55 protein-coding genes, 2 tRNA genes and 2 pseudogenes (1 of these 59 cut by a window edge) are annotated in these 57,445 nt (G+C 37.5%); 35 read left to right on the forward strand and 24 right to left on the reverse strand.

The annotated features are described in order from the left end of the window. The 5 genes and pseudogenes from G6W41_RS10515 to G6W41_RS07520 form a co-directional block, all read left to right on the forward strand. Positions 1–161, forward strand: a pseudogene (locus G6W41_RS10515) (methyl-accepting chemotaxis protein); the annotation flags it as partial. Positions 162–334: 173 nt separating this feature from the next. Then, positions 335–409 (forward strand) — tRNA-Asn (locus tag G6W41_RS07505). Between the two features lie 335 nt (positions 410–744). Next, positions 745–1,011, forward strand: coding sequence for a helix-turn-helix transcriptional regulator (locus tag G6W41_RS07510; protein ID WP_194171107.1), 267 nt, complete (start codon positions 745–747; stop codon positions 1,009–1,011). Positions 1,012–1,045: 34 nt separating this feature from the next. Continuing rightward, positions 1,046–2,731: a hypothetical protein gene (locus tag G6W41_RS07515; RefSeq protein ID WP_194171108.1), complete on the forward strand. Its 1,686-nt coding sequence runs from the start codon at positions 1,046–1,048 to the stop codon at positions 2,729–2,731. 276 nt (positions 2,732–3,007) lie between these two features. Further along, complete coding sequence (locus tag G6W41_RS07520) at positions 3,008–4,174, forward strand: MFS transporter (RefSeq protein ID WP_194171109.1); 1,167 nt, start codon at positions 3,008–3,010, stop codon at positions 4,172–4,174. A gap of 294 nt (positions 4,175–4,468) precedes the next feature. On the opposite strand, the gene G6W41_RS07525 is transcribed toward G6W41_RS07520, so the two are convergent. Together G6W41_RS07525 and G6W41_RS07530 are read right to left on the reverse strand one after the other, a co-directional pair. Further along, entirely contained in the window at positions 4,469–5,230 is a 762-nt protein-coding gene (locus G6W41_RS07525) for an alpha/beta fold hydrolase (protein WP_194171110.1), read from the reverse strand. An 8-nt stretch (positions 5,231–5,238) separates the two neighbouring features. Continuing rightward, positions 5,239–7,203, reverse strand: a complete 1,965-nt coding sequence (locus G6W41_RS07530) for a TonB-dependent receptor domain-containing protein (RefSeq protein WP_194171111.1) — start codon at positions 7,201–7,203, stop codon at positions 5,239–5,241. Positions 7,204–7,316: 113 nt separating this feature from the next. Between G6W41_RS07530 and G6W41_RS07535 the strand changes: the two genes are divergently transcribed. After that, positions 7,317–8,228: an AraC family transcriptional regulator gene (locus tag G6W41_RS07535; RefSeq protein WP_194171112.1), complete on the forward strand. Its 912-nt coding sequence runs from the start codon at positions 7,317–7,319 to the stop codon at positions 8,226–8,228. An 830-nt stretch (positions 8,229–9,058) separates the two neighbouring features. Here the strand turns inward: G6W41_RS07535 and G6W41_RS07540 are convergent. The 3 genes from G6W41_RS07540 to G6W41_RS07550 form a co-directional block, all read right to left on the reverse strand. Further along, a complete protein-coding gene (locus tag G6W41_RS07540) occupies positions 9,059–9,331 on the reverse strand; it encodes a helix-turn-helix domain-containing protein (RefSeq protein ID WP_194171113.1) in 273 nt (90 codons plus the stop codon). Further along, positions 9,318–9,647, reverse strand: a complete 330-nt coding sequence (locus G6W41_RS07545; protein WP_194171114.1) for a type II toxin-antitoxin system RelE/ParE family toxin — start codon at positions 9,645–9,647, stop codon at positions 9,318–9,320. The genes G6W41_RS07540 and G6W41_RS07545 overlap by 14 nt, the downstream gene beginning before the upstream one ends. A 98-nt stretch (positions 9,648–9,745) precedes the next feature. Next, on the reverse strand, positions 9,746–10,903 hold the full coding sequence (locus G6W41_RS07550; protein WP_194171115.1) for a tyrosine-type recombinase/integrase: 1,158 nt from the start codon (positions 10,901–10,903) through the stop codon (positions 9,746–9,748). A 459-nt stretch (positions 10,904–11,362) separates the two neighbouring features. Here G6W41_RS07550 and G6W41_RS07555 point away from each other — a divergent pair, with 459 nt between their 5' ends. Then, a complete protein-coding gene (locus G6W41_RS07555) occupies positions 11,363–11,611 on the forward strand; it encodes a hypothetical protein (protein ID WP_103594697.1) in 249 nt (82 codons plus the stop codon). 66 nt (positions 11,612–11,677) lie between these two features. On the opposite strand, the gene G6W41_RS07560 is transcribed toward G6W41_RS07555, so the two are convergent. Further along, the gene (locus tag G6W41_RS07560) at positions 11,678–12,649 is read right to left on the reverse strand and encodes a hypothetical protein (protein ID WP_194171116.1); all 972 of its coding nucleotides are present in this window, start codon (positions 12,647–12,649) and stop codon (positions 11,678–11,680) included. A 135-nt stretch (positions 12,650–12,784) separates the two neighbouring features. On the opposite strand from G6W41_RS07560, the gene G6W41_RS07565 reads away from it, so the two are divergent. The 7 genes and pseudogenes from G6W41_RS07565 (at position 12,785) to G6W41_RS07595 (ending at position 21,834) form a co-directional block, all read left to right on the forward strand. Next, a complete protein-coding gene (locus G6W41_RS07565) occupies positions 12,785–14,101 on the forward strand; it encodes a DUF262 domain-containing protein (RefSeq protein ID WP_194171117.1) in 1,317 nt (438 codons plus the stop codon). Beyond that, positions 14,082–15,758, forward strand: coding sequence for a DUF262 domain-containing protein (locus G6W41_RS07570; protein WP_194171118.1), 1,677 nt, complete (start codon positions 14,082–14,084; stop codon positions 15,756–15,758). Before G6W41_RS07565 ends, G6W41_RS07570 begins: the two co-directional genes overlap by 20 nt. Continuing rightward, positions 15,745–17,223 (forward strand): annotated as a pseudogene (locus tag G6W41_RS07575) (DUF2779 domain-containing protein). Before G6W41_RS07570 ends, G6W41_RS07575 begins: the two are co-directional and overlap by 14 nt. Positions 17,224–17,285: 62 nt before the next feature. Beyond that, positions 17,286–18,128 (forward strand): SIR2 family NAD-dependent protein deacylase, encoded by an 843-nt coding sequence (locus G6W41_RS07580; RefSeq protein WP_242039930.1) that lies wholly within the window; start codon positions 17,286–17,288, stop codon positions 18,126–18,128. 12 nt (positions 18,129–18,140) lie between these two features. Then, entirely contained in the window at positions 18,141–18,467 is a 327-nt protein-coding gene (locus tag G6W41_RS07585; RefSeq protein ID WP_194171119.1) for a hypothetical protein, read from the forward strand. 42 nt (positions 18,468–18,509) lie between these two features. Next, positions 18,510–19,718, forward strand: a complete 1,209-nt coding sequence (locus tag G6W41_RS07590) for a PD-(D/E)XK nuclease family protein (RefSeq protein WP_194171120.1) — start codon at positions 18,510–18,512, stop codon at positions 19,716–19,718. Positions 19,719–19,839: 121 nt separating this feature from the next. After that, positions 19,840–21,834, forward strand: coding sequence for an AAA family ATPase (locus tag G6W41_RS07595; protein ID WP_194171121.1), 1,995 nt, complete (start codon positions 19,840–19,842; stop codon positions 21,832–21,834). Between the two features lie 8 nt (positions 21,835–21,842). On the opposite strand, the gene G6W41_RS07600 is transcribed toward G6W41_RS07595, so the two are convergent. Together G6W41_RS07600 and G6W41_RS07605 are read right to left on the reverse strand one after the other, a co-directional pair. After that, on the reverse strand, positions 21,843–22,034 hold the full coding sequence (locus G6W41_RS07600) for a hypothetical protein (protein WP_194171122.1): 192 nt from the start codon (positions 22,032–22,034) through the stop codon (positions 21,843–21,845). Positions 22,035–22,099: 65 nt separating this feature from the next. Continuing rightward, positions 22,100–23,521, reverse strand: coding sequence for a hypothetical protein (locus G6W41_RS07605; RefSeq protein ID WP_194171123.1), 1,422 nt, complete (start codon positions 23,519–23,521; stop codon positions 22,100–22,102). Positions 23,522–23,636: 115 nt separating this feature from the next. Between G6W41_RS07605 and G6W41_RS07610 the strand changes: the two genes are divergently transcribed. Next, entirely contained in the window at positions 23,637–23,969 is a 333-nt protein-coding gene (locus G6W41_RS07610) for a hypothetical protein (protein ID WP_194171124.1), read from the forward strand. Here the strand turns inward: G6W41_RS07610 and G6W41_RS07615 are convergent. Genes G6W41_RS07615 through G6W41_RS07630 form a run of 4 tightly spaced genes read right to left on the reverse strand, consistent with a single transcriptional unit; the run spans position 23,951 to position 26,872 of the window. Beyond that, positions 23,951–24,526, reverse strand: a complete 576-nt coding sequence (locus G6W41_RS07615; protein ID WP_194171125.1) for a metallophosphoesterase family protein — start codon at positions 24,524–24,526, stop codon at positions 23,951–23,953. The two genes, G6W41_RS07610 and G6W41_RS07615, sit on opposite strands and share 19 nt — an antisense overlap. 16 nt (positions 24,527–24,542) lie before the next feature. Further along, positions 24,543–25,079 (reverse strand): type II toxin-antitoxin system death-on-curing family toxin, encoded by a 537-nt coding sequence (locus G6W41_RS07620; protein ID WP_194171126.1) that lies wholly within the window; start codon positions 25,077–25,079, stop codon positions 24,543–24,545. A gap of 3 nt (positions 25,080–25,082) precedes the next feature. Continuing rightward, positions 25,083–26,000 carry a helix-turn-helix transcriptional regulator gene (locus tag G6W41_RS07625; RefSeq protein ID WP_194171127.1) on the reverse strand — a complete coding sequence of 306 codons (918 nt, stop codon included), beginning with the start codon at positions 25,998–26,000 and terminating at the stop codon, positions 25,083–25,085. Positions 26,001–26,053: 53 nt separating this feature from the next. Then, positions 26,054–26,872: an SIR2 family NAD-dependent protein deacylase gene (locus G6W41_RS07630; RefSeq protein ID WP_194171128.1), complete on the reverse strand. Its 819-nt coding sequence runs from the start codon at positions 26,870–26,872 to the stop codon at positions 26,054–26,056. Between the two features lie 131 nt (positions 26,873–27,003). Between G6W41_RS07630 and G6W41_RS07635 the strand changes: the two genes are divergently transcribed. The 5 genes from G6W41_RS07635 (at position 27,004) to G6W41_RS07655 (ending at position 33,016) form a co-directional block, all read left to right on the forward strand. Then, complete coding sequence (locus tag G6W41_RS07635) at positions 27,004–28,695, forward strand: DUF262 domain-containing protein (RefSeq protein WP_194171129.1); 1,692 nt, start codon at positions 27,004–27,006, stop codon at positions 28,693–28,695. 100 nt (positions 28,696–28,795) lie between these two features. Further along, the gene (locus tag G6W41_RS07640) at positions 28,796–29,383 is read left to right on the forward strand and encodes a hypothetical protein (RefSeq protein WP_194171130.1); all 588 of its coding nucleotides are present in this window, start codon (positions 28,796–28,798) and stop codon (positions 29,381–29,383) included. Between the two features lie 9 nt (positions 29,384–29,392). Next, positions 29,393–30,289, forward strand: a complete 897-nt coding sequence (locus tag G6W41_RS07645; protein ID WP_194171131.1) for a hypothetical protein — start codon at positions 29,393–29,395, stop codon at positions 30,287–30,289. Positions 30,290–30,420: 131 nt separating this feature from the next. Beyond that, the gene (locus G6W41_RS07650) at positions 30,421–30,768 is read left to right on the forward strand and encodes a hypothetical protein (protein WP_107944100.1); all 348 of its coding nucleotides are present in this window, start codon (positions 30,421–30,423) and stop codon (positions 30,766–30,768) included. Positions 30,769–30,997: 229 nt separating this feature from the next. Beyond that, positions 30,998–33,016, forward strand: a complete 2,019-nt coding sequence (locus G6W41_RS07655) for an AAA family ATPase (RefSeq protein ID WP_194171132.1) — start codon at positions 30,998–31,000, stop codon at positions 33,014–33,016. A 36-nt stretch (positions 33,017–33,052) separates the two neighbouring features. Here the strand turns inward: G6W41_RS07655 and G6W41_RS07660 are convergent, their stop codons facing one another. The 4 genes from G6W41_RS07660 to G6W41_RS10190 all read right to left on the reverse strand — a co-directional run bounded on the left by G6W41_RS07660 (position 33,053) and on the right by G6W41_RS10190 (position 35,405). After that, on the reverse strand, positions 33,053–33,514 hold the full coding sequence (locus tag G6W41_RS07660; RefSeq protein ID WP_194171133.1) for a DUF1643 domain-containing protein: 462 nt from the start codon (positions 33,512–33,514) through the stop codon (positions 33,053–33,055). A 35-nt stretch (positions 33,515–33,549) separates the two neighbouring features. Then, complete coding sequence (locus G6W41_RS07665; protein ID WP_194171134.1) at positions 33,550–34,392, reverse strand: hypothetical protein; 843 nt, start codon at positions 34,390–34,392, stop codon at positions 33,550–33,552. Between the two features lie 585 nt (positions 34,393–34,977). Further along, the gene (locus tag G6W41_RS10185; protein WP_242039931.1) at positions 34,978–35,232 is read right to left on the reverse strand and encodes a hypothetical protein; all 255 of its coding nucleotides are present in this window, start codon (positions 35,230–35,232) and stop codon (positions 34,978–34,980) included. Beyond that, a complete protein-coding gene (locus G6W41_RS10190; protein WP_242039932.1) occupies positions 35,211–35,405 on the reverse strand; it encodes a hypothetical protein in 195 nt (64 codons plus the stop codon). Before G6W41_RS10190 ends, G6W41_RS10185 begins: the two co-directional genes overlap by 22 nt. A gap of 617 nt (positions 35,406–36,022) precedes the next feature. Between G6W41_RS10190 and G6W41_RS07675 the strand changes: the two genes are divergently transcribed. From G6W41_RS07675 to G6W41_RS07690, 6 genes are read left to right on the forward strand one after another with little or no spacing between them, the layout of a single operon-like run. Continuing rightward, positions 36,023–36,508 (forward strand): PepSY domain-containing protein, encoded by a 486-nt coding sequence (locus tag G6W41_RS07675; protein ID WP_194171135.1) that lies wholly within the window; start codon positions 36,023–36,025, stop codon positions 36,506–36,508. Between the two features lie 43 nt (positions 36,509–36,551). Further along, the gene (locus tag G6W41_RS10195; protein WP_242039933.1) at positions 36,552–36,908 is read left to right on the forward strand and encodes a hypothetical protein; all 357 of its coding nucleotides are present in this window, start codon (positions 36,552–36,554) and stop codon (positions 36,906–36,908) included. Further along, positions 36,878–37,012 carry a hypothetical protein gene (locus G6W41_RS10325; RefSeq protein WP_275944624.1) on the forward strand — a complete coding sequence of 45 codons (135 nt, stop codon included), beginning with the start codon at positions 36,878–36,880 and terminating at the stop codon, positions 37,010–37,012. The genes G6W41_RS10195 and G6W41_RS10325 overlap by 31 nt, the downstream gene beginning before the upstream one ends. Continuing rightward, the gene (locus G6W41_RS10200) at positions 36,982–37,203 is read left to right on the forward strand and encodes a hypothetical protein (protein WP_242039934.1); all 222 of its coding nucleotides are present in this window, start codon (positions 36,982–36,984) and stop codon (positions 37,201–37,203) included. The genes G6W41_RS10325 and G6W41_RS10200 overlap by 31 nt, the downstream gene beginning before the upstream one ends. A gap of 41 nt (positions 37,204–37,244) precedes the next feature. Next, the gene (locus G6W41_RS07685; protein ID WP_194171136.1) at positions 37,245–37,904 is read left to right on the forward strand and encodes a response regulator transcription factor; all 660 of its coding nucleotides are present in this window, start codon (positions 37,245–37,247) and stop codon (positions 37,902–37,904) included. Next, on the forward strand, positions 37,888–39,237 hold the full coding sequence (locus G6W41_RS07690; RefSeq protein WP_194171137.1) for a sensor histidine kinase: 1,350 nt from the start codon (positions 37,888–37,890) through the stop codon (positions 39,235–39,237). Before G6W41_RS07685 ends, G6W41_RS07690 begins: the two co-directional genes overlap by 17 nt. Positions 39,238–39,631: 394 nt before the next feature. Here the strand turns inward: G6W41_RS07690 and G6W41_RS07695 are convergent, their stop codons facing one another. The 3 genes from G6W41_RS07695 to G6W41_RS07705 all read right to left on the reverse strand — a co-directional run bounded on the left by G6W41_RS07695 (position 39,632) and on the right by G6W41_RS07705 (position 42,123). After that, positions 39,632–40,459: a radical SAM protein gene (locus G6W41_RS07695; RefSeq protein WP_194171138.1), complete on the reverse strand. Its 828-nt coding sequence runs from the start codon at positions 40,457–40,459 to the stop codon at positions 39,632–39,634. Then, on the reverse strand, positions 40,459–41,109 hold the full coding sequence (locus tag G6W41_RS07700; RefSeq protein WP_242039935.1) for a 4Fe-4S binding protein: 651 nt from the start codon (positions 41,107–41,109) through the stop codon (positions 40,459–40,461). The genes G6W41_RS07695 and G6W41_RS07700 overlap by 1 nt, the downstream gene beginning before the upstream one ends. Before the next feature lie 153 nt (positions 41,110–41,262). Further along, complete coding sequence (locus G6W41_RS07705; protein WP_021084303.1) at positions 41,263–42,123, reverse strand: substrate-binding domain-containing protein; 861 nt, start codon at positions 42,121–42,123, stop codon at positions 41,263–41,265. A gap of 378 nt (positions 42,124–42,501) precedes the next feature. On the opposite strand from G6W41_RS07705, the gene G6W41_RS07710 reads away from it, so the two are divergent. Genes G6W41_RS07710 through G6W41_RS07735 form a run of 6 tightly spaced genes read left to right on the forward strand, consistent with a single transcriptional unit; the run spans position 42,502 to position 50,818 of the window. Continuing rightward, positions 42,502–43,086 (forward strand): restriction endonuclease subunit S, encoded by a 585-nt coding sequence (locus tag G6W41_RS07710; RefSeq protein WP_194171139.1) that lies wholly within the window; start codon positions 42,502–42,504, stop codon positions 43,084–43,086. Position 43,087: 1 nt separating this feature from the next. Then, on the forward strand, positions 43,088–44,578 hold the full coding sequence (locus tag G6W41_RS07715; RefSeq protein ID WP_194171140.1) for a type I restriction-modification system subunit M: 1,491 nt from the start codon (positions 43,088–43,090) through the stop codon (positions 44,576–44,578). Beyond that, positions 44,575–45,726: a restriction endonuclease subunit S gene (locus G6W41_RS07720; RefSeq protein WP_194171141.1), complete on the forward strand. Its 1,152-nt coding sequence runs from the start codon at positions 44,575–44,577 to the stop codon at positions 45,724–45,726. The genes G6W41_RS07715 and G6W41_RS07720 overlap by 4 nt, the downstream gene beginning before the upstream one ends. Beyond that, positions 45,707–47,095: a hypothetical protein gene (locus G6W41_RS07725; RefSeq protein ID WP_194171142.1), complete on the forward strand. Its 1,389-nt coding sequence runs from the start codon at positions 45,707–45,709 to the stop codon at positions 47,093–47,095. Before G6W41_RS07720 ends, G6W41_RS07725 begins: the two co-directional genes overlap by 20 nt. Continuing rightward, complete coding sequence (locus tag G6W41_RS07730) at positions 47,092–50,166, forward strand: type I restriction endonuclease subunit R (protein WP_194171143.1); 3,075 nt, start codon at positions 47,092–47,094, stop codon at positions 50,164–50,166. Before G6W41_RS07725 ends, G6W41_RS07730 begins: the two co-directional genes overlap by 4 nt. After that, entirely contained in the window at positions 50,159–50,818 is a 660-nt protein-coding gene (locus G6W41_RS07735; protein ID WP_194171144.1) for a M48 family metallopeptidase, read from the forward strand. The genes G6W41_RS07730 and G6W41_RS07735 overlap by 8 nt, the downstream gene beginning before the upstream one ends. Before the next feature lie 105 nt (positions 50,819–50,923). On the opposite strand, the gene G6W41_RS07740 is transcribed toward G6W41_RS07735, so the two are convergent. Further along, positions 50,924–51,000: transfer RNA gene (locus tag G6W41_RS07740), tRNA-Ile, on the reverse strand. A gap of 186 nt (positions 51,001–51,186) precedes the next feature. On the opposite strand from G6W41_RS07740, the gene G6W41_RS07745 reads away from it, so the two are divergent. Then, on the forward strand, positions 51,187–51,849 hold the full coding sequence (locus G6W41_RS07745; protein ID WP_194171145.1) for a hypothetical protein: 663 nt from the start codon (positions 51,187–51,189) through the stop codon (positions 51,847–51,849). Between the two features lie 34 nt (positions 51,850–51,883). On the opposite strand, the gene ppa is transcribed toward G6W41_RS07745, so the two are convergent. The 4 genes from ppa to aspS all read right to left on the reverse strand — a co-directional run bounded on the left by ppa (position 51,884) and on the right by aspS (position 55,433). After that, the gene (ppa, locus tag G6W41_RS07750; protein WP_107856429.1) at positions 51,884–52,402 is read right to left on the reverse strand and encodes an inorganic diphosphatase; all 519 of its coding nucleotides are present in this window, start codon (positions 52,400–52,402) and stop codon (positions 51,884–51,886) included. A gap of 69 nt (positions 52,403–52,471) precedes the next feature. Beyond that, positions 52,472–52,810 carry a NirD/YgiW/YdeI family stress tolerance protein gene (locus G6W41_RS07755; protein ID WP_194171146.1) on the reverse strand — a complete coding sequence of 113 codons (339 nt, stop codon included), beginning with the start codon at positions 52,808–52,810 and terminating at the stop codon, positions 52,472–52,474. A gap of 107 nt (positions 52,811–52,917) precedes the next feature. Continuing rightward, positions 52,918–53,487, reverse strand: a complete 570-nt coding sequence (locus G6W41_RS07760; RefSeq protein ID WP_194171147.1) for an adenylate kinase — start codon at positions 53,485–53,487, stop codon at positions 52,918–52,920. A 188-nt stretch (positions 53,488–53,675) separates the two neighbouring features. Further along, positions 53,676–55,433, reverse strand: coding sequence for an aspartate--tRNA ligase (gene aspS, locus G6W41_RS07765; RefSeq protein WP_194171148.1), 1,758 nt, complete (start codon positions 55,431–55,433; stop codon positions 53,676–53,678). Positions 55,434–55,525: 92 nt separating this feature from the next. Between aspS and G6W41_RS07770 the strand changes: the two genes are divergently transcribed. Continuing rightward, positions 55,526–56,401, forward strand: coding sequence for an NAD(+) kinase (locus G6W41_RS07770; protein WP_194171149.1), 876 nt, complete (start codon positions 55,526–55,528; stop codon positions 56,399–56,401). Next, positions 56,394–57,445, forward strand: the 5' portion of a protein-coding gene (locus G6W41_RS07775) for an AAA family ATPase (protein WP_194171150.1). It continues 469 nt past the right edge of the window; the window shows 1,052 of its 1,521 coding nt (coding positions 1–1,052); its start codon is at positions 56,394–56,396; its stop codon lies off the right edge, out of view. The genes G6W41_RS07770 and G6W41_RS07775 overlap by 8 nt, the downstream gene beginning before the upstream one ends.

Consider the following 57,445-nt stretch of genomic DNA (forward strand, 5'->3'; position numbering starts at 1 on the left):
AGCAAAGTGAAGGTATCAATATGATAAATCAATCAGTTGCTCAAATAGATAATCTAACAAAAGAAAACGTAGTAATTGCAAACCAAGCAAACGAAGTAACATCAGAAGTAGATGAGATGGCTAAAGCTATAGTTGAAGATGTTAGGAAGAATAAATTCTAAAACACTTCTGGTTTAGAGTTTTAAATAAACTCAAATTTGTTTAATGAAAACTACTCAGGCAAACTCGCTTGAGTAGTTTTAAATATATATTTTATAAGAAAACAGCTAAAATTTTTAGTAATTTAAGCTGTTTTTAAATGATTGCTAACTATAATACGACTTCTTTTAAGTGTTCCGGATTAGCTCAGCGGTAGAGTAGGTGACTGTTAATCACTTGGTCGCTGGTTCGAACCCAGCATCCGGAGCCATTTTTTTTTCGAAAATCATTTTAAAACCCCGATTTTACCGATATTTCAAGAGCTTTAAGTTTTCTTAGTTTTATAAAATTTGTTCCCTATTTGTTCCCGAAATTTTTTAATATTCCAATTTCTCGCCATGTTTTCTAAGTCAATCTAAGATACCTTATTTTTGTTTTTAAAAACATGAAAATAATTTTTTACTCTCAACTGCTCTAAAATACCCTAAGGAACCATAGGGTATTAATTTTTTTTCAAAAACTATCCAAAAACCGCTCAAAATAGTAAAAGTAAATGAAAGGTACATATAATTAGTTATATAAGAATAAGTAGAAGGAGAAAATGGGATGCTTAACGAACTATATAACGATGTAGAGTACAAAACGCTTCTTGAGCACATATCTAGCCAATATAAAGGAAAGGTGGTTTTAGACAGAAAGCAAACCGCAGCGGTTCTTGGCATCGGCGTATCCACTCTTGATCTTCGTATATCGCAGGGTAGGGATATTCCACGTTATATCAAAATGGGAGATGCAAAGAATTCTCGCATAGCGTTTGCGATAACGGACATTGCGACTTATATTTTTCAAAAAAGGGTTAAAACATGTTCTTAATTTTTATAGTAGATAATAAAGAAAAGGACTAAAAATGAGTAATGCCCTTCAAATAGGCGGACACAGCCTAGTTCTTTGTGTAAGAAGCGAATTCTTGACGCTCAAAAAAGCCATTATAAGGTATGAGCACAATGTTAGAGAGGTTAAGCACGCCTCTAAGATCGGATATCTTAGAGGTAATAGCCGAAATAATAGATACATAGTGCTTAGCGAATATAACGATAACGGCAATATGCGAGAGATGCCTAATAGCGATAGGGAATTTAGTGACAGAAAGTATATAAAAGCACTCTTGAAAAAATACCACGAAAAAATGAAAGCCGACTACGAAGCCCAATCAAAAACATATAAAAACGGTAGAGCAGTAAAGAATCATTGGCGAGAAAACATGGTCGGGTTTTCTGAAGTGGTGATAAGTTTCGGTACCGATCGAAATAAAGAACATAAAGAGGGACTAAATAAAACAGAAGTAAATTTTATCAACGCTCAGGTTTCGCTTGATAGAGTTAGAAGATTCGCAAACGATTATTGCGCTAAATACGGCGTTAAATGCCTGCTAATCGCTGAGCATAACGATGAAAAGACTAAGCATTATCAGCTTATTTTTACGAATTACCAATTTGAAAATCACAAAAACCTTAGATTTGACGGCAAGGGCGAAACGTTAAAATTCGGTAGAAGCATGCAAGAAATGGGCGGTATAGCATTTGATGGTGTCGCTCTAAGAGGCGAAATAGGCAGCAAGGCAAGACATAAAAATTTAAAACAAATGCACAAAACCGAAAAAGAGTATAGTACTGAGCAAGAGTTTAAAAATAAAATTAGACAATCTATAATCGATGAAGCAAGAAAGTATATAAAAAAGAAAGAGTCTATGTTTGGCAAAGACTATTTTAGACTGGAAATCGAGGACGATAAGACTTTTATAACGAGTCTTACGAATTTAGTATTAGATCAAATGCAAAATAATATAAGTATAGTTACCGACGTAGAACTAAAACAAAGGATTTACGAGCTAACGAATCAACTAATAAACAAGGGTGAGATAATTGTAAAAAATAACGAGCTGGATCAATCCAACGAAAATCTAATCCAAGAAAATAAAAAGCTAAAAGAGATAAACGCAAATCTAAATAATCAAGACGAAATTATAAAAGATAGAAATTTACAAATAAGCAACCTCTCGGCCGAGCTAATTCAAAAAGAAGATGAAAACAATAAACTAAAAAGCCGATTAGAAAATATTGAAGCTGACATAGTGCAAATAGATAAACTAAAACAAAAAGCCGATCAAAGCGATGCCCTGCAAAGCAAGCTTAAAAAAGCTAATGCAGATATAGAAAGCAAAGAAAAAACAAATCGGTCTTTGAAACAAAGAAACGAAGAGCTGGAGGCGTCGATAAGTAACGAGAATGCCTTAAAGGAAGATAATGATAGTAAACGACTACAAATCGTCAAACTACAAACTTCTATAAATAGCAAAGATCAAAGAATATCCGAGCTGGAAGGAGAAGTAAAAGTTAAAGACGAAAGGATAGAAAATTTACAGGATAAGTTAACTATATTAGAAAGCTTTAAAACGAAGGTTATTAATTTTATCTCAAAAATAAGCAATTTAATACCGAATTTTAGTAAGCTATTAGATGACGAGCCTAGAGAAATAAAAAATGAAATAAAAAGCAAAATAGCCAGCAAAGATAGTATAGGGATAGGCTTTTAGTTGGATTGGTTTTTGATTTCGAATATAAAGTTACCAAAATTTTTAGTCAGCATATTTAATAAGCTTCTTTTTTGCCAACACATACCAAGTTATATAATGTGCGAGCTGGTTACACCAAATCTGAGCGTATGCCTAGATCTTTTTTGTACTTTGGTGATGCGGCCGAATTTTGTCAAAAGTTCTTAAAATATAAAAATTTATCCCCTAAACGTCAAAATATTCTTGATAACACCTATCCATTTAAATATAATCTAACTAAAAAAATAAAGGATAAATTTGCTTTACAGGTCGCTAACTGTGCTTAGCCTTTGCATTGCGCAGTTTATTTGCATCGGATTTTTCGGCGAGGGGCTCGTTAGCATCCTGCGTCAAGACGGTTTTAGTTTAGAGCGCGTCGGCGCGCTTAGAGGGCTTGGACTTTTTGCGGTTTTGGCTTTTTTGTGGTCGCCGTTTATCGACGCTATAGCGCTAAAAATAGGCGGTTACAAAAAGATTATCCTAGCCTTTCAGTGCCTTACTTTGGCGATTTTATATGCGGTTTCGCTTCTAAATCCGCGCGACGATTTGCCCGCCGTAATCGCTTTAGCGGTGCTTTTGGCCTTTATCTCGGCCACCTGGACGATGACGTCGAACGCATTTTTTATCAAAATTTCAAACAGCTCGAATTTAAGCTTCACAAACGCCCTCAAGCTTAGCGGAGGATTGATAGGACACGTATCGGGTAACGGCCTAACGCTCGTAATCTACGCAAAATTCGGCTGGAGCGAGGCGAATTTATTCTTGACGTCTTTGATAGCGGTTTCCCTGCTTAGCCTTGCTTTCTTTAAAGAGCCTGAGCGCGTAAACGCCGGCGAGGGGCTGGATTTTAGGGCGATGTTTGGCTTTTTTAAGGGCAAAAAGGCTTGGCTTAGCGTGCTTTTCGTACAATCTATCGGTATCTGCGCGGCGTTTGGACTGCTTAGTCCGATGCTTGTAGATATCGGCTGGAAGCTGGAAGATATCGGCGAGGTCTTGCACATATACGGCACGATATTTGGCTTCGCGGGTGCGCTCGCGGCGGGCTTTGCGGTAAAAAAGCTAGGCGCCAAAAGAGCCTTTTTATACGCCGTAGCGATGCAGACGCTAGGCATCCTGGCCATCTGGTTACCTATCGGCGGCTGGACGGACCGCGCGTCGGTACTTTTTGCTTCGAGCGCGGCGTATGCGGTATATATGGCGCAAGCGACGATAATCTCCACGATGATGATGCAACGTGCCTCGGGACGGCGACCCGCTAGCGAATACGCCGTGCAAAGTAGCCTAAATATGACATTTCAGATATTTTCGTTTTATCTCGGAACACTTTTGGCGGGGATGTTGGGTTACGGAGCGGTCGTACTGGGCGCGGCAGCGTTTTGCGTTTTGAGCCTAGTTTATTTTATAAAGATTTATAAATTTATCTAGCGGATTACGATTTTGCGGGATTTAAGTCGCCGTCCAGTACAAAAAACTGCGTAAAATTTATTCCGCAGAGTTTTGCAAATCGCTTTGCAGATTTAGCCCGCGTCGGCAATACGGATTAAACGCACGCAATTTAACCCGAACGCAAGGCCAAATTTAAGTCTCTAGTGCAAAAAAGGCGGTAAATTTATCCCGCATCAAGCAAACCTGCCAGCAACAGAAAAACCGCAAAACGAACTTAAATTTACGCTTAAAACGGCGCAAATTTGGCTCGTAAAATTTACGCAAAAGCTAAATTTACAACCGCTCTTTGATGATCTTTAAAAAACCCAAAAGCGCCTTCGCGCTATGATGAGGCGTGTCCTGGGCGGCGATTAGTTCGCAGTTTGGCAGCATCCTCGACACTTGCGAAGCGACGGTAAAAGGCACTTCCTCGTCGGCCCTAGAGTGATACATAAGCACGCTTTGAGGGACATCCTTTAGCTCAAATCCCCACGGCCTAGCTTGTAGCCAGAGGTCAAAGCCGATGCCGTTAAGCTGCGCTTTTATCGCTTCTTTTAGCGCACCCTTAGCCTGTGAGCCGTATTTTTCCCACGCCGTTTGCGCCGTATTTTCAGGCGTATTGTGTGATGCAAAATCATAAATTTCCTTTATGTGAGCATAGTCGGCATAGTCGGCCAAAAGCTCGGGCGGGGCGTTAAATCCGCTTAGTATAAACACCTTTTTCACCTCTTCGCAAGCTACCGCCGTAGCGTAGGCGTAAGCCGCGCCCACCGACTCGCCCAGCACGCTAAATTCGCCCAAATTTAACGCCGAGAAAAACTCTTTTAGGCGCAGGGCGAATTTTAAAAAACTATCGTCCGCGCTAAAAAGTGAGCTGTTAAAATGCCCGCTTCTATATATCAAAATAAGCCTTATTTGATTTTTATCGCAGAAATTTATCAAGGTATTTTGCGGAAAAATCATCAGTGGATGATGATAAACCAAAACATCTTTAAAATCGCTACCAAAGTCGTCGTAGCTTAGATTTTTGCCGCTTTTAAATTTAAAATTTTTCATCTTTTTCCTTAAAATTTATATTCAAATTTTACGCCGATCTCGCGAGGGTCAGACAGGTAGTGCATCGTGGCGTATTTTACGTCGTGATCTTTGTCGAAAAGATTATTAGCGTAAATATAAACGTTGATATTTTTGTGATTAAAGCCTACTTTTGCATCGACGGTCGCGTAGCCCGCGTTTTCTACGACATTGGCCTTATCGGTATAAAATTTGCTCTGTCCTCGCAAAAATGCCGCCGCGTAAAATCCGCTTGGAGCCTCGTACGAAAGCCCTGCGCCATAAGTTAGCCTTGGCGCATAATAGACGTATTTACCGCTATAATCGCCCTGTGCGTCCTTATAGTCTTTAAAGACGCTTTTTGCGTAGCCCAAATTTGCGCTAAGCTTTAATCCGTCCGCCAAAAGTACGGCGCCGTCTAGTTCAAAGCCTTGGGAGCGCGCCTTGCTGGCGTTCTCTGCCACCGTGATATTAGGCGCTACGATGACGCTTACTACTTGCTTGTTTTTGATATCGGCGCGAAAAACGGCGGCGCCTAGCTCAAACCGCTCCCAAGCCCCTTTTACGCCGACTTCATAGCTAGTCATAGTCTCTTTATCGTACCATTTTTTAGACGTAGGCGACGCAGCCCAAAAGCCGCCCGGTTTATAGCCCTTCGATACGCTCGCATACGCCGTAACCTCGTCGTTTATAGCGTATTTTAGTCCGATCTTGGGTGATAGCGCGCTATACGAATCGCTTAAATTTTCGCCGTTCATACGGTTTTGAAATTTGACCCTATCTTTGTCGAATCTAGCCCCCAAAATAACCGAAAAATCAAGCGGCAGATAAATTTCGTTATGCGTAAAAACGCCGTAGTTTTTGCTCCTGGTTTTATTGTTTTGCAGCGAGCGAATACCGCCGAACATTACGCTATTTACGCTATTTACGCTACTTTGCACGTCTCTTTGCGTGGCTCCCGCCGCAGCGCCTAGGACGAATTTGCCATACGCGTTATCGACACTAAATCTAAACTCCTGCGTAAAATCCTTTCTGTCCTCTTTGTAATATATGTCCAACAAGGACGCGGGGCGATGATCGCCGTCGTAGCTGCTGTCGTTTTTGTAATCCCTAAAAGTCGTAAGCGAAGTGAGCGCATAGTCGCCCGATTTATATTCTGCCTTTAGCGATGCTTCGTAGTTTTTGGCGTTTTCCTCGCCCTCCATGCCGTTGGCGTAGCGCGTTCTATTGGCTGCGCTAGGCAAATTCGATCTTTGCGCGCCGTTAGCTATCCTGTAATAATTTTGAATAAGATCCACCGTAAGCTCGTCCGTAGGTAAAAATCTAAAGTAAATTTTGCCGTAAAGAGCATCTTTGTAGTCGTCGCTTTTGTTTAAATTTTCGTTATACATAAAGCCGTTTTTATTTTCGCTAAAACCGGCAAAACTAGCCAGAAATTTATCCTTTACTATCGCTCCGCCTGCACTAAAACTAATACCCCGCATGCTACGCTCGCCAAGCTTTAGCCCAATCTTTGCTTGTGGTTCGTTGGTAGGAGCTTTGGAGACCGCATTTATCACGCCTGCGTAGGCGTTTTTGCCGTAAAGCGCGCTTTGAGGCCCTTTTAAGATCTCGATACGCTCAATATCCTCCAAAAATACGTAGTTGCCGTAAGTGCCAAGATAACTCACGCCGTCCAGATAAAGCCCGACGTTTGGGCTATCAAATGCGTAATCGCTCGTCACGCCGCGCGTGATAAAAAGCGAAATACCTCCGCCTTGCAAAAACGATAAATTTGACGATGCGCTCCTAAGCCCGTTTAGATCTTTTACTTCTCTAAGCCGCAACTCTTTTTCGTCCAGCACGCTCACCGTAGCTGCCACCTCGCTAGCGTTTTCATCGATTTTTTGAGCCGATACGATGACCTCGTCCAGCCTCACGTCGGGAGCTGCTATCGCTAGCGCCACAACCGCGCTTAAAAGCAAAATTTTTCTCACTTTAGACTCCTTTTATAATTTCTTTACTTTAAGGATAGTATAATAGTTTTGAAATTTATTATCAACCCAAAATTTACAAATGATGGATTTATTTTTATATTTAAAGGAAAAATTTGCGCACGGTATCCGCAGACGTTTTTATGGATAAATTTAATAGCAGCGAAGACGGAGTTTTGGCTGGTCTTGGAGTAAAAATCCGCGCCAAAAATATCGCACTAAGCGATGAAATAGCCTTCGGCGCGATAAAAATGGACGCCAAAAACGACACCAAAATAGTCGGCGATTTTCACGCTTTGCGGGGTTGCTTTATAAATTTCACCCTACAAGGAGGCATCAGCCTAAGCTCGGCGAATGGCAAAATCGAATACAAAAGTGGACTATCCACGATCAGCTCGGTCGATCTACCAAGCTCGGATCAAGAGATTTATGGTGGCGCGCACGCGGGAATAAATTTATTCCTAGAAAACTCGTTTATGAGCGCAAATTTCGGCGATCTTATCGAGCTTGGCGCAAACAAACTCGTCTCGCAAAACTACACCTGCGCCGTAAATAAAATTTTATTAAGCCAAATTTTATCGCTAAACGCCGACGAGCCGCTTGAAAGACTGCTTTTAGAAAGTAAAATTTTAGAGCTTATTTATAACGAATTCAGCCGCCTAAAATGCCCAAATAAGCATGTTATACTAGACGAAGCGGACAAAAACGCGCTACAAAAAGCCAGGCAAATTTTAAGCATGGATATCAAAAATCCGCCGTCTATAAAAGAACTCTCAAAACAGGTGCGACTGAACGAATTTAAGCTTAAAGTCGGCTTTAAAAGTTTGTTTGGGCAGACTCCTTACGAATTTTTGCGCGAAGAGCGAATGAAGCGAGCACTGGCAATGCTGCAAGGCTCGGAGCTAAATATCGCTGAAATTTCGGTTGCGACGGGCTTTAAAAATCAAAGCCACTTCAGCAAGCTTTTTTGCGATTATTACGGCACGGCACCCAAAAATTTGATGAAAAATAGAAAATATTATTATTAATTTTACGAGATTTGCCCGTAAATTTGCCGCGAACGGCGCTCAAAAGCCTGTTAAGATAATATTTCTAGTGATGACCACATATAAAAATATGCTCAAATTAGCAATGCTTACCAAAGCGTATATTGTACGCCGCCTATGCTTGCAAATCGGAAGCATTTATAAGCGATCGTTAAAAGCTTTCTATTAAAAAACTTAGACCTTTTATCTACGAAAATCATTTTTTGGTAGATAAAGTTTCGTCTAAGTTTTCATATTTTTCTTTTGCTCGGCCAAAGAAAAATATTGGCCGTCTGCCAAGACCTTACAGCAAACTCATTTGAGTTTGCTAAGTAAGTATTAACATATTGTCTTATGTGGGGGTTGTTTATTCTTTATGTTTTGATAAATTATATCAAGTTCTAAGACTGCATTATGGAATTTGAAGCGATTGTCTTTTATTAAGTTAAAGTAAATTTTGGTTTATACGGAAATTTATTTTTGTTTTTTATTTGGTATTTTAGTACAAATTTTAAAAAATGAGATTTTGTTGGTTTTTATATAGCATAAATAAAGATTAAAGTAGAGATTGTTTTTTGAGTAAGAAATAAAAATCAAAAAGAAGAGTATTTTTGTGCGGGATTAAGATTGTTTAATAAAACAAGCATCGCTATAATATAGTCGTATTAAAAATCTCGATTTTATCGTGTTAAAAATATATTTATACCCTAACGATCTTATTTCTTTCCAAATTACTAACAGTCGTATTTGCAAAAAGCCCCGATTTGATAATCAACAAAGCTTAATATTTTCTTCTGTATTAACTTGTGTATTTGCTAGATGATTGATCTTACTTACACTATCGCTACTCTTTTACCGCAAGCTTTTATGTAGTTAAAGAATGTTTTATACTTGATATTATACGCTCCGCTTTCTATCCTAGCTACGGCTGATTGGGTTATGCCCATCCTTTTAGCTACCTCGCTTTGAGTTAGCCCGGCTTCGCTTCTGGCGTCTATTAAAGCTTCTATGGCTTTATATTCGTCCTCCAGCGCATCGTATTGCGCTTTAAATTCCGGATTTTTTAGCTCTTCTTTTAAAACTTCTCTAAAATTAACGGTTTTCATCTTTAAACTCCTTTAATCTTCGTTCCGCCAAATTTAGTATGCTTTTTGGCGTTTTTTGCGTTTTTTTAACAAAAGTTAGTAGGATTATTATTTTTTTGCCGATTTCATAACAATATATGCTTCTAGCTATTCCTTCATCCGACTTTATACGTATCTCAAATAGTCCGTCCTTTAGGCTTTTGGTGTATGGCTCACCTAAGGTATTACCCCTAGCCTCTAAGAGCTCGAACATTTTATAACCTCTTTGCCTGAGACCGGTCGGCAGCTCCAAGAACTCGTCTTTTATGGCTTCGCTTGCAAATTCTACGCTCCACATCGCAATCCTTCTGTGTAACTAAGCCGTATTATACCATACATGATATAAAATGCAGTTTGTTTTACGCATTTGTCGCCGAATAAATAACTTGTATAAACCTACTCATATAAAGATTCCACCATCTCTCGTCCGCTATCTGGCATTAGTTTAGCGTATCTTAAGGTATGGTTGATATCAGAGTGATTCATTAGCTTTTTTATCGTTAGTATCGGAGTGCCCTTTATAGCAAGATGCGAAGCAAACGTATGCCTAAGGGTGTGAATGACTACTCTATTGGTTGCGTCGCTTATATCTAAATTCTGATTAAAAAGCTTGTTTAGTAACGGCTGTAAGACATTTTGAATAGTGGCTTTTGGTTTATTTACTAAAAAGTCGTTCGGGGATAGGGTGGTATAAATTTGATTGATCATTTCTAGCGCCCTTTTGCTTAAAAACCCCGTATACGTGCTCTTTGTTTTAAAATCGCTTATGGTAACTGATTTAGTAGATAGCGCCAAATCCTTTTTTTTAATGTTCAAAATTCCTTCTAATCTAGCTCCCGTGCAAAGCGCAAGCTCAACGAATAGCTCTAAGGCAAAATCTCCTTTAGCCGCTACTTCTTTGCGCAAAAGTTCTATCTCTATAAGCTCTAAAAATCTTTCTCGCTTGTTGTTTGGTTTTTTTAGCTCTATTTTGTACGGACTAATATGATCGATAAGGTCATTTTTTATAGCGTGATTAAAAATCGTCCTAACTATACCCATTATAGCGTTTATCCTGGATTGCGATAGCTTTCGTTTGGTTTTAGGCGAGATTATCTGAGAAATATCTTTATGATGCTCATTTATCATCTCGGGCGTTATCTGCATCGTGGCTAGACCGCCTAACTTATCCTTATGGTAAATTTCATAATCTCGCCTTTGCTCTTTTATATTGACGGCGTTATTGGGTTCTTTTTCTAGCTTAAAACTAAAAAAGGCGTCTGCGATCTCGTCAAATTTAAGCGAGTTTTTGTTATTCTTGGCTACTATTTTCTTGGATATGCTATCTGGCAATTCGCCGTTTCTTTGTTTGGCGTCGAATTCTTTCTTTTTGTTATACGCGTAGGTTATATTTACACCTTCGGATTTTGATCCAATTTTAATGTTGGCCTTTTTACCCTCAAGAGTAACTTTCATATAAAAAACCACATCGCCGTTGGTTAGATTATTGAAGAAAATTCCAGGATATTTATTTACTCCAAACGACGAGTTGTAATTTTTAAGTTTTCCTGCCATAATACCCCCTAAATTTATTCCCTATTTGTTCCCAAAATTTGTAAAAATGCATGATATTTTAGTGTAACTTAGAATATGCTTAAGCTATTAAATGGCGTATTTTAGGGATTTATAGAGTATTTTGGAGTGTTTAAGAATTATATATTTTTGAACCCAGCATCCGGAGCCATTTCTTTTTATATATTCTTTTCAAATTCCGATTTTAACTATGTTTCAGGAACTTTAAGCTTTCTTATTTTTTGTATTTTTCCCTTTATTTCCTCTCAGATTTATTTAATATTTTAAAATTTTCTATTTTGCTCTAATGCGTTTTTATGTATATTATTTTTTGTTTTTAAAGAGTTGTAGGCAAAAACATAAAATATTTTTACCCTAATTCGTTCTAAGTTGTCCTATAATTGACGTTAATAAAGAATTAGACGACTTAATGCTATAAAAGTAAAGTCCAAGAAGTTAAACATGTTAGTAAAATTCTGTAAAACTAAAAACGGCGGTAGTGTTGCGGGCATCAACTATATTTTAAATCATCTGGTGAAAGACAAGACGGCGTTTGTTTTAAAAGGTAGCGAAGTGATTACTAGGAAGATAGTATCTGACATTGCTAAAAAACAAAAACTTTGTATTGGTTGTTTGAGTTTTGAAAAAGCTGATATTGATTTGGACGCCAAACAAAAGATCATAATGGTTAGGTCATCCGCCTATTTATAAATTTCACCTTTTATAAGCTCTCTACCATAACAATAATCGAGCGGATCAAGATCACTATACTCTTTTTCATAGTCTATAGTAGTCAAAACACCCAAGCTCTTTTAACGCTAGCCTTAGCTTCTTTCGCTCAAGATGCTCATACCTAAAGCTTATCGCACGTATTAACATTTCTCTTACAAATTTTCTATCACTGCTAAATTTTTGTGCCGCACTTTTTAAAGTTGCTATGACGTTTTTTATAAATACACCTTTATAATAAGCCACTCCTAAGGCCTGAAGTAACATTATTTTTGCCTTGTCAATAACTTTATTTTTATAGAAAATTTCTGCTATTTTTATGTATATTAGCGTATCTTTTTCGAAGTAGATATCGTTATCCCATAGGTCAAAGTTGTCAAATATCTTATGTAGACATATATTTTCTTCTACACTGCAGTTATTATAGGTATCAAATTCGGCATCAGGTCTTAAAAACCACTCAAATTTTATCTTTGCATTTTTGCAGATGACGTAAGTTTGCCAGCTTTTTTTAGAAATTCTCATGGCGTAGTTAAATAGCTTGTGCTCGAGTTTTACAAAATAGCACTTGCTTTTAAGTGGGACTATCTTCACTACTTCGCTTTTTGAAATTTGGTCTGCGATCTCTTTGTAGTATGAGAGCGGTTTTATCTCTCTTTTGATATATTTTTCTGCCTCATCGGCTACAACGAAAAATTCTTCTTTTGTTGTGGCGGATTTTATGAGTTTTTTGAAACCTTCACGAGCCCATTTGTGAAAGCCTATATGCGAAAAAAGATCGTCCTCTAGTTCATATACTCGCCCAAATATCTCAGCGCTTTTGTTCTTTTTCATGAGCTCAAATATAGCAGCTGCGCCAGCTATGCCGTTTTCAGGCCTACCACACATCGTGCGGTATATCCATCTTGTGCAGACAAAGCATTGATTTGTCGAGTCATTTAGCAAGTGACCTAGCATATCCTTTGCCTGCTTCTCTTTACCGGCCTCAAATAGCTCTTTTATCTGTCTGATCTTCTTCATCACCACTCCTTTTTGGGATGAATTTTAAAGTAAAAAATGGACAAAATTTATTCCTATTTTGTTGGTATGATCTCACAAAAGGACATTAAAATAAAGACCTTTTTGACGATATAGAGTAGATAAAGGAGGAATGTAATGGAAAATGAAACAAACTATATTTTAAGTGCTGGCGATATACTAAGTTGTCAAAAATATAAAATTCCAGACTATCAGCGCCCATATGTGTGGAGTGAGGATCTAGCCTTGGGGCTATTTTCAAGCATTAAAAGGTCATTTAAGAATGGAATCTCTGATGAAATTTTATTGGGACATATTATATTGCATGTAGAAGCAGACGCCATAAATATAGTTGATGGACAACAGCGCATAACTACGCTGGCCCTTATTTTAAAAGCTTTAGGCGATAATGATGTGCTTTTTTTAAATAATAAACTAAATATCTTATCGCACAAGGCTTTGAAAAGAAATTTTGAGCTTTTAAAATTAGAATGGGCTGATACAAAAGATAAAGAAAGACTCGTAAAATATATAAAAGAAAAGGTTAAATTTACGTTCGTAAAAACTGAAGACTTAGACGAAGCATTTTTGTATTTTGATACGCACAATACTAGCGGCAGAGCCCTTAGTGAAACAGATCTGCTCAAAAATCACCACCTAATGTTTATAGACGAGACAAAATCAAAGCAACTAATGCTTCACTACACTAAAAAATGGAACGAGTACTCTTTATACGGGGTTAATACCTCTTGGTTTTTGAGGGAGAATTTGATATTTCGCACACTACGAACTGCACTAACCATAAGGAATATAAAAACTAATGCATATTATCCACATGTAGTCTTTGGTTATTATGGAGCAGATGATGAGTGGTATAGGATAAATTACTCTATTTTTCAAGAATTTAAAAACCATTTCGATGAAAAAATAAAAATTTACAAAAGCAATATATCGATAGCAGATGATGTGCTTGGTGGCGCAAATTTTTTTGAATACGTTTTTAAGTATTGCGATATCTTAAAATACATTGAAAGTAATTTTATATTTTTTAATGGAGATTTTACAGGATGTAGTTACCTAAATCATGCTTGCCACGTGGTTTTACTGTGTGTAGCCGATAAATTCGGTATTGAAGCATTGGATGAAATTTCAGATTTAGTACTTTTCAATGTCTTAATAGTAGTTTGTAAACATGATAGGATTGATCCAAATAACTATATGCTATCAAATTTAACCAACCGACTCCTGCAGCTCATAGACACATCAAGTGTATTAGAAACTTTAAAAATAAAGATAGAAAAAGAGTTAAAATCTAATGTTGATACAGTATATATCTCACCTGAAAAATTAAAAAAATTAAAAAATAAGGATAAATATACAGAAAATTATATAAAAAGTTGCTCGTTTGGTATTATAAAATTGAAAGGAAAAGAAGATGGAAACAAGAAAAAATAATATCGGCAGTTTAAAAAAGCTTAAATTTGAAATACCTTTTTACCAAAGAGCGTATTCTTGGAAAAAACAGGATATTGAAAAGTTAGTAAATGACACAAACGCCAGAAGTAGACACTATCTTGGCAATATCGTAGTTAAAAAGAATGACGATAAATTTATTGTCATAGACGGCCAACAGAGGCTGACCACTATTTATATTATCTTTATGGCTTTAAAAGAAAAACTATTTGAGTTAGATTACGAAATAGATAGCGGTGACGGCGAAAAACTAAAAAACTTTGATATCAATGAACATAGATATATCAACCAGCAAATTTTAGAGGCTATTAATTTTGTAAAAAATAATAAGACTTTATGTGAAATTTCTTTTAAAGAAAAACTAAATTCAGCTATTTTTACAATGACTATTATCCCAGAAAATATCAAAGCTACTGAGTATTTTGAACTAGTTAATACAAAAAGCATCCAGCTTGAAAATCATCAAGTTTTAAAGGCTAGATTTTTAAATAAAATTCAAGATAACTATACAGACGTAGCAAGAAAATGGGATATGATCTCAAATATGGATGAAAAGTATAAGGATCAAGCAAAAAACAACAATAAATATACACAATACGGAGAGCTAGAAACTATAAATGTACTTTTAAATAAAACCTACAAAGAAGAGCAAAGAGCACAAACCAAAACAAATTCTGATACAAAAAGCTTGGTAAAATTTCCGGTATTTTTACTTCTAGCTTTAAAGGTCTTTGTTGCTAAAAAAGAACTCAAAATAGACATTATCATAAACAAAGATAAACTTTTAGGTGAATTTGATAAGGTTTTTAAGGAAGAAGCCAATATATACTCTGAATTTATTAAGTTCCTAGAAGATATGCGTAATAAATTCGATGAATCTGTTTATAGAGATGACGATATGAAAGACAAAAAGCTACTAAATTTACAAAGGATGTTTTACTATACCAGTGAATATGATAAGCCAGAATTTATTGCTGCACTACTAGCCTTTTTAGATAAAAGCTCGCTAGGAGAGTATAATGAGGAAAATGCAAAAAAAGTTACTAAATTTCTTGAGCAATTAGACAACGAACTGGTAAAAAGTGCTCTAAGAAATAACGGATCTCGTAAAATAGTAGAAACAATAAATAACGTTATAGAAAAAATTTATAAAAACGAAAACATAGAAACACAAATGCTTAAAAAAATAGACTCAAGTTTTTTGGATAATGGGACAGCAGTACCACACTATTGGTTCTATAGGCTGGAATACCTACTTTGGCGAGATTTTGAAGATTTAAATGTTTGTGGTATTTGTGCAAACAATATAAAAACAGTATTTCCTAAATTTAATAGAGACGAATACCTAATTAAATCCCAAGACACGGTAGAGCATATGTGGGCAACAAATTTGCAAGAAAATAACAAAGCATTAGATGATTTTGGAAATTTGGCCTTAATAAGAAAGGATTTTAACTCTAGTTTAAGCGATTATAATTTTGGAGAGAAGCTAAAAAGGATAAAAGAAAATCCAAACTCAAGTATAAAAATGTTGATATTTTACACACTTCAACAAGGCTATAACATTGAAAGAATAAAAGACCTTGGCGTAAAAATGAAACAAATTCTTTTTCAAGGCATAGACAATGGCACTATCTAAATCCCTCTACATCCGTGGTCTTCAATGCGAAAAGAGCTTGTGGCTTAAAAAGAAAAAGCCCGAAGTTTTGCAAGCTCCAGATGATGGCGCGCAGGCTGTGTTTGACACTGGTACATCAGTAGGTGAGCTAGCCTGTGAGCTCTTTGGTGGTGGCGAGAGGTTAGAGTACACTGGTGACTTTGGCTCGCAAATGGCAAAGACCAAGGAGCTTATGGGGCGAGGCACAAAGATCATCTACGAAGCCACTTTTTGCTTTGATGGCATCCTTGTTATGGTTGATATCCTTCGCATCGGTAAGGACGGGCTTATCATCAACGAAGTAAAAAGCTCAACCTCGGTAAAAGAGGTCTATATCGATGATGCAAGCATCCAGTACTACGTTATTAGCTCGCTTGGCTACAAGGTGAGTGCCGTGAATATCATCCACATAGATAGCAGCTACGTAAGAGGCGAGAAGCTTGAGCTTGAGAAGTTTTTTCACACCGAAGACGTGACTGAGCAAGTAAGGCAAAAACAAGCAGATATCCCTCAAATTTTAAGTAAATTTGATGAAATTCTTAGCAAAGACGTTGAACCAGAGATTGATATCGGAGTTCAGTGCTCAAATCCATATCCTTGCGATGCTTGGGAGTACTGCTGGCGCGAGTAGCGATGCATACCAGAGTATAGTATTTTTGATATTAGCGGCTTAAGAAGTAAAAAGAAATTTGAGCTTTATAAAAGTGGTGTAGTCAAATTTGAAGATATCAAAGAGCTAGATAAATTTAACGCCTCTCAGCAGATCCAAATCCGCTCTGAGCACTCTGGGGAGCAGATCATAGACAAAGAGGCTATCAAAGAATTTCTAGAGACGCTTAGCTATCCGCTCTACCACCTTGACTTTGAGACATTCCAGCAAGCTGTGCCCGAGTTTATGGGGCTTAGTCCGTATGAACAGATACCTTTTCAGTTTTCTATCCATAAAGATGATGGCAAGGGAAATTTAGAGCATTTTGAGTTTTTGGCTGAGGTCGGGGCCGATCCTAGATATGAGCTGGCACTAAATTTGATCAAATTTATCCCGCAAGATGCCTGCGTACTGGCTTATAATATGAGCTTTGAAAAAAAGGTGATAAGACGTCTTGCTGAAATTTATCCGCAAATTTCAAATGAGCTTATGGCAATACACGACAACATAAAAGACCTGATGGTGCCATTTGCTAGCAAAAGCTACTACCACCCAAAAATGCATGGCAGCTACTCTATAAAATACGTCTTGCCAGCACTCGTGCCCGAGTTTGAGTCAGCGTATAAGGATCTAAATTTGATCCACCATGGTGGTGAAGCGATGCAGGCCTATGAGGCTATGGCGTATATGCCAGCAGATGAGAGAGAGGCCTACAAAAAGGCACTTTTGGCATACTGCAAACTAGACACGTTAGCGATGGTTAAGGTTTTAGAAAAACTGCGTGAAGTAGTAAAATAGACAAAAAAGTGTCTGTTTTGCCGGCTATAATGCCAAAAGTATTTAAAGCCATAGGAGGCAACATGGACACAGATAAATTTAAGTCATTGCAAGAAGCAATACTTCAAGCAAAAGAGATCATTAAAAACGCAGACGCCATAGTCATCACAGCAGGTGCAGGCATGGGTGTGGATAGTGGTTTGCCTGATTTTCGTGGAGATCAGGGCTTTTGGAAAGCATATCCGCCGCTAAAAGATAAGGATCTGGGCTTTACCGATATAGCAAATCCGCAGTGGTTTTTTGATGATCCAAAGCTAGCTTGGGCATTTTACGGCCACAGGCTAAGGCTTTACAACAAAACAGAACCACACGCTGGCTTTGCCATGCTAAAAGAGCTGTGCGCACAGAAAAATGAAAACTACTTCATCTGTACCTCAAACGTCGATGGACACTTTGCCAAGGCTGGCTTTAGCAAGGATAAAATTTACGAAGTTCATGGCTCGATCCACCACGCCCAGTGTATCCACAATGACGATGGGATGATATGGCCTATGCGCGAGAGTAGCGTAGAGGTCGATGAGACTAAATTTATCGCCACAAAGATGCCAGTTTGCCCTGAGTGTGGATGTGTGAGCCGTCCAAATATCATGATGTTTTACGATCATGAGTTTAACCCAAAAAGGACCTGGGCGCAGCGCAAAAAGTATGAAGCGTGGCTAAATGAAAATGAAAACTCAAAGATAGCCATAATAGAAATAGGAGCAGGTCTAGCGGTGCCAACCATCAGAAAGCACGGCGAGGCGCTGGTAAAACGCTCTAAAAACGCAACTCTTATCCGTATCAATCCAAAAGATAGTGACCTAAACTCACAGCTTGGCATCAGCCTAAAGCTAGGCGGTCTAGAAGCACTAAATCAAATTTTATAGCAAGGAGATAAAATGGAGCACACCAGCATCTTTGAAACTTGGTATAAAAATGATAGTGGCGAGTCGAAGCACATGGCTATATTTAGGGCAAAGCAGGACATATACGCACTTAGTCAAAGCATATCTGACAAGCTCTTGGCACTACTTGAAAATGCAAAGGGTATTGAGATAAATTTTAAAATTTCTAAAGATATGCCACTTGATGCTGTGATCAAGCTTTGCTTGGAGCAGATAAGAGATACGCTTCGCGAGGAGTGTAAATTTAATGCGATCATCACTGATGATCTAGACTATGTCGATGAGCGGATCATTGATATGAAAGCTACTATAAAATACTAAAAAAATAGACGATGTAGATATCAAATTTTAAAAGGAGAGAGGATGTGGATAAAGTCAAAAAAAGAGCACTTTGAAAAGCTCTTTGCAGATATGAGCAAAGGCTACATGGCGGCAAAGGCCGAGGCAGACAGGCAAAGAGCCATGGGCAAGCACGACTATAATATCTTTACTTTGTTTCATAAATTTAGCGATGAAGTAAATTTGCACTCAAATTTTATAGCTTCACTGCTTGATCCAAACGGCGATCACTACAAAGGCGGTCTATTTTTAAAGCTATTTTTAGAGACGTGTGGCATAGATGACTTTGGTATAGATACGAGCATTGCCACCGTTTTTAAAGAGTTTAAGCATATAGATATCTATATAAGCGACGGCAAGAAGCATATCATCTTAGAAAATAAAGTATATGCAAAAGACCAACCTACGCAGATAGCAAGGTATATCAAAGCTATTCAAAATAAAGATGCTGAAGTTAAAGATGAGGATATATGTGTTTTGTATCTGCACCCAGATGGAGAGCTACCAGATAAACAAAGCCTTGGCGACTATCATGCTAGACTACTAGGAGAAAATCCGTCTATAAAATTTAAGGTCATCAGCTATAGCAAAGAAATTTTAGAGTGGATAGATAGGTGCAAAAACGAGGTGTCAAATATAACTGACCTAAATGTATTTTTATCACAATACAAGGACGTGATAGAGATGATTTATGATAGATACAAAAGGATAGATGAAATGAATAATGAAGACTTAATAGAAATTTTTAAAGATAATTATCGTGCAGTATCGGATATAGTAAGCAATTATGAACAAACAAGGCGAAAAATAATAAATGATTTTTTTCAAAATATCTCAGATAGCTTAAAAGATATTTATAAAGAGGAAAAAGGTTTTGAAATTTCTCAGCCAAATAATATCATTACAGATTATGGAAAAAATTGCCAGCCTATAAAAATAACACAAAAAAGGTGGGAACTTTTTGATTTTGCAATAGAATTTATGGATAAAGGTCTTAAAAAACCTATAATCGGTTTTGTAAAGAATGAAAAAAGTAAAAGCATAGAATTAAAATATATCACGATGGATGGAAAAATAATAAAAGACAATTATTGGATTGTTTATAAAGATATTACAAGAGATGATATTTGCAAAGACATTGTAAAAGAAAATTTTAAAAAAGCCTTATTGGATGATATAAAAAATTTTATAAACGAATTTAACGAAAAAATTTCTAACCTAAACCAAAACTAACCCCAAATTTTAGTGGCTTTTGCCACTAAAATTTCAAATTTAATACCAAAATTTCACAAAATAAGACATACAAAAGTCCAAAAAGCCAAGTATCATCTCAAAAAATAAAAAAGGAGATGAGATGAGAAATTTTGACAGACTTGTTACATTTTATCTGTTGCGTGCAGTGCTTTATGACGGACTATTTGACAAAGTAGATGGGCGCGCAGCTGATAGAGCTATAGAAGATCTTGGCTATGGCGAGGAGCAGATAAAAGCGATAGGCGGCATGTCAAATTTCTTAAAAGAGCTAAAGAAAAGGCATGATGATATCTTAAAAAATTTGCCAAAATTTCCTGCTTTGCTAGACAAAAACCTACAAATGCTTAGCAAAAAGTTAAATTTAGATGAGACACAAAAGCAAATTTTAGGCTTTTTGATCGTCGTATCAAACTCAAGCACGCTTGAAAACACTATCGGCAAGATAGCAGATATAAACAATAGAGATTTTAATAAAATGATCGCCACTATCTTAAATTTACCGCAAAGCGCTGTAAATAATGCACTAAAATATGATGCGAAATTGCTAAGCTCAGGGCTACTTGTAATGGAGAGATATAAAATCAATTTTATTGCTAAATATAGCTTTTTAAATGATGACTTTGCTTTTGAGATGTTTGATACCAAAAACTATATAAGCAAAATTTTCTTAAAAAGCGTAGTGCCTTGTGGCAAGGGCGATCTAAAGATATGTGACTTTGAACACATAAAGGACGAGCTATCTCTTACACTTGAGTATCTAAAAAATGCCATTAGCACAAAAAGGCATGGGGTAAATATCTTGCTTTACGGACCTGCTGGCACTGGCAAAACAGAATTTGCAAAGCTAGTGGCAAAAGAGATCGGCCTTGAGCTTTTTGAAGTGGCTTATAATAAATTTGAAAACGACAAAAGGGCTACAAAGAGATATCTCGCCTACACGGCGGTGCAAAATATCTTTTCTAATAATATTTTATTGATGTATGACGAGGCTGAGGATATATTTAGCCTAGATAATGGCATCATGATAAACAAGGCTGCGATAAATCGAGCCCTTGAAAACAATAAAATAGCGACTATATGGATAACAAATAAGGTGCAAGATATGGACGAGGCTGTCTTAAGACGCTTTGATATAGCCATAAATTTACCTATCCCAGATGAAAAAACACGCAAAAGGATAATAGAAAAATACTCAAACGGCCTTAGCACAAATGAGAGCGTAAAAAGGCTTTCGGGATACACTTCTCTATCGCCAGCTGTCATACAAAAGGCGGCCAAAGTAGCGTTAAGTTTAGATAAATTTGACAAGCAAAAGGCGTTTGAAATGGTGATAGATAACACGCTAAAGTCGCAAGGGCATGACAAAGAGAAAAGTGCCGATCAAGGCCTACCTTTGCCGCAAAGCTATAATGTGGAATTTATAAACGCAAGCACCGATCTTAACAAACTTGCTTGTGGCATAAAAGAGAGCTCTAACGCTAGGATATGTATATACGGCGCAGCTGGCACTGGCAAAAGTGCTTACGCCAAATACATAGCAAAGTCGCTAAACAAGCCACTTGTTCTAAAAAAATCAAGCGATCTAATAAACCAATATATCGGCGAAACAGAAAAAAATATAGCTCAGGCTTTTAAAGAGGCTAGAGAAAAAGGCGCTGTGCTTGTTTTTGATGAGGTCGATACCTTTTTGCAAGATAGAAGTAATGCGGTTAGAAACTGGGAGATAAGTCAGGTAAATGAGATGCTAGTGCAGATGGAAAACTTTGAGGGCATATTTATCGCTACGACAAATTTGCTTGACAGGCTTGATAGTGCGAGTATCAGGCGTTTTGATATGAAGATAGAATTTGGCTATCTAAAAAGCGAGCAAGCACTTAGCCTTTTTAAAAAAGAGTGTGAAATTTTAGGGCTAAAGGCTAGTAGCAACGATCTAAAACTTGTTGGCTCGTTCGCCTTTTTAACGCCTGGAGACTTTGCGGCTGTGCTAAGAGCAAATAAATTTAGCCCACTAGCAGATGCAAACGAATTTGCAAATCGCCTAAATGACGAGATCAGATATAAAAAGATAGAAAACGAAAGAAGGGTTGGATTTTAAATTTCAGTCTAGATATCTAGACTGAAATCCTGCTCATACTCTATTATCTCATCAAAAAACTCATCCTTTGTCTTTTCAAAGCTCACATTTAGCCCGTAAAATCTCGCTGTATCTACCTCATCTTTTGATAAATTTCTCTTTGCAAACTCAAAGTCGCTTATCACTAGCACGTCTGCATTTTTGGAATTTTCATCATCCATAAGCGCAAGCTTGCTAGGCAGGACATTTTCAAAGTCTCTGCCAAGCCTTGCGCCATCAAATTCGGCTATTTTTCGCTTCTCTTTTGCGCTATAACGCAGAGCATATCCTTTATAAGCCTTTTGTAAAAAGGCACCATCTCCTTATGACGTGTATCTTGAAAAGGATCTAAACTAATGCAAACACAAAGAGGCGTTTTGCTATCTCTTGCTAAAGTAGTTACGACTGCATCACGCTTGTTTAGCAAATTTGCATCTACATTAAAAAAACCAGACGTCATAGTCACATCTGAGCTATAGATGATGAGATCTGGCTTTATATTGCTTATAGCTTTGCTAAGCCCATCTTTTATATTTTGTAGATATTGTTCTTTTGTGGTATTTGGCAAGACGGAGTCACAATAGACGTTATCTAGGTTAGGGCATATATCCTTAGTAGCTTCATAGCCTCTTGTGTAAATCTCATAGACCCAAAGGCTCTTATCATCTTGCGCTAGCTCAAAGACGCCTTTGCTTTTTTTGTTACCAAAATTTACATATAAAATTTTAAGATCTGGCCTATCTTTGTGAAGCTTTATAACGCTTAGCGCTATGTCGTTATATGGGGCTCTTACTGCACCAGAGTTTTTAGTGGAGTATCCAAAGCCGCCACGAGCGTTTATAGCAAAGCCTAGCTCAAGCGCTAGCTTGCACGCATGTAAAGTCCCTTCGCACATCGCTTTATATGCGTCTAAAACGCTTCTTGCGATCATATCTAGCGGTACATATTTTGATATGATAAGCCCAGTTATTTGCTCAACAAATTCGTAGTCTTTGTATAGTTTTGATAAATAATCCTTGCTATGGAAACTATCTAGATCTATAAAACTTTGAGTTGGCGTTTGTCTAAAGCGTGTGATAAAATTTTTATAACTTTTTGGCAAAATTTTATATTCAAAATCAAACCAAGAGGTCAAAAAACTGTTACGAATATACATATTGTCAAAGTCTTTCAAGGTGCTTGCCTCTCTAACACCCTTTGGCAGATATATGTTGTAGTCATCAGAGCTTACAATAGGCATCCAAATGAGCTTCTCGTTGAGCGAGGCACTTATTTTTTCTTTTTTATAGTATAGTCTTGGCTCAAAATGCCAACATATATCATCAATAGACAAAATTTCTTCTATAGTCATTGAGGCGCTATGCATCTTGGTAAGTATGATGGAGCAGTCAAAGCCATGTGGTCGCCCGTCATAGCATAGCTCTATACCACTAAGATCATCATCTTCAAAGTAAAAGTCATGTAACTCAACAGAGAGAATTTCTTCTTCGTAGTCTTTCATATAAAAATAAACCTTGCAAACAATGTCTACCATATCTTTATCATGGTCAAGATACGTCTTAAAAAGCTCCTTAATGCGCATATACTCTGCCGTCATCTCGCGCTGTATCTCAAGAAGCTTTTGATCAAAAGCTACTAAAAGCTCTTTTTCTTCTTTGGTGCAAACCATTTTTACCTCCTTAAAAATTTAAGAGGATATTAGCGAGAGTTAAAGACAGAAAAATGTCTGTTTTTGGGATATTTTTGTCCAAATTTTTATTTATAATAAAAGCATAGGAGCAAAAATGAGCGAACAAGAAATTTGGCAAGAGTATGATGAGTTTTCTTTTTTGGCGCAGGCAAAATCAAGCTATGATTACGTAAATAACGCAAATTTTACTAAATATAGCAATACTGAGATGTCAAAAGATTTTTACAGGCAAGCTGTCAAGGCATTAAGCAACCCACATGATGTCATTGCTGAGAGTAAATTTATACTGCAAAATCTAAAAAACGACTTTGGGCGTGAGAGCGAATTTATAAAAGAGATATGCTTGCAAATTTTAGATACAGAAATGACGCCCTACGAGCATCAAGAAGTGGCTAAAATGATAGAAAACTATAGCTCTATCGTTTGACAAAATGGCTCTTTTGAGCCGCTGCTTGCAGAGTTATAAATTTTAACTCCGTTTAAAATATCTATGTGTGATTTTGGCTCGTGGATATGCCCACAAAGGATGATCTTTGCATTTAAAAGATTGTTTTTGATAAGCCTTGCAAGCTCTATATCTCCGTGATCTTTGTCATTTTTGCTAATGCTCGTGCTTGTCTTTGCTGGGGGAACGTGAGACAGCAAGATATCGCACTCCGCAAATTCAAGCAGGTCATCACACAAGTATGGTGCGCAGCCAAATTTAACGCCGTTTATAGTTTTTATAGTGCCATCAGCGTATATGTTATTTATGGAATTTAGCCAAGATGGCGGCATATCGTGGTTGCCAGAACATACAAATACCGGCTTTTTAAAGCTTTTTAGCCACAAAGTAGTTTGCTCTTTTTCTTGCGCGTTCTCTTTGTATAGAAAATCACCACTAAAACAAAAAATGTCAAATTTGTCTTGAAGGGCCAAAATGTAGTCAAAATAACCAGCATTAAAGTGCAAATCGCTAGCGTGAAAAAGTTTTAAGCCGCTCATTTATGTCCATTAGCCTTTAATTCCCGAGTAAATTTGTGATCAAATTTACCACCATATCTTTTTGTTTTGGCTCGCTTTGAGCAACGAACAATGCAAGTGCAACAAGGGCGTTGTCGTTTATCCTTAGCTCGCCACCACTTTTATAAAGAAGCCTGCACTTTGATAAAAACAAGATAAATATAAATGATCCGATGCGTTTGTTGCCATCGCTAAATGGGTGGTCTTTGATGATGTAGTAGATCAAATTTGCCGCTTTTTCTTGTGGGTTTGCTAAAAGATCACGTCCGCCAAATGTCTGATAGATATTTTTTATTACCCCTTCAAATTCATCTGCCTTTTGAACGCCAAAGATATTTGACGCCTCGCCCTTTTTTGCTAGCTCTCTTTTTAGCTCATTCACTGCCGTTAGCGCCTCGTCATATTCAAGGATAAAATTTTCGCCCACATCGCTTTTGCAAAGACCAAGCGAGCCATCATCAAATTTTTGCAGTAGCGACCAGCTCTTTTTGTAGTATCTAATAAGCTCTAGCGCTTCTTTATCGTTGCTGCTCATGGCTTAGAAATTTATCTCTTTTAGATACCCACTGACATCTTTTTTGACCTCGTCAGCCAGCTCTTTTGGCTCAAGCACCTTGATAAATGGCAGGTAGTAGTATATGAGCGGTTTTATCTCCATTATGTGCGTAAATTCTATCTCGATCTCGACTGAGCCGTCGCTATCTTGACCAGTTATGCGCTGCTTTGCGTGCGGTTTTCGCTCAAAGTATTTCGCCACTTCTGGCGCTAGCAGCAGCTTTGCTGTTTTTGGAGCTTCTAGGTTTGCCCATGCCGAGTTCATCGCCTTTACACGCTCATCTAGCTCGCTACTTAACTCAAATTTATCCCCACTTTGCCTTATATCTTTTATGCTTTTTAGGTGAAATTTCTTAAATTTATTGCCCTTGTTGCTATCAAGCAAGAGCAGATACCAAAATCCCTCAAAAAGTGCTAGTTTTAGGGGCTTTACAAGAAACTCAAAGCCGTTATACGTGCATGTTATCTCCGCTTTTTCTCTTATAGCATCCTCAAGCGTTTGAAAATTTACGAGGTCGTCTTCGCTTAGCTTTTCGTTGTTTATATTTGTAAGTATCGGGTGGTTTAGCTGCTGAGAAATTTGCTCTAAAAGCACGTGAGCCTTGCTGTAAAAATTTGATCCCATGTTTTTTGCTACGTTATCAAGGATATTTAGCACTACTCTATCATCGCCGTCTAGTCCGTCGCTCGCGTCCTCGTCGTTTAGGCTCCAGTAGTGCCCCTTTTTGATGGCACCATACTCTCTTAGCGTGTCGTAAAGGTCGCGCTGGATGGTCTTTGAGGTCACTCCAAGCATGGCCGTTAGCTCTTTTATCGTGTGCGGTCTCTCTCTTAGCTTTAGGGCTATCGTATTTATGCGTTCAAATTTGCTGTTTTCTTGTTTGGTTATGATGGGTTTCATTTGGCCTCCTAGTTTGGGGATTATATCCAAATTAGGACTAGAAGATGTCTTTTCTAGCATAATATCTGCCTAAGACCATCTAGTGCGCCACATTTTAGACTTATGCCGATGTATTGTGATATATAGTTATCTCGTGGGTTTATGCGGATAAGAGTTGCTTTTTTGGAGCGTTTAACAAATTTCTCACCAAAATTTCTAATTGTCGGCACCGCAAGCCCAGCGCCTAGCTCTATGACTACAAAGCGGCTATCTTTGTTTTGCTCTAGCCACGCTTCATATCTTTTATACTGCTCGTTTATGCGCCTTGTATTTACCATCCAATCGTAAAACATAACGATATTTGGGCGGCTCACACAGCCACACTCTGGGCAAACTGGCATATCTAAAGCGACAAATTTCTCTTCATCTACTTTGATATCGCTACAAGTTTGCCATATAGCGCCATCACGCTTGTGGATACACTGAGAGTAGTGGATCGAGCCGTGGCACTCGTAAATTTTCTCCTCGCTAAAGCCAGCCTTAGCAAAGTCTCCATCGACGTTTGAGGTGTAGACGAAATAGTTATCGTTTTTACTTTTTACAAGATCTAAAAGTAGCCTAAAGCCCTCGTGAGGCTCTGTCTTTTTGTATAAATTTAGCCTGTGACCATAAAAAGCCCATGCTAGCTTTGGATCATCTAAAAACCACTGCGGATTTGCCATATCTTCAAAGCTTAAATTTTTATCCCTTAAAAGCGGATACGCCCTCCAAAATCCCGCATCTCCCCTAAAATCAGGCAATCCACTATCCACACCCACACCAGCACCTGCTGTTATGATGACCGCATCGGCCTCTGTGATGATCTTTTTGATCCTGTCTATCTTCTCTTGCATTTTGATCCTTTCAAAGAAATTTGGGTAATTGTAATGAATTGATCAGACATTTTTGTGTCCGTTGTTTTTAATATATTTACTTTATAAAAGTGATATAATCGATTAATTAATTTTTAAAAAAGGGAGAGATAATGAAGGCAAATGAAGGTAATTTTGGATTTATGGAACAAGAAAATAACATAGAAATTCCATTTTTTCAGCGTCCTTATGTTTGGAGCAAGCCACAGTGGGAACAGCTTTTTGAAGATCTTTTTTATAGCTTCAAAGAAAGAAGACCTCACTTTTTAGGTTCAATCATACTGAAGCAATTATCAAGCTCTATGGGAGATGGAAGTCGTAGAAGCCTGATAGATGGACAACAAAGACTGACCACCTTTTCTATATTAGTTAAATCCGTATATGATATGCTGGATGAAGTTAGAATGAATGATTATGCAGGATACTTATATGCAAAGCCAAGAAGTGAAAAAAATCCAAAAATTAAGCACTCACATATAAATAGAGCTTCTTTTGAGTCTATTATAAAAGCAAAAAACTATTTGGAATTTTGTGAAGTAAAAAATGATGACAAACTGATTTCATGCTATAAATATTTTTCTGAAAGATTAAAAAATAGTAATTTAGAAAGCAGTGATATTGTTCGTTTCTTGGACTATATATTAGAGATGAAGTTATGGGTCGTTATAAATTTAGATGAAAATGAAGACGAACAAAAAATATTTGACTCTATAAACTCGGCAGGTTTAGTTTTATCGTCAATGGATATTATCAAAAACGCAATATTTGATAGACTTATAAAATCTGGAAATATGGGTGATGAAAAAGCAAAGGAAATATACGATAAGTGCTGGAAAAGTATATTTGAAGGTTCAAATGAACGTTTAAAATTTTGGGAAGAAAAAGCTTCAAGAAGATATAGAAGTGAGATTTTACTTTATGCTTATGCGCTTATAAAAGGCTTTTTTAATATAGAAAAGCATACACAAGACGGACTTAGTATGCTATATAAAGAGTATATAAAAGATAAAAGCCAAGACGAGGTTTTGGATATTATAAAAGAGATAAATTGGTATGCAAATCTTTTTTATGAACTTCCTTGGGCGGATAAGGGCGAAACCTTTAAATTTAGCGATAACGAAAAAAGATTACTTCATATAATGAGCATATCGGAATATAATATTTTTATACCTCTCGTGTTAAAGCTACGTAGTTTAGAGCTTGATAAAAAAGAGCTTGACGAGTGTTATGCAATACTTGAAAATTTTATAATCAGACACTGGATGTGCGGGAAAGTAACAAATAGCATAAATAAAGTTATCGGCAGGAATATTAAAAATATCAAAGGTAAAGTTGATATGCAAAAATTTATCGCTAACTTTGAAATAACCAACGATGATGAGATAAAGGAAGCATTGTTGGATATAGACAATAAACGTGCCAGCTTAGTGCTATTTTGGATAGAGTTATATAATTGTAGAAGCGAAAAAAATGATATTAGCGAGTTGCAATATACCTATACGCTAGAGCATCTTATGCCGCAAACTTGGCAAGAAAACTGGTCAAATATTGGTAAAAATGAGGAAACGGCGAATGAATTAATATATCAAATAGGAAATATGGCACTTCTAAAAAGCAAGTTAAATACCGCTATACAAAACAACAACTGGGATAAAAAAAGAGAAGAGATACAAAAACATGCAATGCTTAAAATAACACAGGAAGTCATAAAAAATAGAGTTTGGAATAAAAGTAAAATAGAAGAACGCTCAGAAAAAATATTTAATGATTTTCTTGAAATTTGGCAAAATCCTACTATAAACTAACTCTCTAAACTAGAATGGACATTTTTTGTCCATTCTAGTTGCTATAATTTCACAGATCGCAAAAAATGTATCGGCGATAAAAATCAAAAAAGGATAATCAATGATCTACGAGCAACTTAAAATTCTCACACAAAACAGCGACAAAAAGGCGCTCTCAAAAGCACTTGGCTACGTAAGAGAGCAAAATTTCACAAGAGCACTTGCAAATTTAGAAGCGGCAAAGAGCCTTGATGAGTTCATCACAAAGGGGCACTTTGACTGGGCACACAGCTCAGAAACGCTCATCCTAGCTCTTAGCAAGCACTTTGCTCTTAACATAGACGCAGAGCTTGGCGAGGTGCAAAAACTCTACAACGAGCGAGTAAAATTTAGAGGCTCATATATCTATATTGATACGGATTTTAAGCGCAAGAGTGAGCCTATATTTGTTCTTGCTATGGCGCAGCATTTAAGATATATCAGCCTAACGCCGTTTTTAGATGAGCTTTGTTTTAAAGCATTAGATGAGCAGCTAAAAGTCATCTCAAATATCACTAAAAACTACTATCAAAAAACGCAAACTCTACCTATTTTTGGTGCTATAACTGACTTTAAGCTCTATTTTTTAGGCAAAAACTACTCGATTGGTACGGATGGCAAATTTGTTGATAAAGAAATTTACGAACAAGTTGCGGTGATTAAATTTTAAAGGACAAAAATGGGAAAATTTACAAAGGAGCAAAGGCGAAAGCTAAATAGCATAAACGAAAGGCTCTATGACCTTGAGCGCCGTATCGTGCCACGTGCAAAGCAGATAGACCTCTGCGCAAAAGATATAAAAGAGGCATGTGATCATTTTTGTGAGCTACTACTCTCTTTTTACTCAAAAGACGAACTTCTTATGCGATATGAGGAGTTCATGAATCACATAGATGACTACTTTTATACGGAAAATCAAAACGAATTTAGAAACTGGCCCACACATGAGATGTCTGGCGAGTGGCACTGCTGGTTTTATCACTGCTTATATGACCATACGGATCTTAGCTGGGATGAAATTTTGACTATCGACAGGATGGAGGGCAAGCTTCGCTCATGGTATGACTATACGCCTATAGATCTTTGCCTGGAGAAGCGAGAGTGTAGCGAGAGAGAAGAGTATATCTCTGATGCCAACAAGGATCAGTGGGAGCAGATAGAGAAGATAAATAAAGCTCTAGCTAGTTACCAAGATATCTTAATAAGAGATGCAAAAATGCTTGAAAACAGGCTAAAAGCAAGGGTTGAGGGTGGATTTATCGAGGATTATGCTATGGAATTTCGTTTGGTCTTTCGCTTGCGCGAAGACGATCCAGATTATGATGAAAATGACGACAATTTCTTAGCTATCATAAATGAGCCTATCATCCCTGGAGAAATGAGCAAGCAAAAGAGCCGTTGGACGCAAAACTGCAATGAATATTTTGGTAGCTCTGTCTATTTTGATAGTAAGGCATATTTTTGCTATCTATTTTCAGCCTTTATAAATAACACGCATATCTGCAATATCAAAGACATACTGCGCATAGGCTCTGTTGATATGGCGCTTTGCTGGGATGAGTACTATGAAATTTAAAGCAAAATAAAAAATATTAAATTTTTAATTCAAATTTCTAAATATAGACATTTTTTGTCCATTTTGCTTGTTATAATTTCACATGTCACAAAGATATCTTGACAAAAAATAATTAAAACAAAGGAGAAAAAATGTCAAAGAAAAAAGTTGTTAAAAGTGCTCCAATAATTGAGCAGTTTGTAGATCTAGCTAGCACACAAAGAGAACTAGCAGATGAATTAGGAGCTAAGTTTTTAGAATTTTGCAATTCATACCTAAATGAAAAATGTGTTATTACTAGAAGTGAATTTGCTTACCAAGACTCTTTTTTACCGGTAAATCTAAGTATCGAAGCTCACACTAAAAAACCGACTTCTAACACATCAATAGTAGATGCGTACATTGGTAATGTGCATTTTAGCTTAAATTATGATTATTCATATGAAGAGTATGATGATGACCATTTTAAAGATGAGCTAGTTAAGTTCTTAAACAAATAACACTTTATAGTAAAAATAAACCTACAATACAAGATCGTGCTAGTCTAGTGCAAAAGCTCTAGAATCGCCATACAGCAGCGATGCACTGGAGTAAATAAAGAGCGTTTTAGGACGCTCTTTTTAAATTTACCTTTCACAACAAATTTCTCAAATTTTATTTTTATGGACATAAAAATGTCTTTTTGGCTAAGTAAAATAACTTCAACAAAAGCAAAAAAAGGAGCTTGTCATGCAAAAAGAAAATTTTTTCGTAGATAATGAGATATATGAGCTTGCAACACTTTGGATACTTCGTGCCATTTTTTACGCCGGAGGAGAGAAAGAGTTTTTAAGATGCAGAAGTGATGATGTCTTAGAGTTTTTGGATATATGCACAAGTGAGCCCAAAGAAGAAGACATCGAGGCTCTAAAAAATAGACTTTGGCTCCTTGAAAAAAGCAAAATTTCATGCGAGCTAAAAGAGCTTGAGCACAATCTAAATTTACTTCAAGAAAATTTAGGTCTTAATGAGACTGAGAAAGAGATCTTGAGATTTGTCGCGATCATGTATAACTATGAAGTAGTCTCAAACGCTTGTGATCTGCTAGGAGAGCTAAACACCAGACAGGCCATAAAAGCGATCTCAAAGATACTAAAACTAAAATTTAGCGATGTGCAAAATGCTTTTAGAAAAGATGGAGTTTTTGCTAAGACCTCGATACTAAAAATAGATAGTTACGGACGCAGTCTAAGGTCAAAAACCGATGTTATAAATAATAGCTTCATGGGTGATTTGTTTGTTGAGTGCAAAAGCATAGATGAGATATTTGAAAGTGCGATAAAGCCATGCAGCAAGACAAATTTAACCACAAAAAACTACCCTCATATAAAAGAAGATGTGAAAATTTTGCTCTCGTTTCTAAAAAATGCCATTCGCAAAAAGCAAAAGGGAGTAAATGTGCTCCTTTATGGCTCAGCAGGGACTGGTAAAACTGAGTTTAGTAAAGCAGTAGCTAGTGAGTTAAATTTAAAGCTTTACGAAGTAGCTTATGATGATGGAGATGGCTACGCAAACGAGTACCAAAGGATAAGATCATATTGCCTTGCGCAAAGTGTATTGTCCGCCGGGTCAAATTTGCTCATGTATGACGAAGCAGAAGATATATTTAATACCAAAAATGATGAGAAAAGGCAGTATGGCAAAGCCTTTATAAATAGATCTCTTGAGACTAACGAAGTGCCAACTATCTGGATAACTAATAATATCCTTGATATGGATGAAGCTGTAGTTAGAAGGTTTAACCTAGCCATAGAGATAGGCATACCAACTGAAGATGTAAGAGCCAAGATCATAAAAAAATATAGTGAAAATTTGATAGATAGTAAGCTTGTTAAAAAACTAGCTAAAAATCGATTTGTAGCTCCAGCAGTCGTTAGTAACGCTAGCTTAGTCGTTTCAAATTTAAACACAAAAGACAAAAACAAAGCCTTTGAGCGAGTGATAAGCAACACTCTAAAAGCGCAAGGCTACGATGAGATAGAAAAAGATGAAAAACCAAGCGTTGATCTGCCAAGCAGCTATGATCCAAATTTCGTAAACTCAGACTGCGACCTAACCGAGCTAATGCAAGGCATAAAAGCGAGCAAAAACGCAAGGATATGCCTTTACGGAGTGCCTGGAACTGGCAAAAGCGCTTACGCTAAATTTATCGCTAAAAGCCTAAAAAAGCCTATCATTATCAAAAAAGGAAGCGATCTTTTGTCGATGTTTGTAGGAGGAACTGAGCAAAATATAGCACTAGCTTTCAAAGAGGCCAAAGATAAAAAAGCCGTGCTAGTCTTTGACGAAGTTGATAGCTTTTTGCAAGATAGAAGCATGGCTGCAAGAAGCTGGGAAGTAACCCAAGTAAATGAGATGTTAGTGCAGATGGAGAGCTTTGATGGCATCTTTATCGCCACGACAAATTTGATAGATAATCTTGATAAAGCCTGTCTTAGAAGATTTGATCTAAAGCTTGAGTTTGGATACTTGCTGCCAGAGCAAGCAAGAAATTTGTTTAAAAAAGAGTGTGCGCTGTTAAAAGTCAAATTTGATGAAAACGCAAGTAAAAAGGTCTCAAACCTAGGCTTGCTAGCGCCTGGAGACTTTGCCAGTGTGAGAAGACAAGCTAAATTTAGACCTATAAAAAATGGCGACGACTTTTGCCATAGACTTGAGCTAGAAGTCGCACTGAAAAATGAAGAAAAGAGTGCGAAGATAGGGTTTTAGGAGATGCTTTATCTTCTAACCCATACAGATAGCGGCTTAAAATTTTTGAGGTTTTAAGTCACCTTTTAAAAATAATGGATGAGCAGGTTCACCGCTGGCATTTAGTTTTATGTAAAATTTATTTTTTAAGGCATCTAGCACCTCTTTGCTTCTGCCTTGATACGATCCATTATTTCCCCAAGCACATACTACTTTATCTACTTTACTTGAATACTCTGCAAGCATTTTATCGTTTTCTTTGCCAATAGGATCTTTTGCGGAGTAGATCACAGACGGGTCTGTTGAGACGATTGCAAATAAATTAAGCATATAAAAACCGCCGTAACCCCAGTATTGAGCAAATTTTATACATTTTTTTATAGTGGGATCATCTTTTGTTTCATTTGCGATGGATGGATTTAATCCTACAAAAACAAGCATTGGTTTATTTTTATCCCAAACTCTTGTTAAAACATATCTATATTTCCTATCTTGTGAGAAAACCGCTGAACATTCCATTGTGTTGTCCTTTCAAAAAATATTTTTCAATTATATCAAAAACCATTATTAATTAAAACAATATCTTTTGCATTGTAAAAATTATTTTTAATAACATTAAAGTTTTTATCCACCAAACTAAGATAGTTATTCTTTTTTATTACAATCTTTTCATCATAGATAAATTTATAATTATCACATTCGATTGTTACGATAAAATCGTTTCTATAAAGCCTATATTTCCCATTGGCCAAGGAGTGGCTAAAAATCCCATTGCACACATAGAGATTATCGCTTGCTTCGATAAAAATTTTAGCATCATCATCCCAGCCGCTTTTTAGCGTATATTTGCCTTCTTTTTGAATGATAAATTTATCTTTATCAACCATCCAAATATTATCAATTTCGTCATTGTGTATAACCGTATGGTCTTTTAGCACAAATGTTTTTGTTTCAAATTCTTCACCATTTATCAGCTCTGTACTAACAGCTTTTATTGTGGCGATATCATCATAGTCATAAAAAGATATAGAAATTTCGTCATATTCTTCTTCTAAAAGCACATTACCTTCTGTATCACAAAGTCCAAATTTAGGCTGGTAAAAATCATATGGATTTTTTTCGGATCGGCTAAAAGCAAAAAGTCCAAAAGCCAGATAGTCAAAAGAAAAATAGTTCGCCTCTAATTTGATATTTTCTTGGTAGTCAATCAAGCCTATTTTGTTATTTTTTTCATAATAAAATATCTCTCCATTATAAATATCTTGTTCTATATCAGTTTGCACCATTATTTTGTTGATATAAAAGTAGTCAGTAAAAATGGGTTTATTATTAGCTAGATCAAAGTATTCATTTTGGCATTTATCATTACGAAGTTTTACAATCGTGTCGCAAATCATACTAACATCTAAATATTTTGATGGTACTTTTATATTTCCTTCTAAATCACTAACACCAAAAAAATTATCGTTCTTTGGATTTTTTACCGTAACTAAATTTTTTCTAAAAATTGACCAGAAATAACCTCTTTTACTGTTTTGGTTATCGGATCAAAAAGTTCTAACTTGCTGTTACTAAAAGCATCTTCGTTGTCACTTTTGCTAATGTATATTCCATCCAAATAACTATAATAATATGCATGTTTATAGCCTTCAAGTGGTATTGGATCGCCATACCCATCAAAAAATTTAATATCCTAATCGCATTTAATCCAAGAGATATTATCTTCAACCGAAAATAAAGAGCTGGAGAAAGGCCAATCAAAAAGTTCCAGATCATTTTTATGATACGCTAATGTTTTTAGCTCTTTACGCTTATAATTATACGCAAAAAATTTTTCTGGCGTTAGGATAAAATAAGTGTTGTATCTTTTGTGGGTTTCTTTTATCTGAAGAATTTCTCCAATATCCTTTATCTCATTTACATCTAAATCAATAACAATTTTTTTATTACCTTTTTTTCTTAAAAAAAATCAAATCCACTATCTACCCTTTTAAAATTTTCTCTATCAACTCAAAGTCACTCTGATTGTAGCCATAAACCATAACATCGCACTTTTTATCCGCTTTTTCTTGATACAAGAAAAAATTCTTGTACTCTAATACAACTTCACTTTTTTCAAGACCGCCAATACCGCAACCAATAAGTGGTAGAGCAAGAGTTAGATTGTCTTCTTGTTCGAGTAGTAAAATTTGCTGTAAATTTTGCAAAATTTCTTTTATGGTCTGTATCGTTGGCACTTTGGGTTTATTTTTTCAGTATAGTTCATCACTGCAGCATGTAAAACATATGGGAAATTTTTATAGTTTGATGCGGTTTTTATAACATCACCTTGGTTTATTACTCCACGATTTTTTAGTGCGTCTTGCATATATTTTTCAAGTATTACACCACAAATTTGTTTAAATGCCATCTATACACCGCTTCCAAGCAGCATAGCCGTATTTGATGGATTGACTGCAAAATCAACTTTTGCAGTTAGCAAATCTCCTTGTTTGGCAAAAAGTTTATACGATATCATGCAATGCCTCTCATATATTATCTTCTTCTTACTTTTTTCTAGAATTATAGTAAAAAAATGGAAATAAAAGTGTCCTATTTGGCACAAATTTACCAGTGGTCATAAACAGACAAGATTTTAAAAATGTTAATAGGTTACACGTGTTTTGTTTTATTTTGATTGTATATTTTTAGTATTGTTGAGCGATGTTTATTCATAAATATAGGGTTTTAGAGATGATCCCTAACGAGGTATTTTTGTCTGATCCGTCAGACAAAAAGTATCCTCGCTCAGATGAAATAGAAGAGCCTTGTGTGGTTTTGGTGTAATAATTTGGCGAAGTTTTCGTATAAATTTATTTATTAATACTAATACCTCATCGCTTAAAAATTTTGCATATCTCTTTTCTTTATATTTAGTATGCCATCAAACCTAGTTCTTATTCTCTTCATTCATCCTAGCTTCATTTTAGGTTTTTATAATGCGCTCATCCAAACGAAAGTTGGAAATTAAAAATAAAAGGATCAAAAATGAAAAAGGTACTAGGTGCAGCAGTTTTAGCAGTAGTTTTAGGAGCGACAAGCTTGCAAGCAGCCATCACATCAAAAGAGGCTTTAAACATAGCGGAGAAAAACTTCCCAGGCTCAAGTGCCAAAGATATCGAGATGAACGTCAAAAAGGGCGTGACTTTTTACAAGATAGAGACATTTAAAGATGGTGTCAAACAAGAGATCAAGATCGATGCTAATAGCGGTCAGATCGTTAAAGTAGAGAATAAAAATAAAAAACATATCTTGCCGATCGAAGCGGTAGATTTTTCAAAATTTGCTCTTAACATCGATGAGGCTGTGGCTAAAGCTCAAGCGCTTGAGGCTGGCTGGAGCCTTGATAAGGCAGAGCTTGATAATAAAAATGGTGCTTGGATATACAAAGTAGAGCTTAAGCGCGACAGGAGCGAGAAAAAAGTGATCATAAACGCTCAAACAGGCGAGATAATCGGCAACTATACAAAGTGATCTAGCGCCCTTTTTGGGCGTTAAATTTATAAAGGTGAAAAAGATGAGTGAAAATTTAGAGCAAAATTTAAACGATAAAGTTGGCGAACAGGGTTTAGAGAGAAATTTGAACGAAAATTTTAGCCAAAGCGCGAGAGAAAATTTAAGTAAAAATGCCGAGGCTGGTGCTAATAAAAATAGTTGCGAAAATTTAGGAGAGAGCGAGCAAAGCCCTGAAAATTTGGATAAAAACTCTAGTGAAGCAAACAGTAGAGCAGAAATTTTAAGTCAAGCTACCTCAGAATGCAAAGTTCAGAATTTCTTTAAAAATGCGCTTGAGCTTTCGCTTCAAGGTGTAGCGGATTTGTCTTCTACGCTGGCAAGGCTGGAGTGTGGCTATCAAACGCTTCAAACCGCCTAAAAGACGAGGCGCAAAGGGCTGAGCTATCAAAGATAAATGAAGAGCAGGCCAAATTTGAAAGAGTGGCTTGCTCTTGCCAGAAAGAGTTAAAGGGCTCATCTTAGAGCGCCTAAAAACAAAGCCAGAAGAGGTGGAATTTGCACCGATCTATCTAGCGAAAAAACAAAGTTTTGGCACGCTTGGAGCGGAGTATTTTTATGAGGCAAGGGCTAAATTTAACGGCTTTTTATATGATTTTAAGATAGGCGCAGCAAATGGCGAAATTTTAAATCTAAAAATAAAAAGCCAAATTTGATAAAATAGCTGGCAAAACCAAGTGAGGCAGGTAAGGCAGGGATGAAAATTTTAGTCGTAGAGGACGAAATGGACCTAAATAGCGTCATCACAAGGCACCTAAAGAAAAACGGATATAGCGTAGATAGCGCGTTTAACGGCGAGGAGGCGATGGACTTTACTGCCGTCGCGCACTACGATCTCATCGTGCTTGATCTTATGATGCCAGTGATGGACGGACTTACATTTTTGCAAAGATCGCGCGCCGCAAAGCTAGCGACCCCTGTGCTGATACTAACGGCAAAAGACGATGTGGACGACGTTGTGAAGGGGCTTGACGCGGGCGCGGATGACTACCTAGTTAAGCCATTTGACTTTAAGGAGCTGCTAGCCAGGGTGCGCACGCTCATTCGCCGAAACAGCGGCAACGTGGCTAGTGAAATTTGCGCAGGCGAGCTAAAGATCGACCTTTCTAAAAAGTCAGTCGAATTTAGCGGCGAGCAGATCGAGCTAACTGGCAAAGAGTATGAAATTTTAGAGTTTTTGATGCTAAATAAGGGCAGAATTTTAACTCGCGACCAGATCAAAGAGCACGTCTGGGACTTTGACTACACAGGTGGCTCAAACGTCATCGACGTGCTTATAAAAAACATAAGAAAAAAGCTTGGCGAGTGCGATGTGATCCAGACTAAAAGAGGGCTTGGTTATGTTGTTAAGGATTAAGCAAGCGCTTGCAAACATCCCGATAACGGCGCGCGTAACGCTTTGGTACTCGTTTTTTATCATCGTTATCGTGGCGGCTTTAGTTGCTATCTCGGCGGTCGTGGCGGACGAGGTTTTTGAGGACGTGAGCCAAAAAAAGCTAGCCAAATCAGTCACCAAAATAGCCAACGATATGGATGAGTTTGAGCCATACGATGATGGGATATTTTTTATAAAATATAACGCAAAAGGCGATGTGATCGGTGGTTTAGCGCCAAAACACTTTCAAATTTCACTTAAAATGAACAGCGGTGCAGTGCGCCTTTTTGAAAACGGTGAAAACCGCTTTTACTACTACGATATCGCAGCTAAAGGCAAAGGGATCTGGGTCAGAGGCGTGATAAATGCGGAGAAATTTTTCAAAAAAGAGGGGCTATTTTTACTGGCTCTTGGCGTTTTTGTGCCGGTTTTGTTTATTTTTGTGCTTTACGGCGGCTACAAAACGATAAAAAATGCGATGAAGCCAGTCGCCACGATGTCAAAAACTGCGCTTGAGATAGGCAGTAGCCGTGACTTTTCAAAGCGCATAGACCTGCCTGCTGGCAAAGACGAGCTGCACGCACTTGCAAGCGTTTTTAACCAGATGCTCGACTCCCTAGAAAAGGTCTATCAAAGCGAGAAACAGCTCACCTCAGATGTCTCGCACGAGCTGCGAACGCCACTATCTGTCATCATGGCTGAGAGCGACTACGCTAAAAATTACTCGCAAAATTTGAACGAGGCCAAGGAGTCGCTGGAGGTCATCTCTAGGCAGTCAAGAAAGATAACCTCGCTGATAGATCAAATTTTGGAGCTTTCAAGACTGGAAGCTGGCAGAAATTTGGAGCTAAAGCGCATAAATTTAAGCTCTATCTTGCAAAATTTAGCCAGCGACTATGAGAAGCTAGCAAGCGCTAAGGGGCTAAAATTTAGCTGCGTGGTAGCGCCAGATGTCCAAATTTTAGGCAATGAGCTGATGATTTCAAGGCTGGTGGATAACTTTTTAAGCAACGCACTAAAATTTGCAGAAGCTAAGATCGAGCTAAATTTAACCCTCACAAAAACGCATGCATTTTTGTCTGTAAAAGACGATGGCTTAGGCATCTCTAAAAAAGATATCGAGCTAATCTGGAATAAATTTTATCAAGCTGACAGCTCAAGAAATAAAAGTCAAAACAGAGGCAGCGGCCTTGGTCTTGCCATCGCTGCAAATATAGCTAAAATTCACGGCGCAAAGCTAGGTGTAAAAAGCGAAGCAGGAGCTGGAAGCGAATTTTGGGCTGAATTTGAGCTTGTAAATTTAAAGCAAGCATAAATTTATGTGGTTTGCTAAGACAAAATTTATGCAAGAGCAAAACTAATATAAGAACGAATTTAAATTTCATACAAAACGGCGTCTATTCATAAGCATAAGACTATCAAAGATACAAGATAGATTAAGCTAAAGCATTAAGATGTGTAATTTAATGTCCATTTAAATGGCTTTTAAAAGAGTTTGTAAAATAATGTAAAGAAAATTTCGCTACCTTGTTTTTGAGCAAAACTCACTTCAATTACGAATTAACCACACTTTTCTATGCCTTTTTATAACTTTGCTATCTAAGATAACTTTACAAAATTTAGCCAAGAGCTGCAAGATACACAAGCCACGAACCACGCAAGCTACAAACCAAAAACCAAAAAGACACTAAAATTAGTGTCTTTGATCGTTATCTTTCGCTAAGCTTTCCGCATGCATCAGCGCGGCATCTACTGCAGTGCGTCATCTGCTCTATATCGCTAGATATCGATCTTCGTATGCGGTGGATCTCATCGGTTGAAGGGGACTTTAAATTTTCAAAAGGGGTGTCATGCACTGGTATCATCGCCATGCAGTTCATTATGTCAGCTCCCCACTGCTTTGCCTTTGCCGAGATGCTTTGGACGTGATCCATATTGACCCCAGGGATGACTACGGTGTTTATCTTTACTAGCATGCCAGCCTCTTTTAGCTTGCGGATGCCCTCGTCCTGGCGTGCTAGCAGTATCCTAGCGGCCTCTTCGCCGTAGTAGTTTTTATCTTCATACCTCACCCACGAATAGACCTTTGAGCCAACATCTGACGTCACGGCATTAACAGTCACTGTCACGTGGCTCACGCCAAGGCGCACGATCTCATCCACATGCTCAGGCAGCGCTAAGCCATTAGTCGAGAGGCAGAGCAGGGCGTTTGGGAAGTGGGACTCGCACTTTTTAAAGGTTGCTAGCGTCTTGTCAGCATCGCACATCGGATCGCCAGGACCAGCGATGCCGATGACTGAGATGTCTTGTCTAAATTTAAAGAGCTTTTCTAGAAATTTCACCGATTCATCTGGCGTTTGCACCTTTGCTGTTACGCCAGGGCGATTTTCATTAGCGCAGTCATATATGCGGTTGCAGAAGTTACACTGGATGTTGCAGCGTGGGGCAACTGGTAGATGTACGCGTCCGTAGCTAGCGGAGGCCTTTTTGTTAAAGCATGGGTGGTTGTCTAAATCAGCCTTAGTGCGAAAGATCATTAGCTCTTTTTCCTTCCAAATTTAATGGCATTAGCATGGCAGACATTGAGGCATTCACCGCAGTTTGTACAGTTTATCTCATCAGGTCTTGTCCCCATCTCGCACTTGCGCAAGCACGCATCGCAGTCGTCACAGGCGCTTGTTTTATAGACGCGAAAGATCGAAAATTTACGCAAAATTTCAAGCACGCCACCTGATGGGCATACGAAGCGGCACCAAAGATTAGCTACGATTAGCGAGGCTAGCATGACCGAGATGATGACTGCTGTGCGTGTGACCCACTCCCACTCGCCAAAGCGAAGTGATAAAGTAACGGCAGTTAGGTACTCATCGCTCGTTCTTATAGGTATCATCATGCGTGGATTGCCCCAGACGAAATATACCCAAAGGCTGATTGCTATGGCAATTAGCATGCCTATTTGAGCGATTATTAGCTTTTTGCTGCGAATTTTTAGCTTGAAAAATGCAAATTTACCAAGCATTTGATTGACAAAGCCTGCTGGACAGACCCAGCCACAAAATGCCCTGCCAAAGAGGATGACAAGCGCTGGGATAAATAGCCAAAATCCAAAAAACAGCGACGTGATCCGCCCCAACAGGTGATGATAGGGCAGTTTTGGCAATTTACAAATGGCACTATAAAAGGGCATCTAAAAATGCCGTAATACGCCCATTGTCCGATGCCTGCTATGAAGATGAGCTGCACTAGGCGTCTTATCTTTGTTGTGGGGGAGTTTTTGCTTTTCTTTTTTAAATTTACGTTGCCGCATGCACTGCTATTGGAGCATGCACTATTACAGCTACTACACATCTTTTACACCAAACCTTTCTATAAGCTCTAGCCCACGCGCTGAATAAATGGAGGTAAAGCCATGTTTTTCAAAAATTTCTTGCCCTTCGGTACCGCAAACAAAGTCTGCAAAGTCATTTGCGAGTCTTTCATCTTTTACATATTTCATTATATTTAGCGTAAAAGTGAGCGGTCCAGGCGGAATGAGCTTTTCGTCGATGGGCATATACTCGATCTTGTCTTTAAACCTATCGTGCGTTGTTAGGCGCTTTTCGATGATCGAAGCATCGCCCTTACCATCAACTAGCTCGCACATCATATTTATGACGCATGATCCGTTTGCGACCATGTTTTTCATCACCGCATCAGTTAGGTTTGAGTTTTTTAATATCCCTTTGACTGGGCCACTGCCAGGGGGCGATGATCTAAGAGGCAGCATCACTCTAACTCCTGGTTCTGCAAGGTCCTTTAAGTCGCGAATGCCTGCTGGATTGCCTTTTGGCACGACTAGGACGTAGTCAGTAAAGCATAGCGGTCTAAAGTGGAGGCTAAGACCAGCTTTGCGAAGTTTTTTAGAAAGCTCTAAAACCCTTGCTCCAAAGAGCTCGGTCGTGCTTTGAAGTGCTAAAAGCGACTTGCCAAGAGCACCAGCAAAAGCGCCAGTGTATTGGATGTTGTGCCCTGTTCTTGACTCGTAAATGGCATTTAACTCGTTAAAAGCTTCAGACAAGCCTCCACACGACCAAACCTGAAGCGAGTCAGACTTAAATGGCGTAAAGCCAGCCAGCATCGTTTGTGGCGTGGCAATAGCCGCTGTGGCTAAAGCACCTTTTAAAAAGCCACGGCGTGATATACCGGTTTGTTTTAATTCCACGAAATCTCCTTTTGGGATTTAAGAAATGTAAATTTGATATTTTCGGCACGCGAAACTTGTGAAATTTGACTTTTGTAATTTGCAAAAATGGTAGTTGAAGATAAATTTATGCAAATGTAAATTGCGACCGCAATCTAAATTTGAGTGATTATAGCCAAATGCTAGCTTAAAAATCGAGATAAATTTAAAAAACGCAGAGATAAATTTGCTAAAGTAAATTTATCGTTTAAAAAATAATTAAGAATTTAGTCGTCAATTTAATGTATTATTTTAGAAATAATATAAAAATGTATTGTTAGTTTTTATCTTTTTTGATATACTTCGGTCATAAAAGCATTAGTATTATTTTTAAAATAATACAGAAATGGGCATCTTGAAATGATAAAAATAAGCGACATATCTGAGATAAAAACTGGTCTAGTTTTAATCCGCAAAAAGGCGGACAAAAACGTAGATGAGAAATTTCGCTATAAAGTAGTCTCGCTAAAGTCCTTTAATGAAAATGCGCTATTTGATGACACATTTGCCGATGAGTTCATATCAAGCGAAAAAATAAGCGATGAGTATAAAGTGAGCCGTGGCGATGTTTTACTGCGCCTTAGAGAGCCAAATTTTGCCGTTTATATAGACAAGGACTATGACGATCTTATCTACACATCTTTGATGGTTCGCATAAGGGTTAAAAGTGTTAAATTTGATCCGCATTTTGTGGCTCATTATCTAAACAGTAACGCCATTAAAAGAGCCCTTGCGCCAGATGTTTCAGGCACCACCATAGCGATGATAGGCGTTGCAAGTATAAATAATCTAAAAATACCGCTTGTAAATTTGCAAACTCAAAACAAGATAGTAAAATACCTAAATTTAGCTCGCCAGGAGAGCGAAATTTTACAAAATTTAGCAGCCCAAAAGCAAAGATACCACAAAAGCATATTTGAAAATTTAATAAAAGAGGAGAACTAAGATGCAAAAGACCACACAAGATACCATAAATAACGTAGTTTGGAAGGCTTGCGACACGTTTCGCGGCACGATGGACGGAAGCGACTATAAAGACTATGTTTTAACGATGCTTTTTGTTAAGTATCTATCTGATTTTTATAAAGAAAAGCTTGAGTTGCTAAGAGCCGAATACGGCGATAAAAGCGAGAGGATCGAAGCAAAGCTAAAGAAAGAGAAATTTAAGCTTGATGAGAGTTGCACCTTTGAGTATCTTTTGGCGCACAAAGAGGCCGTAAATTTAGGCGAGATAATGAACAAAACGCTAGAAAAGATCGAAGAGGACAACAAAGATAAGCTCGAAGGCATCTTTAGAAGCATCGACTTTAACAACAAAAACAAGCTTGGCGACACTAAAGAGAGAAACGCTATCTTGCAAAATTTGCTTGATGATTTTAGCGACGCTAGGCTAGATCTTCGCCCATCTATGCTTGAAGGCAACGACATAATAGGCGACGCATACGAGTATCTTATAGCTCACTTTGCAAGTGACGCTGGCAAAAAAGGCGGAGAGTTTTATACGCCAAGCGAGGTTTCGACGCTTCTTGCAAAGCTGGTTGAGCCAAAAGAGGGCGATATGATCTATGATCCTACTTGCGGCTCTGGCTCGCTTCTTATCAAGGCTTCAAAAGAGGTCGGTAGCAAAAATTTCCGCCTTTACGGACAGGAGAAAAACGGACAAACTCACGCGCTTTGCAAGATGAATATGTTTTTGCATGAGATAAATGACGCCGTCATTGAGTGGGGCGACACGATCAGAAACCCGCTTCATCTACAAGACAATCTTATAAAGACATTTGATATAGTCGTGGCAAATCCCCCTTTTAGCCTAGATAAATGGGGTGCTGACTTTGCTGCGAACGATCCTTTTATGAGATTTGCTAGCTATGCTTTACCGCCAAAGAGCAAGGGCGACTACGCATTTGTCGTACATATGATAAAAAGCTTGGGCACTAACGGCAAAATGGGCGTCGTGCTTCCACATGGAGTTCTATTTCGCGGGGCAAATGAGGGCAAGATCCGCCAAAAGCTGATCGAAGAAAATTTACTTGACGCCGTCATCGGACTACCGGCAAATTTATTTTACGGCACGAGCATCCCTGCTTGCATACTCGTTTTTAAGAAAAACCGCTCAAACGAAGACGTGCTATTTATCGACGCTAGCAAGGAATTTGAAAAAGGCAAAAACCAAAACTCGCTAAGCGAGCAAAATATCAAAAAGATAGTCGCTACCTACAAAAACAGAAGCGAGATAGAAAAATACTCCCACCTAGCAAGCCTTAGCGATATAAAAGAGAACGACTACAACCTAAACATCCCTCGCTACGTAGATACCTTTGAAGAAGAAGAGCTTGTAAATATCGAGGCTACGAAGGCTGAAATTTTACGCTTAGAATCCGAGCTAAAAAGCGTTCAAAGCAAGATGGGCGAGTATCTTGCGGAGCTTGGGCTATGAGCGAATTTAAAAATTTACCGAGCGGATGGAAGGTCGTGAAGCTTGAAAAGGTTGCGCCATTACAAAGAGGATATGATTTGCCAACCGACAATATTAAAGAAGGTTTATATCCAGTAGTATATTCTAACGGCATATTGAGATTTCATAATGAATTTAAAGCTAAAGGCCCAGGCGTTATAACTGGAAGATCTGGGACTATTGGGAAAGTAGTATATGTTGAGGAGGATTATTGGCCACATAATACTTCGCTGTGGGTTACAAATTTTTACGACAATAATCCCAAATTTATCTACTATATGTATATCAACCTTAATTTAGCAAGATTTAGTGCTGGTTCTGGCGTTCCAACATTAAACAGAAATGATATACATGCACAAACAATCCCGCTTCCGCCATTAGACGAGCAAGAAAAGATAGCAGAAATTTTATCTACTTGGGATGAGGCTATAAATTTAACTATAAATTTGATAGAAAGCAAAAAGCAGTTTAAAAAAGCTTTTATGCAAAATTTACTCACAGCCAAGATCCGCTTTCCCCAATTCAAAGACGAGTGGAAAGAAATAAAGCTTGGGAATTTCTTGGAAGAAAAAAGCGAGAGAAATACTAAAAATATTGATTTGGTTTTGAGCGTAACAAATAAATTTGGATTTGTAACGCAAGTCGAATATTTTGATAAAAGCGTTGCTAGCGACAATACCGCAAATTATAAAATTGTAAGAAAAGGAAATTTTGCCTATAACCCGTCTAGAATAAATGTTGGTTCTATTGCTTTACTAGAAAGCTATGAAATAGGAATTTTAAGTCCTATGTATGTTGTTTTTGAGTGTTTGGAAAATTTAGATAATCGTTTTTTAAAATTTTGGTTTCAAAGTCATATTTTTATGGGTAATTTACCTAAATATCTGGCTGGAAGCGTTAGGGAGAGTTTAAATTTTAATGATATGAAAACAATCTCGATAAAGCTTCCAAATTTAAAAGAGCAACAAAAAATTGCAGAGGTTTTAACGGCTTGCGATGATGAGATAAATTTACTAAATTTAAAGCTAGGAAATTTGAAAAAACAAAAACAAGGCTTGATGCAAAAGCTACTAAGCGGAAACATAAGAACAAAAGTAAAAGGAGGAAAAAATGTCAAGATGGATGACTAGATATGGGTCGAGTGATTTTCATAGCAAATGGGAACTATTTAAGACAAAATTTAGTGAATTTAATATTAAAGAGATTGGGAATGTAGAAATTATTGATGAATACAATAGACTTGGAAAAGTTATAATTTTTATAGATAGCTATCTAAAGCTAATCGATCCTGAATTAAGCCCAGAAAATTTATTGGATAATTCAAGAAGTTATTTAGAAAGTGCTTTGCATTATTTTGATTTATTCATCAATAATAGAACTATTGATTACATTGTAGCAACAAATAACTATATAGACCAGCTTATTGCTGGGTTAAGGAATTTAAATATTCTAATGCCTAAAATTTCTAGCAGATCAGTTTCCAACATGGTGCAAGAATACACAGATACTATAAAAAAGGCTTTGGAGGATATAAATTTAGAAAAAATAAAAACAGATGTCAGGGAAATTTATAGATTAAAGAACGAGTTAATAGATGGAGAGAATAGTATTGAAGATAGTGTTAAAGACTTTTTTGACGAAATAAAAGAAAAATATACAAAAATTGCAGAATTTCATGATGAAACTTTAATCGATGAAAAAGATTATATATCAACAAAAACTGAGATACTGGAAGCAAAAAAAGATATTTTAAATGATATAAATTTAACTAAAAAGTATTTAACGGAAACAAATAAGGATTTGGAAGATCTTGAAAAATTTTATGTAAAAATTTTTGGAAAATTTGATGAAGAAGAAGGAAAAAGAATAGGAGGATTAGAACAAGAATTGGTAACAAGAAAGAATGAACTTGAGGAATTTAAAAACGATCAAATAAATCAATTAAATAAACTTGAAGAAGAACATGGTTTAAAGCACAAAGCTTTTGAGAAAGAAATAGAAAAATTATTAGAAGGTGCAACTAGTGCAGGATTGGCAGAGGCTTATAGTATTGAAAGAAAAAAATTTATATGGCCAATTAGAATATGGAATGGTGTATTTGTAGTCTGTCTTTTTGCTATTTCAATTTTGTCTTTTATGACATTAAAAAATTTAAGTTCGATAGAAGAGATTGCAAAATCTATACTTCATTCTTTGCCCATAACATTACCTTTGATATGGGTTGCTGTATATGCCAGTAAGAGACGTAGTGAAAATCAAAGACTAGAACAAGAATACGCACACAAGGAAGCATTATCTAGATCATATATAAGCTATAAAAAGCAGATTAGTGAGCTAGGTAAAGAAGATAGTGAATTGCTAGAAAAGCTAATTTTGGAAGCTATAAACACAATATCATACAATGCAAGTAAAACATTAGATAAAAAGCATGGAGACGGCACAATATTAAACGAAATAACGCAATCTATTAAAAATTTAAGTCAAAGTGAGAAAAAATGACCCCAGATACTTCAGAAAGCAAAATCCAGCAAAATAGCATAAATTTGCTTCAAAGCTTGGGTTATAAATTTATAAACAGGGAGGAAAATTTAAAGCTTCGCGGCGGTAAAACAAGCGAGGTTTTGTTTAGGGAAATTTTAACCCAAAAGCTTGGTGAGATAAACGGCTATGAGTATAAGGGCAAGAGGTATAAATTTAGCCAAAGTAATGTTTTAAAAGCGGTCGATGAGCTAGCTGGGGTATCTTTAAACGAAGGGCTAATGGTCGCAAATGAAAGGATCACAAATTTACTCTTGCTTGGCACCAGTTTAGAAGAAAATTTAGAAGATGGGACGAGAAGAAGCTTCTCTTTTAAATTTATAGACTTTGAAAATTTACAAAACAACGACTTTTACGTGACTGAAGAATTTGAAGTAAGTAGAGTAAGCCAGAGCGATGCGCAAAAACACAGAAGACCCGATCTCGTGCTTTTTATAAACGGCATACCAATAGTCGTAATCGAGCTTAAAAAATCAAGCGTTAGCTTTGAAAACGGCATAAAGCAGCTTGAAAAAGAGCAGGGCAAAGATGAGATAGCACACCTTTTTAAATACATCCAGCTAACTATCGCGGCAAACGGAAGCGGGGCAAGATATGGCACTACTGGCACGGCGTTTAAATTTTATAGCGTGTGGAAAGAGCAGGACGAAGCGAAAGCAAAAGAGAGCTTAAAGGGTGTGGTAAATGGTAGAGAGATAAGTGTGCTTGATATGACGCTCTTTGCGCTACTATCTAAGGATAGGCTGCTAAGGCTAGTTAGGCACTATATAGTGTTTGATCAAAAGATGAAGAAAGTTTGTCGCTATCAGCAGTTTTTCGCTATCGAAGAGACGCTAAAGAGAGTATCAATGATAAAAGATGGAGCAAGAGCGGGCGGACTCATCTGGCACACGCAAGGAAGCGGCAAGTCGCTCACGATGGTGATGCTAACGAAGCTTTTAAAGCAAATTTATATAAACTCAAAGATCATCGTAGTAACTGACAGGATAGATCTAGACGGGCAGATACACGAAACCTTTGAAAACACGGACGTAAAAGCAGGGCGAGCAAGTAGCGGAAGCGATCTAATAGAAAAGCTACAAAGTGGCATTAGCGTGATAACTACGCTCGTGCATAAATTTGAAAAGGTGAAAAACCAAAAGGTAGTGATAAGAGATGGCGATATATTTGTACTAGTGGATGAGAGCCACCGCACGCAAGGCGGCGATCTGCATAAGGCTATGAAAAAGGCGTTGCCTCTTGCTTGTTATATAGGATTTACTGGCACGCCGCTTTTAAAGCGCGAGAAAAACAGCTTTGCGAAATTTGGCGGAGAAATTCATAGATATACGATAGATGACGCGGTAAAAGACGGAGCCGTCTTGCCGCTACTTTACGAGGGGCGATATGTGGGTCAAGAGGTGCTAGACCCTGATGGGCTAACTAGGAAATTTGATCTCATATCAAGAGAGCTTGGCGATGAAGCTAAAAGGGACTTGCAGCAAAAGTGGGCGAGGTTTGAGCGTGTGGCATCAAGCGAGCAAAGGCTGGAGCTAATAGCCGTGGATATAAATGAGCACATCAAAAAGACTTTGAAAAAAAGTGGCTTTAAAGCGATGCTGGCAACGCAAAGAAAATATGACGCCATAAAATATCATGAGATATTTGAGGAATTTGGAGAGATAAAAAGTGCCTATGTGATATCAAGTAACGAGCACGAGGAGCTTGAGGGCGGGCATAAAGAGTATGTCGCAAAGGCGTGGCAAGATACTATAAGGGGCTACGGCAGTGAGGAAGAGTATCTAAAACATGTGAAGGATGAATTTATTTACGGCGACGAGATAGACTTGCTCATCGTCGTGGATAAGCTTTTAACGGGATTTGATGCGCCAAGAGCAAGCACGCTTTATATAGATAAACAGCTAAAGGAGCATAATTTGCTCCAAGCCATAGCTAGAGTAAATAGGCTTTATGACGGCAAAGACTACGGATACATTATTGATTATAGAGGGCTTTTAGGTGAGCTTGATCAGGCGCTTACTAGCTATGCGTCGCTAAGTGGATTTGACCCAGATGATCTAAGCGGAGCCGTGATAGACGTAAGAAGCGAGATAGTAAAGGCAAAGACCTACTATACTCATCTTGATGATCTTTTTAGCGGTGTTAAATTTAAAGATGATCTGGAAAGCTACGTGGCGGTTTTAGAGGACGTGCAAAAACGAGACGACTTTAAAGAGTGGCTATCACAGTTTGCTAGAGCGTTTAAACTAGCGCTTTCAAGCGAGAAAATTTATGACATATTAAGCGAAGAGGATATCAAAACTTATAAGCAAAGAGTTAAATTTTATAACGAGCTAAGAAAAGCCGTGCAGCTAAGGTATCACGAGGCTTGCGACTTTGGTAAATACGAAGCGCAGATGCAAAAGCTACTTGATACTTATGTGAGCGCAAAAGAGGTCAATGAGCTTACCAAGCTCGTAAATATCTTTGAAACGGAATTTGATGATGAGGTGCAAAGAATTGAGGGTAAAAACGCAAAGGCTGACACGATCATCAGTGCCGTAAGCGCGGTGGTAAAAGAGAAAATGGACTCAAATCCAGCGTTTTATAAATCAATAGCGCAACAGATACAAGATATCATCGACGAGTACAAGGCAAAAAGGCTAAGCGAAGAGGAAAAGCTTGCCAAAGCAAAACTGCTAAAAGACCTAATAACTGGTGCTTTAAAGCCAAATGAAGACAGGTATCCAAAAGAATTTAATGGTAAGAAAATTTTGTTTGCCATTTATGATAATTTGCTTGACATTTTAGGCGATGTGGGGCTTATGGATGTCGAGGTGGTAGCTAGAAATTTGAGCGTGAAATTTTATGAAATTTATGAAAAAGCGTCAAAAAAACCAGAATGGCACAAAAATAAAGATGTAGAAAACGAGATAACAAGCCAGATGGAAGACGCTCTTTGGGAGATAGAGGACGAATACAGCGTTTCTATCGATGAGAAAGAGAAAATTTACCAAAATATCCGAGGCATAGGGATAAGTTTTTATGCTTGAAGGCGTAAAAATCGTCCGAAAAGACGTAAAAAATATCACTTTAAAAGTTAGACCTAGCGGCGAAGCTATCCTAACTGCGCCAAAAACGGCAAGTGATGAGCATATAAAATTTATCATGCAAAAAAGAGCCAAGTGGATAGCACAAAAGCGCGCGTTTTTTGCCTCGTTTAAGACGCCGAAAAAAGAGTATGTAAGCGGCGAGGATTTTAAGTATCTTGGGCGAAGTTATAGGCTTAAAGTCGTGCAGTCTAAAGAGGAGCGGGTAAAGCTTCAAAGGGGCTATCTGGAACTCTTTGTAAAAGATAAAAACGACCTAGAGCGAAAAAGAAATTTGGTCTATGAATGGTATAACAAAAAGGCGATGCTGTATTTTTTTAATATCTTGCAAGAGTTTAACAAGATAGTAAAACAAGATATTAAAAGCGTAAAAATAAGGCAGATGAAGACGAGGTGGGGGAGTTGCAATCCATATAAATCATATATAAATTTAAACATAGAGCTTATTAAAAAGCCAAGAGCGTGTATCGAGTATGTTGTATTCCACGAGCTAGTGCATCTTCTCTATCATGATCACTCAAAGAAATTTTATGACTATCTGACGCTTTATATGCCTGACTGGCAAAAACGAAAGGAAATTTTAGAGAGAACTTAGAAATTTTGGGATATTTAAATTTATCTATTTTTAAATTTTAAAAATATTTTAAAATTTAAATAAAAAAGACGAAAAATTTTGATCTTGTAATGTTAGTGAAGTAGGTGGTGGGTTCACCAGGACTCGAACCTGGGACCATCCGGTTATGAGCCGGATGCTCTAACCAACTGAGCTATGAACCCACAGTTGAAAGAAAACCGTATTATACAAGAAAAAGCTTATTTGTTGCTAAATTTATATGTTTTTGTATATTGGTAATTAAATATCTAGCTATCTATTTTATAGATATATTAGCAAGCTTTAGCTTGACTTTGTTTTTTTTTTTTTTTGTTAGAATGCGCATCGCAAATTTATTAAAAGGATGGCAGATGTCAGAAATTTATCGAGGCGTAATTACCAATATGAAAAAAGAAGTTATAAGTGATGCTTTCTCGAACACAACTACTACTAATACAACGGATATCGGAACTAATTATAAATATGGAAATTTATTTAAAGGGGATTTATCTGCAAATAAAAAGCAGTATATTGAAGGAAGCACAAATAGCACGACATATACGTCCTCATATACTATTCATAATTTTATCTATACATTTGAGCTTTCAGGTAAAAAGGATAAATTTAGATTTCAAACAGAAAATGCAGATATGCTACTTGATGATGGCGACGAACTTGTTGTTAATTATGAAAAGATTACTGGCGGTTATAGTGATATTGATTATTTCATAAACATCACAAGAGGGTATCATTTATTGCCAAAGTTTGAACCATCATTGATTAAATATGGTTTTGGCAATATGATTACTATAATTTTTGCGTCTTTTATTGTTTTTGTTATATCTCTAATTATTTTTACTTATTTCACTAAAAGCTATTTGGCTTTTATACCAGCAGTGCCTGTTACTGGACTATCTTTCTATAAAATGCATAAAAATCGTAAGAATGAAGTAAAAAATCACAACGAAAAACAGTTGCAGGAAAAAAGAAGGGTAGAAACTCTTATATCTAACTTAGAACAAACTGCATTATAAATTTACATTATTGGAGGGAAGTTACCCCTCCTTTTTATTTATAATTTTTTATCGCAGCGTCTAAAATCTCTTTTGCAGCGTTTGCGTCTTTAAATTCTTTCACCTTTACCCATTTGTTTGGCTCAAGAATTTTATAAGTTTCAAAGAAATTTTTGATCTTATTTAGTGTCGCAGTTGGCAAATCTTTGTAACTTTTTATCGCCTCATACCTTGGATCAATCTTTGTAACTGGCACAGCCAAAAGCTTCTCATCCATGCCTGCTTCATCCTCCATCACTAAAACGCCTATCAAACGGCAAGGGATGACGCTACCAGCTTGGAGTGGATACTCGTTTAGCACCAAAATATCAGCTGGATCGCCGTCGGCTGCAAGTGTGTTTGGCACAAAGCCGTAGTTTGCTGGGTAGAACATCGCTGAGTAAAGCACGCGATCAACTACGACTGCACCGCTATCTTTGTCGATCTCGTATTTGATATTTGAGCCATAAGGTATTTCGATTACGGCATTGATTTTGTCTGGGTTTGAGCCAAATTTGATCTTTGAAACGTCCATATATTCGTCCTTTTTATTAGAAATTTTCGTGATTTTAGTATTTTTTGCATTAAATACTCGTAAATTTAACTACTTTACAACCTCTACGCTATCTACGTCGATCTTCGTTTTTGTAAGCTCTTTATCCACCTCGCCTCTTATCCTTAAAGGCGTATCTTCGTTAGCTGTTACATTGCCCCACTTGTTATTGTCAATCTCAACAACGATAGTGTCGCCATTTTTATCAACAAATTCATACTTATCTGATTTGATGTGTGACTTTATCTTGCCCTCAATCACGACTTTTGCGTCATCATTTAGCTTTAAAGCCTCTTTTACGCTTATAACATTTTCGCTTTTGTGATTTGAGACAAAGCCTCCAGCCATTGCGATGCTAGCAGCCAGTGAAGCGATGATGATTTTTTTCATTTTTATCCTTTTTGATTGGTTGTTAAATTTAAAGGATATTGCATTTTTGGTGTTAATAAATGGTAAGTTTTAAAACCTTGCACCTTTTTGATGCAAGGTCTGTAAATTTATATAAGTTTAGATAGTAAATTTTTGATGTCAGCTACGATTTCGTCGATGCCACGCTCGCCATTTACCACGTGAAGTAGCTCTTTTTCGCTGTAAAATTTGCGGATAGGCTTTATCGGATCAAGATAGACTTTCATGCGGTTGTTAAAGACTTCGTTGTTATCGTCAGCGCCTCTTGCACGGCCTAGCACTCTAGCTCTTGCCACATCTTCGCTAACATCTACTTCGATGACACCTTTTAGAGAAATTTCATCTTGCTCGCTTAAGACTTTGTCAAGCTCGGTCATTTGCTCAACGCTTCTTGGATAGCCGTCGATTATGATGTTTGATTTATTTGAGCTTTTGATAGCTGAGACGATCGCATTTACGACAACGTCAAGTGGGACTAAATTTCCTTTTGAGATAAAGCCGTCTATCAGCTTGCCAAGCTCGCTACCGCTAGCTACTTCAGCTCTTAAAAGATCGCCAGTTGAAAAGTGAGCAAATTTCTCATCTTGCTGTGCGATGATCGATGCGTCTGTTGTTTTGCCGCTGCCTGGAGCGCCGATGATTAAAAATAAATTCTTCATTTTTTCCCTTTTTTATATTTTTTGAGCGCCTTTGAATGAGTTTGAAAATTTCACCCTGCAGCAGACTATATGTCTAGCTTTGGGATGAAATTTTCTGCACAACATCCAAAATCATCTCAAAAATTTAATCTTTAAAATAAAATAACTCAAATTTAGACATCTAAAAGTCTAAATTTATTGCAAAAATTTTAAGCCTTTTGCTCTTTTTCTCTTATCCTTAGTCCTAGCTCCCTAAGTTGTTCGTTACTAGCGTAGCTTGGTGCCTTTGTGAGTGGACACTGAGCGCGCTGTGTTTTAGGGAAGGCTATGACGTCGCGGATCGAGCTTGCTTTATTTACAAGCATATTTAGTCTGTCAAAGCCGATCGCTATACCACCATGTGGAGGCGCACCAAATGTCAAGGCATCAAGCAAGAAGCCAAATTTCTCACGCTGCTCGGCTTCATCTATGCCAAGAAGCTTAAAGACTTTTTGTTGGATGTCGTTTTTGTGAATTCTTATGCTTCCGCCGCCAAGCTCAAAGCCGTTTAGCACGACGTCGTGAGCGATAGAGAGGATATCTTCAAGATCAGGCTCATCTATATTTTTTGGCATTGTAAATGGGTGGTGCATTGCAGAGTAGCTGCCGTCGTCATTTTGCTCAAACATTGGGAAGTCAAGCACCCATAAAAACTCAAGTCTGTTTTGATCGATGATGCCCATTTGCTCAGCTAGGAAAATTCTAAATCGTCCCATATAATCAAGCACGATCTTCTTCTTGCCAGCGCCAAAGAATACGACGTCGCCAACTTTTAGCTCACATCTTGAGACGATCTCGTCAAGATCGCTTTGCTCGAAAAATTTGCAAAGCGGACCTTTTAAACCATCTTCTTTCATCTGGAAGTAGCCAAGACCTTGTGCGCCAAATTTACGTACAAATTCCTCAAATCTATTCATCTCGCGTTTACTAAAGATGTTGTCACCATTTGGCACTTTTAGCGCTTTTATGCGGTTTTTCTTCTTATCTTTTGCGATAGAGCTAAAAATTTCATTGCTTGAGCGCTCGAAAATATCGATCACATCGATCATTTTTAGATCATATCTAAGATCAGGCTTGTCTGAGCCGTAAGTCTCGGTCGCCTCTTTGTAGCTCATACGTCTAAATGGCGTTTTGATGTCGTGTCCGCAGGCTTTAAAGATATCTTTTAGCATCGTCTCAGCCATATTTATGATATCTTCTTGCTCGACAAAGCTCATTTCGATATCTATTTGAGTAAATTCTGGTTGGCGATCAGCCCTTAAGTCTTCGTCGCGAAAGCATTTTGCTATCTGAAAATACTTATCAAAGCCAGAACACATCAAAAGCTGCTTAAATAGCTGTGGGCTTTGTGGAAGCGCGTAAAATTGGCCTGGATACACGCGGCTTGGCACTAGATAGTCTCTCGCACCTTCTGGAGTTGCGCGTGTTAAAACTGGAGTTTCAAACTCGATAAAGCCCATTTTATCTAGGCTGTTTCTAGCTGCGATCGCCGCACGAGAACGCATTTTAAAGATATTTTGCAAGCGTTCGCTTCTAAGGTCTAAAAAGCGGTATTTCAGCCTGATGTCCTCATTTACGCTCTCATCGCCTATCATAAATGGTAGTGGCTCGCTTGGATTTTCGATGATGAGCTCGCTTACTATCACCTCTATCTCGCCAGTTTTTAGCTTTGGATTGGTTAGTCCTTCGCCCCTAGCTCTTACTTTTCCTTTTGCTTTTAAGACATATTCATCTCTTACTTTTGCAGCCACGTCGTGTGCTTCTTTGCTATCAGCAGGGTCACAAACTAATTGTATAAGCCCGCTAACGTCTCTTAAGTCGATGAAAACAACGCCACCGTGGTCTCTATATGTGTTTGCCCAGCCACAAAGTATTACTTCTTTGCCGATGTCAGCTTTGCTAAGATCGGTGCAATAATGACTTCGCATAAAATGCTCCTTTGCAATGTTTTTTAGGCAATTATAATCGCTTTTTTCTTTTGAAAAGCTTTGTTAAAATAAAATATGTTACAATCATTTCTATGAAAAATGAACAAAAATTTAATACCACAAACGCCAAAAAAGTGGGACTTATCGCGAAAGATTATCCATTATTTAAGCAGGATTTAGCAAAGCTAGAAAAAATTTTAAAAAAGTATAACGCAGAAATTTTGCTTGAAAAAAGCTGTGCAAAACAGGTAGAAAAAAGTGGCTTTGAGCTGATAAAACTAGCCAAAGAGTGCGAATTTCTTATCACGCTTGGCGGCGATGGCACGATCATCTCAACCTGCAGAAAGCTAGCTCACGTCTCGCCACTAATCCTTGGCATACACGCTGGCAGGCTCGGCTTTTTGACAGATATCACGATAAATGAGAGTGAGAAGTTTTTTAAAGACTTTTTTGATGATAAATTTGAGGTAGAAACGCCTTTTATGCTTGATGTTACGCTTCATAAAAATGATGGCAAAACTGAGCAAAAGATAGCATTTAACGACGCGGTCATCGTTAGTAAAAATGGCGGCTCGATGACGCATATAGAGGCACTTTTAAATGAAAAATATTTTAACTCATATTTTGGTGACGGCGTCATAGTGGCAACTCCTGCTGGAACAACGGCATATAATATGAGCGCAAATGGTCCTATCATCTATCCACTAAGCGAGGTCTTTGCGCTAACTCCCATTTGCTCGCACTCGCTCACGCAGCGTCCAGTCGTGCTTACTAAAAATCACACGGTCAAATTTAGAACAAATAGCGACGCCATTTTAGTAATAGACGGACAAGACCGCTTTGATATGAGTAAAATTTCAGCCGTTAGCATGAGTCTGAGCGAGAAAAAAGCTAGGCTGATACGTCATATTGGTAGGGATTATTTTCAAATTTTAAAAGAGAAACTTCACTGGGGTTATAATGATTGATCGAATTTTGATTAAGGATTATCTAAATTTTAAAAATGTCGAGCTAAATTTCAAAGAGGGTCTTAGCGTATTTACGGGCGTTAGTGGCGCTGGCAAGTCGGTGCTGATGAGCGCGATAATGGCTGTTTTTGGGCTAAAAGATAGCGAGGCAAGGCTGATAGAAGCTGACGTGGAGCATAAATTTGAACTTGATGAGTTTGGCATAGAAAACGAAGAGGTCAATATTTTCAAGCTTTTAAAAGATAAGAGCACGAGGTATTTTATAAACCAACAAGCCATCTCAAAGAAAAATTTAGCCCAAGTGGCGCGTGAGCACATCAAATATCTCTCGGCAAAAGAGGCAAATGAATTTGAAAATGAGAAATTTCTAAATTTGCTTGATAGGCTTGAAATTTCAAAAAATGAGAAATTTAAAGAGTTAAAACAAGAATTTGAAGAGGCATTTTTAGAATTTTCTAAAATTTCAAAAGAGCTGGCCACTATAAAAGAGGAAGAGAAAAAGGTCGAGGAGCTAAAGGAGCTTGCCAGCTTTGAGATCGAGAAGATAAGAAGTGTGGGGCCTAAAAAAGGCGAGTTTGAAGAGCTTATGGAGACTAAAAAAAGGCTTAGTAAAAAAGATAAGATAAATGAGGCGTGGGCTAGAGCTGAGCGGATATTTGAGCTAGAGCACAGCGTAAATGAGGCGCTAAGCATCAGCGACCTTGACAACGGCTTTTTTGAAGATGCGATGAACGAGCTAAGGGTCGCAAGAGATAGCCTAAATATGGAGGAGCTTGACGATATCGACGTGGAGAGCGTGCTTGATAGGATAGAAGCTCTTAATGCCATCATCAGGCGCTATGGCAGCGAAGAGGAGGCGTTAGAAGCGCTTGATAAAAAGGAAAAAGAGCTTGCTAGATATGAAAATTTAAGCTTTGAAAAGAGCGAGCTTGAGAAGAAATTTGAAATTTTAAGCAAAAAGGCAAATGAGCTGGCTGGCACTTTAAGCAAGGCAAGGAGCGTAAATTTAAAAGAGCTTGAGGCGATGATAAATTTATACCTAAA

It is taken from the genome of Campylobacter concisus (assembly GCF_015230035.1).
Lineage (GTDB): Bacteria > Campylobacterota > Campylobacteria > Campylobacterales > Campylobacteraceae > Campylobacter_A > Campylobacter_A concisus_BK.

What these genes read in the sequence shown, in the direction of transcription:
- G6W41_RS07655 (WP_194171132.1), top strand. Translation starts at nt 30,998, where the DNA reads ATGCAAAAAGAAAATTTTTTCGTAGATAATGAGATATATGAGCTTGCA.
- G6W41_RS07745 (WP_194171145.1), top strand. Translation starts at nt 51,187, where the DNA reads ATGTCAGAAATTTATCGAGGCGTAATTACCAATATGAAAAAAGAAGTT.
- G6W41_RS07700 (WP_242039935.1), bottom strand. Translation starts at nt 41,109, where the DNA reads ATGCCCTTTTATAGTGCCATTTGTAAATTGCCAAAACTGCCCTATCAT.
- G6W41_RS07515 (WP_194171108.1), top strand. Translation starts at nt 1,046, where the DNA reads ATGAGTAATGCCCTTCAAATAGGCGGACACAGCCTAGTTCTTTGTGTA.
- G6W41_RS07610 (WP_194171124.1), top strand. Translation starts at nt 23,637, where the DNA reads ATGAGCGAACAAGAAATTTGGCAAGAGTATGATGAGTTTTCTTTTTTG.
- G6W41_RS07715 (WP_194171140.1), top strand. Translation starts at nt 43,088, where the DNA reads ATGCAAAAGACCACACAAGATACCATAAATAACGTAGTTTGGAAGGCT.
- G6W41_RS07710 (WP_194171139.1), top strand. Translation starts at nt 42,502, where the DNA reads ATGATAAAAATAAGCGACATATCTGAGATAAAAACTGGTCTAGTTTTA.
- G6W41_RS07540 (WP_194171113.1), bottom strand. Translation starts at nt 9,331, where the DNA reads ATGAAAACCGTTAATTTTAGAGAAGTTTTAAAAGAAGAGCTAAAAAAT.
- G6W41_RS07725 (WP_194171142.1), top strand. Translation starts at nt 45,707, where the DNA reads ATGTCAAGATGGATGACTAGATATGGGTCGAGTGATTTTCATAGCAAA.
- G6W41_RS07565 (WP_194171117.1), top strand. Translation starts at nt 12,785, where the DNA reads ATGGAAAATGAAACAAACTATATTTTAAGTGCTGGCGATATACTAAGT.
- G6W41_RS07600 (WP_194171122.1), bottom strand. Translation starts at nt 22,034, where the DNA reads ATGGATGATGAAAATTCCAAAAATGCAGACGTGCTAGTGATAAGCGAC.
- aspS (WP_194171148.1), bottom strand. Translation starts at nt 55,433, where the DNA reads ATGCGAAGTCATTATTGCACCGATCTTAGCAAAGCTGACATCGGCAAA.
- G6W41_RS07730 (WP_194171143.1), top strand. Translation starts at nt 47,092, where the DNA reads ATGACCCCAGATACTTCAGAAAGCAAAATCCAGCAAAATAGCATAAAT.
- G6W41_RS07695 (WP_194171138.1), bottom strand. Translation starts at nt 40,459, where the DNA reads ATGATCTTTCGCACTAAGGCTGATTTAGACAACCACCCATGCTTTAAC.
- G6W41_RS10195 (WP_242039933.1), top strand. Translation starts at nt 36,552, where the DNA reads ATGAGTGAAAATTTAGAGCAAAATTTAAACGATAAAGTTGGCGAACAG.
- G6W41_RS07510 (WP_194171107.1), top strand. Translation starts at nt 745, where the DNA reads ATGCTTAACGAACTATATAACGATGTAGAGTACAAAACGCTTCTTGAG.
- G6W41_RS10190 (WP_242039932.1), bottom strand. Translation starts at nt 35,405, where the DNA reads ATGGCATTTAAACAAATTTGTGGTGTAATACTTGAAAAATATATGCAA.
- G6W41_RS07675 (WP_194171135.1), top strand. Translation starts at nt 36,023, where the DNA reads ATGAAAAAGGTACTAGGTGCAGCAGTTTTAGCAGTAGTTTTAGGAGCG.
- G6W41_RS07685 (WP_194171136.1), top strand. Translation starts at nt 37,245, where the DNA reads ATGAAAATTTTAGTCGTAGAGGACGAAATGGACCTAAATAGCGTCATC.
- G6W41_RS07560 (WP_194171116.1), bottom strand. Translation starts at nt 12,649, where the DNA reads ATGAAGAAGATCAGACAGATAAAAGAGCTATTTGAGGCCGGTAAAGAG.
- G6W41_RS07625 (WP_194171127.1), bottom strand. Translation starts at nt 26,000, where the DNA reads ATGAAACCCATCATAACCAAACAAGAAAACAGCAAATTTGAACGCATA.
- G6W41_RS07640 (WP_194171130.1), top strand. Translation starts at nt 28,796, where the DNA reads ATGATCTACGAGCAACTTAAAATTCTCACACAAAACAGCGACAAAAAG.
- G6W41_RS07525 (WP_194171110.1), bottom strand. Translation starts at nt 5,230, where the DNA reads ATGAAAAATTTTAAATTTAAAAGCGGCAAAAATCTAAGCTACGACGAC.
- G6W41_RS07620 (WP_194171126.1), bottom strand. Translation starts at nt 25,079, where the DNA reads ATGAGCAGCAACGATAAAGAAGCGCTAGAGCTTATTAGATACTACAAA.
- G6W41_RS07665 (WP_194171134.1), bottom strand. Translation starts at nt 34,392, where the DNA reads ATGATTTGCGACACGATTGTAAAACTTCGTAATGATAAATGCCAAAAT.
- G6W41_RS07615 (WP_194171125.1), bottom strand. Translation starts at nt 24,526, where the DNA reads ATGAGCGGCTTAAAACTTTTTCACGCTAGCGATTTGCACTTTAATGCT.
- G6W41_RS07635 (WP_194171129.1), top strand. Translation starts at nt 27,004, where the DNA reads ATGAAGGCAAATGAAGGTAATTTTGGATTTATGGAACAAGAAAATAAC.
- G6W41_RS07630 (WP_194171128.1), bottom strand. Translation starts at nt 26,872, where the DNA reads ATGCAAGAGAAGATAGACAGGATCAAAAAGATCATCACAGAGGCCGAT.
- G6W41_RS07595 (WP_194171121.1), top strand. Translation starts at nt 19,840, where the DNA reads ATGAGAAATTTTGACAGACTTGTTACATTTTATCTGTTGCGTGCAGTG.
- G6W41_RS07660 (WP_194171133.1), bottom strand. Translation starts at nt 33,514, where the DNA reads ATGGAATGTTCAGCGGTTTTCTCACAAGATAGGAAATATAGATATGTT.
- G6W41_RS07555 (WP_103594697.1), top strand. Translation starts at nt 11,363, where the DNA reads ATGTTAGTAAAATTCTGTAAAACTAAAAACGGCGGTAGTGTTGCGGGC.
- G6W41_RS07645 (WP_194171131.1), top strand. Translation starts at nt 29,393, where the DNA reads ATGGGAAAATTTACAAAGGAGCAAAGGCGAAAGCTAAATAGCATAAAC.
- G6W41_RS07585 (WP_194171119.1), top strand. Translation starts at nt 18,141, where the DNA reads ATGGAGCACACCAGCATCTTTGAAACTTGGTATAAAAATGATAGTGGC.
- ppa (WP_107856429.1), bottom strand. Translation starts at nt 52,402, where the DNA reads ATGGACGTTTCAAAGATCAAATTTGGCTCAAACCCAGACAAAATCAAT.
- G6W41_RS07720 (WP_194171141.1), top strand. Translation starts at nt 44,575, where the DNA reads ATGAGCGAATTTAAAAATTTACCGAGCGGATGGAAGGTCGTGAAGCTT.
- G6W41_RS07580 (WP_242039930.1), top strand. Translation starts at nt 17,286, where the DNA reads ATGGACACAGATAAATTTAAGTCATTGCAAGAAGCAATACTTCAAGCA.
- G6W41_RS07690 (WP_194171137.1), top strand. Translation starts at nt 37,888, where the DNA reads ATGTTGTTAAGGATTAAGCAAGCGCTTGCAAACATCCCGATAACGGCG.
- G6W41_RS07605 (WP_194171123.1), bottom strand. Translation starts at nt 23,521, where the DNA reads ATGGTTTGCACCAAAGAAGAAAAAGAGCTTTTAGTAGCTTTTGATCAA.
- G6W41_RS07770 (WP_194171149.1), top strand. Translation starts at nt 55,526, where the DNA reads ATGAAAAATGAACAAAAATTTAATACCACAAACGCCAAAAAAGTGGGA.
- G6W41_RS07550 (WP_194171115.1), bottom strand. Translation starts at nt 10,903, where the DNA reads ATGGCAGGAAAACTTAAAAATTACAACTCGTCGTTTGGAGTAAATAAA.
- G6W41_RS07545 (WP_194171114.1), bottom strand. Translation starts at nt 9,647, where the DNA reads ATGTGGAGCGTAGAATTTGCAAGCGAAGCCATAAAAGACGAGTTCTTG.
- G6W41_RS07650 (WP_107944100.1), top strand. Translation starts at nt 30,421, where the DNA reads ATGTCAAAGAAAAAAGTTGTTAAAAGTGCTCCAATAATTGAGCAGTTT.
- G6W41_RS07590 (WP_194171120.1), top strand. Translation starts at nt 18,510, where the DNA reads ATGTGGATAAAGTCAAAAAAAGAGCACTTTGAAAAGCTCTTTGCAGAT.
- G6W41_RS07760 (WP_194171147.1), bottom strand. Translation starts at nt 53,487, where the DNA reads ATGAAGAATTTATTTTTAATCATCGGCGCTCCAGGCAGCGGCAAAACA.
- G6W41_RS07735 (WP_194171144.1), top strand. Translation starts at nt 50,159, where the DNA reads ATGCTTGAAGGCGTAAAAATCGTCCGAAAAGACGTAAAAAATATCACT.
- G6W41_RS07755 (WP_194171146.1), bottom strand. Translation starts at nt 52,810, where the DNA reads ATGAAAAAAATCATCATCGCTTCACTGGCTGCTAGCATCGCAATGGCT.
- G6W41_RS07570 (WP_194171118.1), top strand. Translation starts at nt 14,082, where the DNA reads ATGGAAACAAGAAAAAATAATATCGGCAGTTTAAAAAAGCTTAAATTT.